This window comes from Candidatus Thermoplasmatota archaeon (assembly GCA_030018475.1).
Lineage (GTDB): Archaea > Thermoplasmatota > JASEFT01 > JASEFT01 > JASEFT01 > JASEFT01.
The window spans coordinates 26,037-73,851 of record JASEFT010000002.1 but is presented as its reverse complement, the minus strand read 5'-3'; the positions used below and the strand labels follow the sequence as shown (position 1 = coordinate 73,851).

The following is a 47,815-nucleotide window of genomic DNA, read 5'->3' as shown; positions in this document are numbered from 1 at the left end:
ATATTACACCCATTTGGTAGAGATTTGGAATTTAAACCACATGTCCACGTGCTTGTTACAGAAGGTGGGTTTGATAGTAAAGTGAACTTTTATCCAAGGAAATTTTATCCTGCAAGAGCTATGCGGAAGACTTGGCAGTATCAAGTTCTAACAAGATTTAAGAAAGCGTTACCAAAAACAAGAGAATATGCTAAGCTTATCAACAGTTTGTTTAAGACTTATGATGGCTTCTATGTATGGCTCCCCAAAGAATCTAGAATAGAATCGAGAAGAGAGATATCAAAATATGTTGGTAGATATATAAGACATCCTGCAGTAGCAAATAGCAGGATATGCAGATATGATGGAAAAGAAGTAACGTTTTGGTGGAGAGATAATGGTGGAGAAATACATTATAAGACAATGAGTGTAGATGAGTTCATAAAAGCGATAATTCAACATATCCCTGAAAGGCAATTTAGACTAATTAGGTATTACGGTGCTTACAATCGAAGAGATAAGAGAATCTTTAAAAAAGCTCTTCAACAGTCAACTATAGCCCAAACGAAGCTTTTTGATTTTGATAAGATTTGGAGATTTAGATGCCCTAAATGTGGTTCAAAAATGGAGGTTATCTGGTATATGTCAGGTCATCCACCACCAGATATTAATTTTGGTGAGAAAATAGAAGATTGGAACTACATTTAGATTAGCTGGAGCTATCTAAATTTCCCCGAAGGGGCTTTCTTGTCAAACAGTGAATCAGTTTAGAATATTATTTAACCTTCGCACGCTTACTTCTCATTGCTATTACTGCAATTACAAAAATAATTACAATGCACAAGACAATTAAATATAAAATTTGAGGTTCTTTTTGTGGCTCAGCATGTAAATATACTATCTCAGTTGTAGCTCTGTTACCAGAAATGTCGCCTGCTTCAACATAAACCCCCACACTATTTTCAAAGCTCCCTAAATAGGCTTGATATTTGCTCTCGCCAACGTAAAGCATGCTCTTGGATTGCCAGCCTGAAGCGTCATTATAGTAAATTATAACATTTTCCAAAACGTTGTTATCAGTAACTTCGCAAATCACATAAATATCTATGCCTTTTTCAACTTTATGGGCACTAAATGATAAATTCGCTATTCTAGGCTTTTCTTTGTCTTCATACTCTAGAATTAAAGTTGAATTACCGGTAAAAGTGATATTTGAAATAGCTAGAACGCTTGTAGAATAGTTATATTCAAACTCCAGACTTTTATTATCACAGACTAATTTTTTCAAACCAATATTTGTGGCTTCAAATGAGATTATAGTCTGATTTAGAAAAATATCATGATTAAAAGCTATAAAATTTATGCTTGCAAAAGTAGCATTCATAGAAGCATTTAAAAACAATAGTGGTATAGATGTGTAGAGAGTAAAATTATTGTACCCAGAGCTTAAGTTCGCATTGAAAATGAGATATTTATTTTCTAGAATACATTCTATAGCCATGCCTTTAGAATCGAAAACGGTCGGTGAGAAACTCTGATAATAAAGCTTAATCGGGTAGGCGCCTAGCTTGCTCACATCTTCTACTATTACTTTATTGATATTCGATTCCGAGAGTATAGTGAAATTAAAAATACCGTAAGTAGAATAATAACCTGAGTAATAGCTACAAAATTTGCTTTTTGGTAGAATCAGAGACATTGCTGTATAAGCATCTTTAGGATCTGTTTTATATTCGCTCCTTGTAAGTAGCACAGCAATAAAATTAGAATTTAGATCAAGATACCCACCATTTTCGAAATCCCAAAATCTAAGATAGTATTGCTCGTAGGGCAGTAAAGTAGCTAAAATAACGCTTTTAGCATAATCAGAATAAGAATTATTATTTGTAAGTTTATAAAGCGATGATAGTGCTATACAGAACCAAAGCTGCGTTTCTGAAGATGCAAAATAAGGTTTTAGCTCAAAAGAACCGTTTTTTTCAATACCTGCATAAGCAAGCAAGAATCCTCTAGCTTGCGCAAATGTTAAGTTACTAATTAAAAAATCTACAATATCCAATGCTAAAATTTTAAACTCAGTTATGTTTGTTAGCTCGTAAGCTTTTGCATTAGCAACTGCAAGTTTAGCATTATGCTCTCCATAGTAAACTGAGGTATTATTGAGCTCTGTCCTATAGCCTTTATGCTTGAAATAATCTCTTTTAGTTGCGTTAAGAGCTTTAAGCGCAGCAAGATAGCTTTGAGTTTTAGTCTCTTTGTATAATTCAAGAAGCGCTATAGAAGCTAATGCTTGAGTATTTAAATCAATACTAGAATTTAAATTAGAGGCATTGAAATAGTCACTGGGCTGATTATTGAGAATAAAGTTACCTATATTTTTTGCTCTTTCTAAATATTTGATTTTCCCAACGATTCTGTAAAGCTCTAAATTGGCTAAAATACCATAGCTATTATCTATAATGTAAAAAGTATAGTTTGAAATATTATACCTATAGGCTCTATTATGGCCATCGTAAAAATTCTCGCAATAATACCAAACTTTTTCTGCCAACTCTAAATAACTATAATCTTTAGTATTATTTGCCACGCTCAGTAATGCTATTATTCCAAGTAGTTGCTGGTGAGAGTAATCAGTTTCAAACCTTCCTGCAGTATAGTTAAAGTTCGCAATTAATTTATCAGTAGAAGATAAATCTATAGAAGGCAAATCCTCTTGTGTATAAACCCAAGAAGTAGTATTGGAAGAGATTAAACATATTAGAAGTAATATTATAATTGAGCCTACTTTATTTCCAAACATTGCTATCGTAAATTATTTTATATTCTCAACTCTTTATCAAATAGTAAAAATGGTAAAAGGCAAACTTATAACTTTCGAAGGTATAGATGCTTCTGGAAAAACAACGCTTGCAAAAGAAGTCTATAAAAAGCTTAAGAAAGAGAATTTAGCTGTAGTGCTTGTATCTGAGCCTACGAACACATGGCTCGGCAAGGCGGTAAGAAGAGCTACCGAGTCTAATGTTTATCCCTGCTCAGAAGCTTTGCTTTTCACAGCAGACCATGCTAATTTAGTCGCTAAAATCAGAAGATGGCTTTCTGAGAAAAAAATTGTGCTCTGCGATAGGTACAATGATTCAAGCTATGCATATCAAGGTGTGCAGTTAAGAAAAATATTAGCTGAGAAGGGTATCGATTCTGTTGAGTGGCTGAAGAGTGTTCAGAGACCGCTTACTATAGTGCCTGACCTGACCTTATTACTTGTTATTGAGCCTGAGCTAGCGCTTGCTAGAATCAAATTCAGAATGAAGTCGAAATTTGAAAGAGTAAAGTTCTTAAAACAAGTGCAAGAGCTTTATTTTGAATTTGCCGCCAGAGAAAAGCGCTATAAAAAATTAGATGCTACAAAGTCGGTAGAAGAGCTTGCTGCTGAGGGTATAAAAGAAATCAAGAAGTTGATGTGAAAATGCGTATTGCACATATCTCAGATTTGCATTTCGGTAAAGGCGTTGACTTCAACGAGAGGGTCTACGAAAAAGGTATCAAAATTCTGAACAAGCTAGAAAAAGATTTTATTTTTGTTTCAGGCGATTTGACTATCGATGGCTTGCTATCAGATTACGATTTTGCGAAGCAGCAGTTAGAGCTTTTAGAAGGTAAGCTTGTAATAGTGCCCGGCAATCATGACGAGCGCAATTTAGGCTATAAACTATTTCCAGAATATTTCGGTGAAGTTGATTTCGTAAAGAGCTTTGGTAAGATTGTGCTCGTCGGGCTAGCTTCTTCAGAGCCTGATACGGATAGTGGAAGATTAGGAAGAAGAAGGCATGAAATTATTAATCAAGCAGTTAAGAATAATAAAAATAAAATAGTAATTGTGGGCTTTCATCATCATTTAACACCTGTACCTAACTCGGGCAGAGAGAAAAACATAATTGAAGATGCAGGCGAAACTCTAGATATAATTTTGAAGAGCGCGATTCCAATTGTGCTGATGGGCCATCGCCATGTACCTTACGCAACGAGAGTGCATAAATCGTTATTAATAAACGCAGGTACTTTTTCATGTAATCGCACAAGAGCTCATTTCGGATACACTTTTAATATTTTGGATATTGTGGAAGAGAAAGATGGCGTTTCTGTAATTTTAACTGTAGTTAATATTCGTGAGGAGCGCAAAACTGAGATGGTGAAACTCAATTTAACTAAAGGGATTTATGAAAACAAGTATTGCGAATAGCTCGTTACCAAGGCCTGCAATCGTTGCAGCTCAGTTTACTTTCGCTAATTTTTATTACAGCATGCTCGACAAAGCTATTCAGCTTATTTTCTAGCTTCTCAACTACTTTAATAGCTTCCTCATGACTTGCTTTTCCATTGCATTTGTTTGTTATTACTACAATAGGTTGATAGCATATTGCTAGTTCACGTGCAAGTTTAGCCTCTGGGGCAATAGTCATACCTACAAAATCAGCGCCAAGCAATCTAGCCATTTTCAACTCCGCTTTGGTCTCGAATTGAGGCCCTGCAAAACATATATAAGTACCTCCGGAATGAGCTTCTAAATTGAGCTCATTAGCTGCAAGCTCTAAAATGTTACTTAATTTTTTACAGAAAGGTACTGCAAAATTAGCATGCTTCGCTTCCCTATCATTAAAAGTCCATGTTTGCTTGGTAAAATCAATTAACTGCTCTGGAAGCGCAAAACTACCAACTTTATATTTAGCTCTTAAACTGCCTACTGCAGAAACAGAAATTATTTTATTTATTCCTAATTTTTTCATTAAAAATATATTTGACCTGTGATTTATTTTATGAGGTGGATATTTTTTTTGTGTATGTCTAGCTATAAAAATTATATTATCATTGTTTATCTTGCCTTCAACATATTCGCAAATACCGTAAGGCGTGCGCGCAGTAAGCTCTCTTTTGGTATCAATACATTTAAGTGCCCTGTATAGCCCTGTACCACCAATTACGCCGATCATTCAAGTATCCCTCTTGCAGCAAGTATGCCTGTAGCACTTGCATTGATTATATCCCTGCTCAATCCAGCGCCATCGCCAGCAACAAATAAATTTTTAATATTAGTTTCCAACCGCTCATTAACTTGCACTTCCATTGCATAATATTTAATCTCAGGTGCGTAGAGCAAAGTAGAGTCTGCAGCTACACCAGGTATTACCTCATTGAGTTTCTCTAACCCTTCAATAAGATTAGTCACTACTCTATGCGGTAGAGCAGTAGAAATATCGCCAGGAGTGACATCTGTAAGCGTGTTTTTCAAAGGATTTCTTCGCAGTCTATCCCACGTAGATCGCCTGTCCCTCCTCAAATCGCCAATTCTCTGAATAATAGGCTTTCCACCACCAATTGTAGTTGCCAGTTTAGCTATGCTCCTACCGTACTCAGTAGTGTTTTCTACAGGCTCCGTAAGCTCTATTCTAACTAAAAACGCAAAGTTAGTATTTTGTGATTTTGCACTCTTTAGTGAGTGGCCATTAACGCCGACAAAGCTATCGTAACTTTCTTTAACTACAAATCCATTTGCGTTAGTACAGAAAGTTCTTACAAAGTCATCGTAGCTTGTAGTTCTTATATGGAATTTAGGATCTTTGTTAATTGCAATTATATGCTCCATAATTATAGCAGGAACTTCTACCCTTATACCAACATCTATAGGGCCGTATTTTGCATTGATCTTATATTTACTAATTATTTTTTCAAACCAATCAACTCCGACCCTGCCTGGCGCAGCAATTACATTCTTAGCTTCTATCTCTTTGTTCTTAACTCTTACTCCGTAACATTTATTGCCCTTTATAATTAAATCTGTAACTTCAGTATTGGTGGAAAACTTCACTCCTTTCTTTACTAAATATTTAGTAAATCTATCAATTACAAAAGGTGCGAGATCGCTACCTATATGGCGCTGCTTGATATCTATAAAATTAATACCTACAGATGCGCATTTCTTCCTTAACTCTAGTATTTTATTTTCATTAGTGCCGTACAGCACTTTAGGCGCTCCGAACTTTAAAAATGTTTTATCTATGTAATTTACAAGTTCCCAAGCAAGAGTTTCCTCTTTAGTTAAATTTACTAAATTGCCGCCAACGTCAGGTCTTAAGTTTAGAATACCGTCTGAGAAAGTACCTGCGCCACCAACGCCGCACATAATATCGCAGGGCACGCATGAAATGCATTTACCTGTCTCTTTCATAGGGCATATGCGCTTCTTAGCTTCCTTACCTTTTTCTATAATCAAGATTTTTTTGTTTTTTCCCACTAATTCGTAAGCTGCAAAAAGCCCTGCTGGCCCGCCACCTATTACTATAACGTCGTGCATTTTCCTACCCAACATAAATCTGTTAAGATAGATAATTATTTTTCGGCTGTCGAAAACGGCATTGGCAAAAGCTCTTTGATACTTCTAACTTCTTTTTTACCTTTTAAATTGCCAATTATTACAAGAACATCTTTACTAAATTCTATTATAGCTTGTCTGCACGCGCCGCACGGCGTTCTTAACTTTTTTCCTTCCGCAACTATTGCAATTGCTTCTAAATCTCTTTCTCCGTTAGCTATTGCGTTTGCTAGTGCATTGCGCTCTGCGCATATAGTTAGAGCATAACTTGAGTTTTCTACATTGCAACCTCTATAAATATTACCTTTTTTTGTTAATACCGCAGCACCCACTCTGAACTTAGAATAAGGCGCGTAAGCATTCTTTAAAGCCTCTTTCGCTTCTTGAATTAATTTTTTATACTCTTTTTTCATCTTTTATAAAGTAGCTCTACAGCCTTCAAGCCTGTTTTTATGCACCTTAATTCTGCTTCCTCTTTCGCTTTATCATTAATAAATTCGTTTTTTATCCTCTGAGCATAGACTGCGCAAACAGCGCCTGCTCTTAAGTTGCGAATACTTGCAAGTGTGAAGAGCACAGAACTTTCCATTTCAAAATTCAGGACTTTGAGAGCGCTTAGCTCTTTTACAAGGTTAGGAAATCGTAATGGAAAGCCCCCAACCTTTCGTGCCTGCGCTCCGTAGAAGCCGCAAGCGGTTGCTGTTAAACCTATATGATAAGGATAGCGAAACGTTTTTGCAGCCTCAGCAAGTGCATTAACTATTTCATAGTGAGCAACTGCAGGATATCCTTCAGGAACAAAGAACAAAGAAGTATTTTCCAATCTTACTGCACCTGTCGATATTACAAGCTCGCCGAGCGCAATGTTTTTTTGTAATGCGCCGCAGCTGCCGATTCTTATAAAAGTAGGTTTTTTTGTGATTTGGCAAATTTCAATAACTGCAATTTCTGTATTATCAGGTCCTATGCCTGTAGACATTACCGTAATCGGTATTTTTTTATAAATGCCTGTAAAAGTCAAAAATTCTCTGTTCCTTCGCTCTATTTTAACTTTATCAAATAATTTAGAAGTTCTTTCAGCCCTCTCAGGCGCTCCGCAAAGTAATATATAATTTGCAACTTCCCCTTTAGCAAGTCCTATATGATACTCCATATTCAGTCGCTCGTAGCTTTACTAACAAGCTCAATTCCAAGTCTCAGCAGCTCTTCAGCCCTTCTCGGCTCTTGCGCCTCTGAAAATATTCTTATCAAAGGCTCTGTACCGCTTGCCCTTATTAAAAGCCATGAATTTTCATAGAATTTTTTTATACCGTCAACTTTTATAGTTTTAACTACTCCGCTATCGTTCCAAGTTTTATCTACTTTTTCCATAACCTTGGTTTTTTTAAATTCCTCACATTCTATAGCCTGCTTCTTTTGATAGAATTTTGGAAATTTTTTGAGCAGTTGCGTTAAGCTCTCGCGGTCAGCTATTATAGCAAGAATTTTTAATATAGCTAATAGAGCGTCAGGCCATAGCATAGGTGAGAAGAAATATTTACCTGTCTCTTCGTAGCCGAAGCTTGCTCCCACTGATAAAATTTTTTCCGCAATAGCAGGTGCTCCTACTCTGCAATATTCTACTTTTGAATTATATTTAGCAGTTAGCCACTCAATCAGCATAGAAGCGTTGATAGGAGTAACGCAAATACCTTTTTCTTTACTGAAAATTTGCTCCGCCAAAAGCGTTGCGATATTATCGTTAGGAATAATCTCGCCGTTATGAGCTATAACTACAACTCTATCTCCATCTGTATCTAAAGCAAATCCTAAGTCGCAATCGTTACTCATTACATTTCTTGCTGTCTCTCTCAAATTTTCAGGCTTAGGCTCAGGAGCTCTTGAAGGTATAGGCGATTGCTCTGAATTGATTTCAATAACCTCGCATCCTAAATCTCTAATAACGCTTGCAAAGAATTGGCATGCGGTGCCATTGCATGGGTCTAGAAGCACACGAAATTTTTTTGATGCAATTTTAGCTTGAGCTTTTGAATCTATGCCACTCAGTGCAATATCACGATGTATGAATTGGGCTGTAGCATTTTGAGTTAATTTTCCAATGGATTCAGGCTCCGCTCTTTTCTTTTCCCATACTCTTTCACTATATTTCTTTTCAAATTCTTCTTCCATCATGCTAGAAAGGCAAGCGCCGTTACTATGAAAAAATATAATTCCTATTCTGTTGTAAGCTAAATGAGAGCCTGTGATTATAGCTCCACCTTCTGAGCTTGAATTTGCAATGTAACATGCTAATGTAGGCGTAGGTACAATACCGCAATCTTCTACATCAATGCCATTACTCAGCAATCCTGCGATAAAAGCATGTTGGATGGCTAAAGCACCGTACCTATTATCGCGTGCAATTGCAACTTTACCTTTGTTGTTTAAGAAGCAAGCGTAGGCAGAGCCTAAATCGAGTGCGAATTGTGGTGTGATTTCTATGTTAGTTAAGCCTCTTATACCTGCGGTGCCAAAAAGCTTCATTCTTTCAGCCCTTCTATTATTTCTACACTTGCACTCGCACCTATTCTAGTAGCGCCAGCTTCTATCAACTTCAAAGCTTGCTCTGCAGTTTTTATACCCCCAGCAGCTTTTATACCAAAATTCTCGCCAACCACTCTTCTTATCAGCGCTACATCCTCAACGTTTGCGCCACTAACTCCAAAGCCTGTAGAGGTTTTTACAAATCTAGCGCCAGCTTCTTTTGCAAGCTCGCAAGCTTTGACTTTCTCCTCTTCACTTAAATAGCAGCATTCAATTATTACTTTCACAGGTACTTTACCAACTTCTTCCGCTATCTTAAAAATTTCTCGTTTTACAAGCTCGTAATTCTTATCTTTCAAAGCACCTATGTTCATTACCACATCTATTTCCTGCGAGCCGTTTCTGCAAGCATCTTTCGCTTCAAATAATTTTACTTCAAGAGTATTCGCTCCTAAAGGAAAGCCTACAACTGTGCATACTTTAATATCAGTACCAAGTAAAAGTTCTGATACTAAACTTACCCAGTATGGGTTAACGCATACAGTTGCAAAATCGTATTTCTTAGCTTCGCTGCAAAGCTTTTTTATATCCTCACTTGTAGCGAACGGCTTTAAATTCGTATGATCTATCATTCTAGCAAGCTGCTTCTTTGTTAACATTTTTTCTACGTTTTTTCATAAACAGTTTCTAAGCACTTAAATTTAATCTGGAGAGAGGCAGAAAAAGTATTTTAGATACCAAACTTATTTATGTTTTCATAGTTATAACACGCAAATTCAAATGAGGAAAATATAATTAAAGTTAATTATTTATAGTATTAAACCTTATTCAAAGATGGTGAGTCGGTGAAAAAACTATTGCTCGGTTTGATAATAGCTATAGCGCTGGCTTTGTGCTTAAACTCGATTTTCGCGCTGCATAGTAACGAATCGGAAGAATTTGAAGAGAGCAAGGTTGATATAATTCTGGTAAACGAGACCAGAACTATTGCATCAGTAGCTTTCAGACAGCACGGCAATATCACTGCTTCTAACAGCACGTTGATACTTAGAGATGCGACTCTTGAAATGGTTCAAGATAGCTTTACTAAACGTTATTATATCTCGTTTGATAATAGTAGCAAATTTATAATAGAACACTCTACATTAACTTCTGGAAAATACCAGTTTTGCCCACTGCTGAAACTTAACGTTACTCTTAGAAATACTACTGTGAGTATTAGAAATTCTACTATTGCTTTTCCTGGTAGTATTTGGTTTGAAAATTGTGCTGTAGAAATATACAATTCAAAATTTACAAACTTAGACCCTAGCGGCACAGGACTTGATATTGACGATAATAACGATTGCCCATTTTTGACTTTTACCAACTCAAATATTACTATTGCGGATTCTAAAATAGAGCATTACTATGAAGCTTTTCTTGGGGAGCAAGCATTTACTTCTATACCTTCAAATCGCACATTTCAGCCTGGAGATAACGATAGTTTCGAGTTTTCACCGTCAGGAATAAATATTGTCACGCAGTATTTGAGTGCCGTTGTATTACAGGTAACTTACACTGGGGAGGAATGGTATAACGGTACGAGCTCAGTGTTATGGTCTAAAGATGGTATAGAGTATGTAAACACTACAATTGAGCCTAAGAATAAGACTGCAACTGAGAGTTATGAACTGTTCACTAGCGGTATACGCACAATAGGAGAGCTCGAAAGGATCAGAGTAAAGTTTGAAAACAACGATTTGGAAAATGATACTAAAAGCAATGTAACTTTCCATAGTGTAAAGCTGGTATTTTCTTATGAAAATGATATATCTCTGACAAATTCTACGCTCCACGCAATTAATACATATATGGATTTAGACTTTAGAGTTGGTGATACAGATCCTACCGGCAATGTACAAGAAACAACGCCTGAGACTTATTTTATAGATGCAAGTTTGACTCATAACGTTTTAAGAGCTAAATTTAATTCAAAAGTCTATCTTTATAACGTTACAGTGGATTCTTCTGAGACTGGCGGTATACCTTATAAAGGCAACCCGCCATTTATATCAGACAGCACTTCTCAAATACTATTCTATAAATGGCTTGAAATTAGAACTACTGACCTGCCTGGAATGTCTATAGATAATGTAGAACTTATTATAGAGAGTAATGCTACTCTTGTAACTCCGCCTCCTGCTGTTATTCTGCAATATCTAGGTAGAGACTTGAGTAATTACAATCGCACTCTCGCTGGTAAAGCAACCATACCGCTACTTAGCGATTTAATGCTACCGTCAAAATGGCCTAACTCAGAATTTGTTGGTAATTATAATATCACAGCGCGGTATCAAACTTACAGCAAACTAAGGAATGCAAGCTTTAAATATTTCCCACTAATTGAAGCTGAGCACAATACTGAGCTCGTTGTTATAAGTTTTGAAGAGCTTGTGCCCGACTTTACTATTACAAAGCTTGCTACAGCTGAACCGCTTATAGAAGGTGAAGTTATAAAAATTAATGTAAAGGTAAATAATTTCGGCACAACGTCAGGCTATAGTGTGAATCTAAAACTTCTAGATAACGGAGAATTATTTCACGAAGAAGACATTGCTCATATACCTACTAATGGAGCGGTAGAACTCTATATTGATTGGACTGCAACCGCAACTGTTCCTAGCGAAGTTCATAATATTACAGCGATTGTAGATGAGCTGAATAGAACACCGGAACTTGACGAAGGAAATAATATCGCATGGGTCCATGTTATTGTGCTATCAAGACCTGATTTGTACATTGAGAGTATTAGTTTTTCAGATTGCTATCCTATAGAAAATGATATTATAACTATTTTTGGTACAATTGGCAATTTAGGTGAAACAAGCGCCAGCTATGAAGCAGAATTTTATGTTGATAATACATTGCTGGCGAAAAGCTCTTTTTATATCTCTGCAAACACCACAGCGAATATAAGCAGCTCTTTTAATACTTCTAATATTTATGGTAAAGTAAATGTGACTGTAAAATTAACTAACTGCACACCGAGCGAACGAATACTTACTAACAACGAGCTTACTACAAGTTTGTTAATTTATTCTGCTAAACGAGGCGACCTTGTTTTAGAATCAGATAGAACTATAGAGCATGACTATCTATGGCCTAGCAATATTGTAATAAGAGGCTGCAATTTATTAATTTCTAACTCCACTTTGACTATTCCTCAAACTTTTGACTGGGAAAACGAAATGATAGCGCTACAAGGTGCTGGAATTGTTTTACACAACAGTACAATAAAGAGCAATTATCAATTGTGTATGCATGTATATGATGGTAATTTATCTGTTACAAACTCAACTTTGAATTTAAATGTCATTACAAAAGGCTCTACAAATATTTTTTCAACCGGAAGCTTATTCAACGGATCTTTAAATATTACTTGTGACGAGCTAGTAACTGAAAGTACTAACTTCGCAAGCAAGAATATATTAGTAAACGCAAATTCCATTTACATAGAAAACTCAGTTCTTAACTCACCTTCAATTAGTTTGCAAGCTCAGAAATCTAGAATTCAGAACACAAGTTTAGCATCGAAACTAGTATTTGAGCATGGTATTATAGAACTTATAAATGTTACAGCGCCTGCAGAGGTTTTAGGAAATGCAACTCTCTATAGATACTGGTGGCTTAAAGTTAATTTTATAGATAAATTAGGTAGCGGGATACCAGATGCAGAGATTAGAATTTATTCTAGAGAGAAAGAGAGCTATATCCAGATTCTAGGCATGAACAGGACTGACGAGAACGGAATAGCGCTTGTACGACTACTTGCTGAAGAACTTACAGCTAAAGGAGTTATACATACAAAGAACTATATTCTTAATCTGAGCTATGGGAATGAAAGCTTTTACCAATACTTCAGTTTAGAAAACAATACTGAGCTTAAGAAGGATTATCAGCAAATTGTAGTTGTGCCTACAGCACTAGAACTAACAGCTAAGCTGAGTACCGAAATTATAGAGGCTGGTGGATTGTTAATTATGTCAGGCACTGTTAGATATAATCTCAGTACGAAGCCTGGAGTGGCAAATGCACTAGTTACTATCACTATAGACCATATAACTTATTCTACAAATACAGATGCTAATGGCAAATACGAGAAGGAAATTGCTGCACCCGGGACCGGTGGTAATTATGGGATAGCAGTTTCTGTAACTGACCCCCACTTTAACTTGCAAGCTATTACTGAAAAATCGCTGGTAGTTCTAGCGCCCCCTCCAAAACCTTTTGATATCCTCCCAGTAATTGTTGCGATAGTAATCGTAGTAATCGTTATTGCAATATGCTTCGTAATGAGAAAGAAACTCAAAGCTTATTTAGTAATTTTGAAAGCAAAGCTCAAGAAGGAAGAGTTCACAGAATGCAGCGAATGCAGTAAAAAAATACCATCTTCACTACGAAAATGCGTTTTCTGCGGAGTCGAATTTGAAGAAGCTAAAGAAGAAGAGCTTGCTAAATGCTCTGAATGCGGCGCTTTTGTACCAATAACTGCTAAGAAATGCCCTAAGTGCGGCGCAGTTTTTAAAGAGTAAAATTTACTGGCGCTTAGCTAACCGTACCTCAATAGCGAAAGGAATATAATTTCCATTGTATACAACTGTTATTCTTTTCCAGCAAAAGCCATATTTACCAGCGCTCTCATTGCCGAAATAATATTTCTCGTTAGTTGTAAGATTAGTAAAAGTAATGTTTAGGTGATAGCCTCCCTCTTTTAGCTTTAGCACAGACCTCACACATTCATACCACTCTTCAGTAGTATTATTTATAAGTTTATGAATTTTGCCCCAGTGTAAAATACCGTAAGTTTGATTGTCTACTCTTACTGTAGAATTTATTGCCAGCCCAATACTTTTATTCTCGGCATTAATTATCTCCTCATACCCATAATCTTCCCAATTATCGATTGCAGTATCAGTATAGAACCCAGGCTGGCTAATTAAAAGCTCTACAAGCCTCATAGTATCTTCTTCTAGATAGCTCATAATCGCAGGTCTGTAGATATTAACTATTGCATAAAAGCCACCAATTATTATAATAAATATTGTAAAAACCATAAAGAACTCTATCAGCCTGGCAATGCCTTTTTTATCTTGCATTTTCTACTGCCCCTAAATATACTCTTTCAATTTTATCAATTACCTTATCCCAAGTTAGTTCTTGAACAATTTTCTCTCTGCCATACTTACCAAACTCTTTACAAAGCTCTATATGCTCTGCAAGATAGTTAATTTTATCAGCAAGCGCTTTTCCGCTCATAGGCTCTACATAAAAGCCGTCTTTACCATCTACTACCGTCTCTTTAACGCCTGGAATGTCCGAGACAATCACTGGCTTAGCGCAGGCAAGCGCCTCTAAAACCACAAGTCCCATAGCCTCAAGTCTTGATGTTGATGGTAGTACTAGAACATCGCAGGCATTGTAATAACCTGGCAGCGCATTTTCATCTGCTCTGCCTGCTAAAATTATTTTGCTCTTTAAGTTTTCAATTGCTACCTGCTTCTCTATTTTTGCCTTAAGCTCGCCAGTACCGACAATAAGATATTTTGCATTTGTATGTTTGGCTGAGCTTATCAAATACTCCAAGCCTTTATGTGCTACAAGTCGACCTACAAAAAGCACAACAAAATCGTTGTTATTTAGGTTATAGCGCTTCCTAATAGCTATACCTGAATTTAAGTCGGGCTTGAAAATGTTAGTGTCCACAGGCGTAGGCATGACAGTAACTGAGCTCTTCCAAAGAGTTCTGGAGGTTGCGGCATAGCCAGAGGTTGTAACAATTATTCTACTTGCTACATTCATTGTGTACTGCCCTAATGTGATATTGTAAATACTAACTATCAATTTACCAATCAAGGATGGAATTTCAGGATCACAATGATATGTTAGTACAAGAGGTATTTTTTGTAATTTACAAGCTACCGCTGCATAATAAGCTTGCAAAGGTGGCGGAGTGTGCGCATCCACCAAATCAAAATCTTTAATAATCTTAGTAAGTTTAGGCGTTATTGGAGTTTTGTAAATTGTAAATAACGGCTTTACTCTCCTTATCTCAATACCCTCATAAAAGTCATATTCTTTTGTATTGGGAAGTAGCGATGTGAACACAGTAACGTCATGGCCTTTTTTAACAAGATATTTTGAAGTATTAATTACGCGCGATTCTACTCCTCCAATATGAGGATAAAAATAAGGCGTTACTTGCGCTATTCTCACAAAAAGAAAATTTCTTTTGATAATATATAAGCGTAGCGATTTCGCCATCAAGTTGTCAAACTGTGTATCGGAACTCGACACGAAATCTATATATAGAAATTAACTTATGCAACAAAAATAGAAGTGATTATAAATGGAAGAAGGCAAAATATCGGCGATAAATACAATTCTTTCTGCTATAGCAAAGCATACTTTGCATTTGTATACACCTGATGTGAACAAATATGCAATTCATGCGCCTTTCATAGGCTCTGCAGCTAAAGATGAAAAGGTAGTTTATATAACTAATGACGAACCTGATGCAGTATCTCAAGAGCTTAAAGGATTGAATTTCGATATTTCTATTATCAAGCCTAGTGGGCTTGGTAGAATTAACTTTAACGACAAACTGAGAATTCTCGTAGATGCAGGCTCCATAGATAAAGAGGAGCATTTGAAAATAGAGAAGAGTCTTGCGAGAGCAGGCAAAAACCAGCTTATGTTATGCACCTATGACGCCTCTAAGCTCGACCCTAAGATTATAAAAGAGTTAGTGGAATGCCATGACAAACTCATGCTTACAGCTAGCGATATCACTGTTCTTTCTTCGGAAACGCTTGACAAGTCAAATATCTCAGACGAGTTTATAGAGAGATTTGTTAAAAACGAGCTTGAGACTATCGTCCTAGCATTAATACTTAACAAGCCTATGTGCGGTACAGATATAATAAAGACTGTGCATAAAGAATTTAACATCTTGCTAAGCCCTGGCACAATTTATCCCCTGCTCCATTCGCTAGAAGAAAAAGGCTTGCTGAAATGCGAGTATAAAGTTAAAACAAAGCTCTACAAACCTCCAAAAGGTGCAGAGCCTAAAATAAGAGGTATACTTAACGAGCATGTGCAAGCCAGCAAGTTTTTGAGTAAGTTTTTGCAGTCTGTAGAGCTGAATAGAAAGACAGTTGAGTAAAGCAACTGGTGAGGGAATGGCTAGGATAAAATTAAAGCCTCTTGAAAAGCTTGAAATTATTGGTAAGAGAAGTGGAGAAGAACCTTTTTCAGTAAGTGGACAGAGAGGTCTCTATCTCTATATTAGAACTGAAGATTTTGATAAACTGAGCAAAATAAACAAGCTGTGCAAGTCTTTACCTGAACTCGCTGGCAAAACTCTTGAGAGTGTAAAGATTATCGGTAGAGGCTCTTTTCCAGGCTATAGACCTTTTTTGGTTAAAGGCCAAGAGGGCTCTTGGCTTTGTATTCTTGCAGAGCATTTTAGGCAGTTAAAAGAGCTCAATTCTGCATACCGCAGGGTTTTGGAAGTGGAGGAGAGAAGGAAGGAAGCCGAGAGAAAGAGGCGCGAAGCTGAGCTTAGAAAAAAATTAGAGGAGAAAAGATTACTTGAGGAAGAAAGGAAGAAAAAACTTGAAAGAGCGAGAAAGAAGAGAGAAGCTGAGCGGAAGAAGAAATTAGAGGAAGAAAGAAGGCTTGAAGAAGAAAGGAAGCTTAAACTGGAAGAGGTACGGAAGAAGAAAGTAGAAGAAAAGAGGAAAAAGGCAAAGAATGCATTGACAAGTCTGAGAAAAGCAGTTGAAGAAGCTAGGGAAGCAAAAGCGCTAAAATATGTTCCTGAGATAATGCAAGAAGTGGAGAAATCGTTCGCTGAAATAAAGAAAGTATTTAGTGCTGCAAAATATGATAAAACTATCAAACTAATACCAAAAGCTGTAGAGCTCGCAAGCTATGCTAAATCAGAAGCTGAAAGAAAACTCAAACTAAAAGTCCCGGAAGGTAAATATCTCTACGGCATAATACCTGCACCTGAAAAAGAAATAAGGTTTGGAAATATTGGAATAGGCGATGGAAGCAGGGTCTATACAATTAATTACAAAGATTTAGCAGCAGTTGTTAGCGATACGCCTGTGAAAGACTATTCTGTGACCGAAGAATATTCCAGAACGCACGAAGGAGTTGTAAGAAAAGTGTTAGAAAAGTATTCTATAGTTCCTGCTGCGTTTGGACAGGTTTTCAAGAATCCGAAAATCCTAAGGGTGTTAATAAAAAAAGCCTATAAGGCTCTAAAAGAATGTACAAAATTGATAGATAACAAAGTCGAACTGGGCGTAAAAGCTATCGTGCCTAAGCAGGCCGTGAAATCTTTAGATGATAAGAAGAAGATAAAGCTTAAGAATGAGGGAGAAAAAATTTTCAATACACTCACTAAAAAAGCTGCGGAAGCGGTCAGAGGCAGATTGTTTAGCGATAGGCTGATTCTAAACGCCTCTTACCTAGTCCCCAAGCATAAAATAAAAGACTTCTCTAAAGAAATTGGGCAACTAAGCGAAAGATATAAGGATCTGATACTTAAATATTCCGGGCCCTGGCCGCCCTATAGTTTTGTATGCGTCAAGATCGGTGCAAAAGGTATAGAAGTCGGAAGAAAAGAGGTGAGCTAAATGGTCTTCTCATATCTAGCATACAAGCTTCTTATCGAACCTACTACCGAGCTCTCTACTCAAATACTTAAAAAAATACGAGATCTTGCTTATTTAGAAGTTTACGATCCTGAAAAAATCAAAGCTGCGCTTGAAGAAAACAAGTTGCTTTATGAGGCAGAGGAGATAACTAAAGAAGATTATGAGAAAATAAACTCTGAGCTCTCGAAAAGACTTGAAATTACTAAGTCTTTAGAAAAGCCTCTTAAAGAAATTAAGACACTTTACGAATCTGGTAAAATAACAAAAGAAAAATATGAGAGAAGAAGGTCCGAAATTATAGATGAGTTTGATCGCGCCCTGCAATTAAAAAAGAAAGGGACTAAAAAAGGTAAAAAACCAAGATATAGGATAAGGAGGTGAACTAAAAAATGCCGTTTTTTGTAGACGATGCATTTCTGCGTATGCTCGGAATATCAATACCACCGTTTGATATGATCTGGCTGGTAGAGCAGATAAGAGACCATACACTGCAAGAAGTGTACAATCCTGATAAGATTAACGACCAGCTAAAAGAAAACAGGCTCCTATATGAGTTTGGCGAGATTTCTAAAGAAGAGTATGAGAGAAGGAACAATGTGCTCAATCATAACTTAAAAATAGCCAACCGCGTAAACAGTATGAATCTTAATAAAAGAATGGATATTTTAGGATGAGAAAAGCAGTGAAGAGAAAGGGGAATCACACTAAATGATTACTAAAGAATTACCTAGTTTTTTATGCGATAAAGACTTAAAGCTCATATTTTTTGGCGGGAAAGGTGGCGTAGGTAAAACTACATGTGCTGCAGCGGTAGCGCTACTGACAGCAAAACAAGCCCGAAAAACCTTGCTTGTCTCGATAAACCCTGCCCATTCACTCTCAGATATATTCGAATGCACGATCGGTGGCAGTATTACTAAACTTAATGAAAATCTCTGGGGTTTAGAAGTAAATACCGAAGAACTTGTAAGGGAATACAAGAAAAAAAACGAGCTATACATTAAAACCATAGTAGATAGGGGCACTTATCTCGATACACAAGATCTAGAAAGATTTTTCGAGCTTTCGATACCAGGCATGGACGAGCTCATGGCTGTACGGAAACTCATAGATTTTATGAAAGAAGAGAATACCTACGATGTCTTCATAATAGATACCGCAGCGACAGGGCATTTGATGCGCTTCTTCTCCCTACCCAAACTGTTAGAAGACTTTGCTGAGATTTTAGGTATAATGCAAGCTAAACACAGATATATAAGATCTACCTTTGCACGGAAAAAGTTACCAAAAGATGAAATGGATTGGTTTTTAGAGCAGCAAATAAGAGATGTGAAAAATATAAGAGCGTTTTTCTCAGATCCTAGAAAGACAGAATTTGTGCCTGTAACAATACCTGAATCAATGGGTGTGGAGGAGACTAAATTACTTCTCGAGACCATCGAGAAGAATAAAATTAACGTAAAGAATATCATCGTTAATCTAGTTAACCAATCTACTGAATGTGATTTTTGCAGATCTAGAGCTGAAAAGCAGAAAAAATATATTGAGCAGCTCAAGAATTTATTCCCGAATCACAACATTCTCGAAAGCCCTTTGTTACCATACGAAGTTAAAGGGTTAAGCAATCTCGAGAAGTTCGGCGAAGTTCTTTCTGGAAAATCATACAAGTATGAGTTAATCAAGAGATACGGACCTGAACAAATATCACCAACCCCCGGACCGAAAATTAAGTTTGATGGTACTCGCAAGTTATACCTCTTTGGTGGTAAAGGAGGGTTAGGGAAAACAACCGTAGCAGCTGCAACCGCGCTACAGCTTGCTAAAATGCTGCCTGACAAGAAAATATTGATTTTTTCTACCGACCCAGCACAGGCACTAGGCAGGAGTTTTGATTTGCTGATAGGTACAGAGCCGCTGCAGATAAAGGAAAACCTGTATGCTGTAGCAATGGATGCAGACGAGGCATTAAACGAATTTAAGCAAACATATAAGAAAGAGATCGACGAAATATTCGAAGGGTTCATCACTGGTGGTGCAGGTATAGACTTGCCATTTGATAGAAAAATGTTCGATAGAACTCTAGAGCTCTCGCCACCTGGTTTAGACGAGCTTATGGCCCTGACTAAAATTATGGACTTCATTGAAGAAGGCAGATACGATATTTTCATCTTAGATACAGCTCCTTCCGGGCATTTGTTAAAGTTACTCGAGCTTCCAGCGATAGTTATGGACTGGCTCAGCGCTCTTATCAAAACCATGATGAAATACCGAAAAATAGTTTCTCTTTACAATTGTATGAAACTCGTGCTCACCAAGAAGAAACTTGTTAAAAACCTAATCTCTCTCTTAAAAGATGAGAGTAGAACTGAGTTTGTTGTTGTTACAGTTCCTGAGAAGCTGGGTATTGTTGAAACAGAGCGCGTAGTTAAAAGGCTTCGGGAGCTTGAGATACCTGTGCATAAGATCGTTATTAATAAAGTCACACCCCTTAGCAGCTGCAGTTTCTGTGCCTCACGAGCAGAAAGAGAGCTAGATTATGTCAAAGATATCTACAATAAATTTTCAAATTTTACAATAACTGAAATGCCTCTGTTTCCACACGAGGTTAGGTCTGTAGATGGGCTTCTAGAATTTGCTCAGGTTATGTATGGAGCTGGATTATATGACTGAGGAGAAGAAAGAAGAAATGAGCTCGAATTGAGTAAGGAGGGATAAAAAATGGCAAAGGAAAAGAAGAAAAAAACAAAAAAATACAAAGTGTTAAGTAGCGTTAAGGGCAGTGGAACAACATATTCTGTTTTGTATTCAACAGCAAGGAGTCCAGGTACGAGGTATTCCACGGTAAAAGATAGGTCTAAAGAGCTTGCGCTTGCAAAGAGAAGAAAGAAAAAATAAAAGAAAAGGGGTGAAAAAAAATGGCTGAAGCTGTAGAAAAGTTAGAAGAAGAGCTAAAAAAGAAAAAAGACGAGCTTGAAGCAGCGCTCAAAGAATTTAAAGAGAAAACTACTACAAAACCAATCACAGGTATTGAGAGCGTAGAAGAAAAATTGAAGGCTGTTAAAGAAATGGAAGTTGAGCTCATCCAGAAAAAGGAGCCTTTGGAGAAAGCGCTAAAAGAAGTGCAGGAAATAACTTCTAGTATGAGAGAGCTAAAGGCTAAAGCGCCAGAGAAAAAGGAAGAGCTCATACCTGAGATCAAAGCACTGCAAGCCAAGCTCAGCGATAAAAAAGTAGCTTTAGAAAAAGCAATTAAAGAGCTTGAAGAAGTAAAAGAGAAATATACTAAAAAATTTTACGGGTAAGCGATTTTTTTTGAGCCCGGCAGATATAGTCAAGATTGACTGAACGTAAGTTTACTAACTAAGACTCTACTCAACGATATATTTATAAACAGTCACTATTATAATTATATAGAGAGTAATAGGTGATTATATGGGTAGAGAAGAGTTGGAATGGATCTCTAAACATGGAAAAGAAATCGAAAAGCACTCCGGAAAATGGATAGCTATAAATGTGAAAGAAGGGATATTGGCATCCGATAAACTTTTAGATAAGGCTGCGGAAGTTTGTAAAAAGAACTATCCATCTATTAGAGCAGCCTCCTTTTTAGTCCCGAGGAAGGATGAGGAATGGTATATTTTATGATAGAATATCCTTATCTGGTTATCAGAGGAAAACACTTCCCAATAATCCAAGTAACACTGATTAATAAGGGTATCGAAAAAGAGTTTTTTGCATTAGTAGATTCAGGCTCTAGTGTTTCTATCTTCAAATTCGAAGTCGCTAGACAACTGGATAATAAAGTTGAAATCAGGGTAGAAGACTATAAGTTTACATCAAAGATAGCATTTTCAGAAGAATATACCGCAAGCCTTAATATCTTAGGTAGAGATAATTTTTTTCAATCGTTTCTTGATTACTTTCAATGAAAATAAAAGGGAGATCGTGTTAGAAAGGATGTGATAAAGATGCCAGTAACGTTACGGGTAGCAGAAGCAAAGCACCGCGATGCAGGCAGAGGTATTGCTAGAATAGATACCGAGATAATGAAAAAGCTCGGTTTAGTGAGCGGCGATATTATTGAGCTAAAAGGCAAATCTTTAGCTTATGCAATTGTATGGCCTGGCTATCCCGAAGATGCTGATAGAGAACTTATTAGAATAGATGGTAATATCAGGAGCAATGCAGGTATTAGTATAGATGAAAGAGTTGAAGTTAAAAAGACAGAGGCACGGGAAGCGAAAAAGCTCGGTATAGCGCCAGCTCAGCCTGTAAGAATAGTAAGAGGCGAAGAATTTTTACGCAAGGTTTTAGAAGGTCAGCCTGTTGTTAAAGGTCAGCAGCTCAGAGTTGATGTACTAGGCACGCCACTAACTTTTATTGTTACTTCAACACAACCTTCAGGAGTAACTCTCGTTACATCAGAAACTGAAATTGCGCTGAGTGAAAAGCCTATAGAAGCGCTAAGAACTTACGTGACTTACGAAGATATAGGGGGCTTGAAAAGAGAAGTAGGCCTAATTAGAGAAATGGTAGAACTGCCATTAAAGCATCCAGAGCTCTTCCAAAAGCTAGGTGTTGAGCCTCCTAAAGGCGTTTTGCTGCATGGACCGCCAGGCACAGGTAAAACGCTAATTGCAAAAGCAGTAGCAAACGAAACTGATGCTAACTTTTTAATTATTTCAGGTCCTGAGATTATAGGTAAATATTATGGCGAGAGCGAAGCTAGGCTGAGGGAAATATTCGAAGAAGCTGAGAACAATCCACCTTCAATTGTATTGATTGACGAGCTAGATTCGATTGCGCCCAAGCGTAGCGAGATGACTGGCGAACGCATGGTTGAGCGCAGAGTAGTAGCGCAGTTGCTTGCTTTGATGGATGGCTTGAAGACGAAAGGGAAAATTGTTGTTATAGGAGCTACTAATCAACCTGACCTTCTGGACAGTGCTCTAAGAAGGGGGGGTAGATTCGATCGCGAAATAGAAATTGGCATTCCTGATAGAAACGGCAGGCTAGAAATTTTGCAAATACACACAAGAGGTATGCCCCTGGATGAAAAGGTAGATTTAGATAAAATTGCAGATATAACTCATGGATTTGTAGGCGCTGATTTGGCTGCTTTGTGCAAAGAGTCTGCAATGCATGCACTACGCAAAATTTTACCTAAAATAAACATAGAAGAAGAAATACCGCCTGAGATTTTAGAAGCTTTAGAAATAACAATGGACGATTTCTATGGAGCATTGAAAGGAGTAACACCAAGCGCTATGCGCGAGGTTTTTATTGAAGCTCCTAAAGTTAAATGGAAAGATGTAGGAGGCTTAGAGCAGGCTAAACAAGAGCTTATTGAAGCTGTAGAGTGGCCTTTGAAATATCCTGAAGTTTTCGAGACTTTCAAAACAAAGCCTCCAAAAGGAATTTTGCTTTACGGCCCTCCAGGTACTGGGAAAACATTGCTTGCAAAAGCAGTAGCTACAGAAAGCGAAGCGAACTTTATTTCAATTAAAGGTCCTGAGCTACTGAGCAAGTTCGTTGGGGAATCTGAAAGAGGAGTGAGAGAGATGTTCAGGAAAGCACGTCAAGCTGCGCCTTGTATTATATTTTTTGATGAGATAGATTCAATGGCGCCTTCAAGAACTGTAAGTTTCGACTCTCACGTTAGCGAGCGTGTAGTCAGCCAGCTCTTGACCGAACTTGATGGCTTGGAAGAGCTGAAAGATGTTGTTGTGCTGTGCGCCAGTAACAGACCAGATATGATAGACAAAGCTTTACTTAGACCAGGTAGAATTGATAGGCTTATCTATATTCCGCCACCTGGTAAAGAAGAACGAAAGAAGATATTAGAAATACATCTAGAAGGCAAGCCTTTAGCAAAAGACGTTGATCTCGATGAGCTTGCGGAAAAGACATCAAATTATGTGGGTGCTGATCTTGAAGCGATTTGCAGGGAAGCTGTAATGTTATCTTTGAGAGAGGTTGTTAAGCCAGGTATGGATAGAAAGGAATTGAAGAAAATTTTAAAAGATAAAAAGGTAGAGCTGCGTCATTTTGACCAAGCTATTAAGAAAGTCAAACCTACAATGACGCCTGCAGTACTAAGACATTACGAAGAAATAATGAAAGAGTTTGCGGAATATGTAGAAGAAGAGAGACCGAAGGAGAAAGAGGAATGGAGGGTTTAGTAAACTCTGCAATCGAAGTCATTCTTGAGGAGTTTTGCATTGAAAATCCGTGTTGCAGAGTTTAAGCATAGCTCAAGGAAAAGATATAATAAGAGCTAAGCATATAATAGGACGGTGATAGGATGGCGAAAGTGGGAGCGCTGGGGAAGATCGAAATCATCGGTAAGAGGGGTGGCGAGCAACCTTTCCCAATTAGAAGACAAAAAGGATTGTATTTCTTTATATCTGTAAAGCATGCTGAAAAACTCCAGAAAGTTAATGAAGCGTGCAAAGAATACAAGAAACTAAAACCTCTTAAAGCCATAAAGATCATTGGCAGAGGTAGCATTCCAGGCTATAGACCTTTTCCGCTCAAAGGTAAAGAAGGTCTGTATCTCTGCATCTTATCAGAACATTTTAGACAGCTAAAAGAGCTTAACGATGCTTATAAAGAATTAATCCAAAAGAAGAAAAGAAAGCTAAAGGAAAGGCCTAAAAAATAATTGTGCTTAAATGATAATTGAAGAAACTACATTTGGATCTTTACTTGCTATATGCGCTGCACCCATACCTACGACTGTCCACAGACATAAAGATGTATATTTCGGGCTTGCGCATATAGGCGATAGCATTTACATTGCAATAGCCAAAGATGGTCCTAAAGAGAAAGCGCCTTATATAGAATACGATACAAGAGAGCGCACTTGGAAACTTGTAGACCCTGCAAAACAAACTTTTAGTAGGAGTCCTACAACCGTTACTATTCCTGTAATAGAAGTGAAAGAATTGAGTGGCGAGCTCGGCGAGAAGATAAAAACGATTTTGGAAAAGTAATTGCCGGGATCTTATTATTTTTGATAACTTATGCAGCCGTGCCTAAGTATAGATTTCTGTTGGCTTTGCGAAGTTGAGCTTATGGGCACACTATTGCTCTATTGCAGCTAGTAGCATTTCTATTTGTTTGTTAATCGCAGTCTTTAATTCCTCTATGTTCTCTGAATAAAGCATTGCAATTTTATTGTTTTCTAATAACAAGCAAAGATTTTCTCTGCTTTTTCCCAAATAGTTTTTCTCACTTATCTCTAGACTTCTTATTTTCAATAGCTCTGTCTCAAACAACATTCTAGCAGGCTCTTTCCTAAACAAAAATAATCTTTTGTTTGTAAGATAGAGATAGCCATGCTGCCATGCAGAGTAAATACCGCCATCGTTATAATAAGAGCCGTAGGTTTTGAGTATAATTTTTTCGTTTTCTTGCAACGGCACAGCTATTTTATCAGCATACCCCTTTGCATACCAGCTTCTTATACTTGCATCCCAGGCTTCCATCATACCGTAATCAAGCATTGTTTCTATACCTGCGAGCGCAGCTCTTAAATTTATACCGATCAGCGGCACACCTGCAACGTGGATAATAACATCTGCATTAAGAATAATGCCTTTATCTAGAATTCTGTCTAACACATCTACAAGCGTGCATTCTAGATCTTTTGTAGGCTTCATTTTAGTACCTTATCTAATTAATTTAGTTCTTCGTGTGAACCCCTTGCTCCAGAACATCTCACCACATTTCAAACAATAGTTGAGGTCTGGATTTTTTACAGGTTCGCCACACGCAGGGCATTTTTCAGGTTTTCCTATATATTTATATTTCACCATTTATTTCACCTCTTTGATTTTTTCAGGCATTTTGGGCATACGATATCTAACTAGATGGTTAGGGATAAAGATTTGATCCTGTCCCTTGTAGGTAACTACTTTTACTTTTTTCTTTTTCCATTCTTTCATTCTTTCAGGTATACTATAACCTTCTATTTTGTCGGTTATTTTATAGTGTTTTAGAAAACTTTCAAGCCTTTTCCTTCTAATGCGCGACCTTCTAGATGTAGCATTGGGTTCTAATGTGCCGTCAAATCTCAGCACAACTGGGAATATATCTGTTATCGGCTTACCCTCGGATGGTTTTAAAGTTACAGCTATCACATCGGTATCACCATAAAGTTTAGGTCTCGTTGCCCATAAATCCTTTATTTCATAGCAGTTATCGAAATTTTCAACAAACCAAGATGTGTCGGTATAAAGTATCGCATCTTCAATTGTAGCATCTACCTTTTCTAGCTCGATTTTTCTTGCTTCTCTTAATCGTTCTAGAGCTTCTGCATGTCGCTTTTTCTCCTTCCTAAATCTTTCTTTAATTTCTTTTGGGCTCCTTTTTGGTGTTAATTTCGGCTTATATAACTCTGCCATATACTTCACTCCCCTTTTTGTTTTTTTCCTATTTCATATAAAGGCTGAACAGTATTGAGCTTTGTGCTTCGAGGTTCGAAACTGCTTTCTATCATTTCTTGCACTGCTCCTTGCGATCTTCTAACCTCTTCTTTAAGCGCTCCATTCCAGCCCTCTGTTAGGTCTTATGTTTACCATTTATTTCGCCTCTTAATCATGTTCAACAAGATCGTCCGCAATACCTCTAATTTTTAATGCTCTTTCAATCGCACCTCTAGCTACATTTAGATAGCGACACCATAGCTCCCTCTTCTTTTTCATAGGTAACCATCCGGCTCACCTACCAACGACTCATTGAACGAGATAAATAGGCTGTTCCTCGCTCCTCTGATTTCCTTCTTGCTTCTGCCTCTCTTTTTTCTGCAGCTTCTCTTCTCTCCCTATGCCTTCTTTCTCGCTCTTCATGTCTTCTTTGCGCATCGGCTCTCCATTTCTCACTGGCTCTCGCCCTTTCTTCACGTTCTCTTTCTGTTTTTTGTCGCCACTTTTCTGCTTCTGCTCGCCATTTTTCTGCTGCCGCCATTCTATTTTCTTCTCTTTTCTCTATCTCTTTACGCCACTTCTCAGCCTTTTCTCGTAATTTTTCTGCTGCAATTCTTCTTTTTTCAGAGCGTTTGGCTCTATCCTCGGCTCTTTTGGCTTGTACTTTTATTCTCTGCTGCTCAGCCTTTCCCCTCTCTTCTAGAGGACTTATATCTACCATCTATTTCACCTCTTTCCTGACACCTTTTCAATCGCACTCTTTACTATCTCTGGATACATACTCCATATCTCGACTATTTTCTCTCCTTTTTCACTCATCGTTCTCTCAATGTCTACTCTCACATGCTGAGAGAATTGAGATCTTATTGCACCAATCTTTGCTCTGTACACATGATCAGGCAACTTACAAACTAATACCCCTTTTCTTGTCATTTTGCTCCCCTTCACTCATCTCATTTCTCTCTTTTTCTTATATATCCTTTCTCTAACTTTTGCAGTATCAGCTTGAAATTTTTTTGCATACATATACATGCTCTTCCTTAGATCGCCAGCGTCTCTAGCTCTTCCCCCGCCCATACATGAATCAATAGAGCGCTGCCACCATTGCCTAGGTTGCGGCAAATCCTCGCCTATCTCAGGCTCAATATATTCTTCACCAAGCACTTCTGCAATTGTCTTTTTAGCTATTTCGGGATGTCTACATCGTAAGGTAACTACACTTTTTCCCTTCATATCCATTCCTCTATCAATCTCTATAATTACCTTCCCTGGTAGCCTCTTGCGCAACTCGCCTGCTATCTGCGAATATAAATGCGCATCTAACGTTCTAACTATTGGCGGTCTCGTTTTCATTTTTATTACCTCTTTTTAACATCATTTAATCTTTCTATAACAATAATTGTCTTTATATATTCCATGTTGGTAATGAAACTCACACAAATATTTAGGGATATACTCTGCTTTCGGTTCACCTATCAACTCGTATCTTGCTACATTTGTCAGCTTCTCTACTCCTATACAAAGGTCACATCCTTTAGCTCTGGAAGCTGATGTTTTAACTTTTCTTCTGTACCTGACCGCTCCTTCCATTATTCTTTTTCTATATTCCTCGGCACCTTCCGAAATTCTTCTCGCAAGATTTTGAACTGCATCAAATGCTCTTCCTCTACACCTTGCCTTAATAAATTCCTGAATCGCCTTTCCTTTAAACCAGTCGTCTACAGCTTTTTGAAATATTGATCTTTTTTTCATTTATAATCTACCTCTAATATAGTCAATTCTTCAGTCAGCTCACCGATCTGCTTTTCGATTTCTTTAGTGTTATCATTCTTTAACGCTTCTTTTAATTTCACAATCATTTCCTCAATAGCCACTTTTTCGGCTTTGGGAATTTTAATTTCTGTAATCATTTTGTTTGCCGAAGATATTAATGCGTTTGCTCGGTTAGCAGCTCTGTTTCTTAATGCTATTCTATCTACTAATTTATTCAATTCCTCAGTAGCGCTCTTCACTTGCTCATTATTATTAACTCTTAGCGCGTGCTTTAATTCTTTAACAAGCGTTGTAATATTCCTTTTCTCGTCAATAGGGAGCTTTTCTTTTTTTATTACTTGGCCCAGCTCGTAGATAAGCGCTTCTGCTCTAGTGCGAAGCTTTATCTCATTTTCCTTTCTTTTATCCAGCTCTGCAAACACTGCTGCCTCGTTGATCATTCTGCTTATCTCTTCTTTAGGCAATCTTGTCGATTCTGTTATTTCGATTGCTTGCTTTTTACCGGTTTCCAAATCTTCTGCAGAGACGTGTAATATGCCATTAGCATCTATACTGAAAGTAACTTCAATCATGGGCTCGTGTCTAGGTGCAGGCTTTATTCCAGTTAGATTAAACACGCCTAAAGTTATATTGTCGTGCGCAAGCGCTCTTTCACCTTGCAATACATGGATTGGCACTACAGACTGAAAATCCTGTGCAGTTGTAAATACTCTGCTCTCTTCTACTGGGATAGTAGTATTTCTGTGTATTAATCTTGTGAACACAGTGCCTGAAGTCTCTATACCTAATGAGAGCGGTGTAACGTCAAGGAGCGCAATATTACCAAGTTCACCGGAAAGCACGCTCCCTTGGATAGCAGCGCCTGCAGCAACACAGTGCATAGGATCTATACCGCGCTCAGGAACTCTACCGAAAAATTCTTTTACCTTTTTTCTAATAACCGGCATTTTTGTAGGCCCGCCTACCAGAATTATTTTATCGATATCTTTAGGAGCTAAATTCGAGTCTGCCAATGCTTGCTCTAATGGTTTATCCATTCTTGAAATTACATCTTCAATCAGCTCTTCTAGTTTAGTCCTCGTTAGATTTATATTTACATTAGTAAAAGGCAAATTTATGGTTGTTGAAAGTTTAGAAGATAGGTTTATTTTTGCCTTTTCTGCCTCGTTTCTTAATACCTGCATGAGATTTTCGGCTTTTAAATCAAGCGCTTCTCCTCTTAACTTATCAACCAGATAATCTAGAATTTTATTATCCATATCTATTCCGCCAAGCTGAGTATCGCCGGAGGTAGCTATAACTCTAAACACAGAATTGCACATTTCTAGAATAGTAACATCGAAAGTGCCACCACCTAAATCCAAAACTGCGATATTCAATTTTCTTTTAGTTTTATCTAGCCCGTAAGCTAAAGCTGCTGCAGTAGGCTCGTTTATAATGCGCACAACATCTAAGCCTGCGATAACACCTGCATCTCTCGTTGCAGTTCTTTGATTATCGTTAAAATATGCAGGGCAAGTAATAACTGCTTTCTTTATAGATTCATTAAGATATAATTCTGCATCTTTTTTTATCTTCTTTAAAATAAGCGCTGAGAGCTCTTGTGGGATATACCATTTCTTACCGATTTTTATTTTATAATCAGTACCCATCTTTCTTTTGATGTTTGTTATCGTGCGCCCAGGAGCCATTAATTTTTTTGCATCCTTTCCTACTATTACCTTCCCCTCTTCCAGAAAAGTAATAACTGAAGGGAACATTTTACCATGCAGAGCAAGACCTTCCGCGCTAGGTATTATTTTTACACTACCATTTACAATTACGGCAGCTGCAGAATTACTCGTCCCCAGGTCTATACCTATGATCTTGCTCATTTTTTTCACTCTTTTTCCAGGATCAGAATGGTTTTATCAACATCTTCTTTCTTGAGCGAGATTTTTCCAGCAGGATAATTTTTGGAATACCTAGCAAGTATCATATAGGCTTTCTCAATTTTTTTGAACTGCTGCTCTGAAGCCACATCGTTTGGATTTCTATCTGGATGATATCTATATGCAAGCTTTCGATGCGCTTCTTCAAGCTCTTCATTGGTTATTTCTTCATTTAGCCCTAGTATTTTTCTTGCACTGTCTATCAATTTAAAATCTAGCTTTTTTAATTCTAGTTTAGTAAAATTATAAGCAGGCAGGGGGCCCACTGCGATTATCTGGAGTTTGCCTTCATAACTTCTCTCTTTCTCATTTACCCTGTCATAAAATTCTTGTTCTCTTGTTTTATCAACCAAATAAGCCAAGTTCAAAATCATTCTTTCATCGGTAAGCTTGTTTTCTTTTGGCGGCTCTGAAAAATTGGCTAAAACATTTTTTATCTCACCAATATAAAATTCTCTTTTCTCAGCTAACGCTTGGTTGACAAGCTTGCCAAGCTCTATTTTATCCTCTTGGGACTTATCTGCTTTCCTAGTTAACCTTTTGATATTTTCGTTTTCGCGCAAAATGTCAAGGTATATTTTATCTTTATCCCACAGCACCTTTACATCTATTTGGATCTTATTTTCTATCCTTTCAAGCATGGATTTGAATACCTTGTAACCAATACTCAAAATCTTTTCAACTTGGCTGCCATTGCTCGCGACCGTACCGAAACTCATAGGAATAACTGAGCGCTCTTCCATAACTTTTCTGATAACGTTCTCATGGGCCCTTGCATTTTCGGGAGTAAGTTGATATACCATAGCAGGCACGTTGCTAACGACAGCAGCAAGAGTTTGATAGGGAATAGTATATACTTCGCTCTTATCCATTCCAATTTGCCCGAAACTTTTGTTCCCGTTCTCTTCAATTATTCCGTAGATGTATATACCCTTTTTCAAGTTTTCTTCTCCCCAAGCTCTTTGCCGACAAATGAGAAAGGTGCCCAAGGACCTGTAAACCTCACCTTGAATTTTTGGGTTTTATTAATCTTCCCTAACTCTTCTCCAAGCTTCTCAACTTTATCCTTATGTACTAGACAAGCCAAATTTAAAATTAGCTTTTGAGCTTTCCATTTTTCAGGCACTGGCTTGTTTGTAGGCTCTGCTATACATTCGTCAACGAGGCTCTTTAGCTGCTCGTAAAAATCTTTAACATAATTATTCTCAAGCTTTATCAGCTCTTCTTTTTGCATTCTTTCTAATTTCTGGCTGAGCATATAAGCGATGCCTTTAGGCTTTGTTTTGATCTCTTCTTTTAATTTCTTCAGAGCTTCGTTTTGGGCCTCAATTTCTTTAAGAATAATATTAGGCTCACAAAATATTTGAACAGTGTATTCTGCTTTATCTTTGACTTTTTCCAGTTTGGCTTTAAGCGTTGGGTAATCTTCAGCTAGCCACTCTTTTACTTTGTCATCATCACCTTTAATTATAGTATCAAAAGTGAAAGGTATTGGCGTACCAAATTTTTTCATGGCTTCGTCAATAATATATTGATGCGCTAAAATCCATTCTTTCACCAGATTCTCGTCTTTTGATTTGTAAGGCTTAGGAGCGCATTTATGCACAACTGCAGCAATGTCTTTACAAGGTATAGTGTAAACTTTGCTGTCCTCTATCCCCATATCACCAAAGTCTGAGGTAGCGCTAGAGTTAATTATACAATAAAGATATCTAGCCTCCTGAGCTTCTAGTGCCTCTTTTTCAACTACCACCTCTTCTTCAGGCATTTGCCTCAACTTCCTCTTTCCACTTCTCTGGATTGACCATTTTGTTTACGAGCTCGTGTGCTATATTATCAAGACCGCTTCTCACTGATTTTACTGCTTCTTCAATTTTATTTTCTTTTTTTATGTGCTCAAGCGCTTCATCAAGTTCCATTAATGCATTTCCTAGTCGCTCAATTTCTTCTTCTGTCAATCTTCCTGATTCCATTCTTCTAAGCGCTTGCCTTTCTAGCGTTTCCTGTATTACTTCGACTAGCGCTACTACCAAGCCAAGCAAGCCTTGCTTTAGATTGTTCTCGTCAATATTAATAGTCATTTATATCCTATTTTTAGGCTTATTTTTCTTTCTTTCCCTGAAGGATTTCTTTCTTTTTTCTAAAAAGAAAGAAAGGCTTCTGTCATTTTTTATCTATTTTAAGCTCTAAGATGCCGTGCTTGTATGTTTTCTCACCAATCGCTTTTGGCTTAGAAGGGAGCTTGATAATTTTTTTATATCTACCCGCAGAAATTTCAAGCCCGTCTTCAGTAAGTTTCGTTTTTATTTCTCTTTCCTCAACACCAGGCAGTTCTGCAATTACAGAAATATATTTTTCAGTTTCAAAAACATCGACAATTGGCTCACGCTCGAGAGTAGGAGCTTTTACTTCCTTCGGCTTTATTTCTATTTTTTCCCTCTTCTCAGGTACAAGCTCGCGCACAGTGACACCATACTCCACTTTAGGCTTGCTTGTCCAGCCAGTCTCTAATCTATGCTTGATTTTGGCATCAGTCTCTGCAATGCGCTTTCTAAATTCAGGGGAGCTCTTTTCTAAGCTCTTAATAATACCGCTCAAGCCAGGTATAAATTGAGAAACAACACCTTCTACAATACTAGGCTCTTCTTCTTTAGGCTTTTCTCTTTCCTTTTCGAGCGCTTTTATTCTGGCTTCAAGCTCTTTTATTCTTTTTTTGTAATCTTCTTCTTTCTCTTCTGCCATTTTTTTTTATCATTCCATAGCTTTTTCTAGCTTCAGCTCCAGTATCCCATTCCTGTAGGTTTTTTCAATCTTCTTTACCTTACAAAATAGGGGGATTGTTTTTTGATATCCATTAGTTGAAATAGTAAGGATCTGGTGTGCAATATCTATTTTTATATCATCTTCTTTAACTCTCGGCAGTTCTGCTACTATTTTAATCCGAGAATTTTCATCAAATACGTCAAGTAGTGTTGGGGCTCTCTCCAGAGGTAGAATATTCTCAGTCAGCCACCATGAAAATAGAATTTTTTCACCTGTTACAGAATTAATTTTAGCTTCTTCGAATTTCATTATTTCTTTACCGAAGAGTTCTTTTGATTTTGGGTTTATAAGCTCTCTCACCCTAACAAGAACTTCATTATCTGTCTTTGCGTTAGTTATCTCTGCAAGCTCGCGAATATTTGCATGACCGTTTCTCAGTAGATACCAGACTATTTCCCTGCTCCTTTCATCTAATTCCTTCATAAAAATGCCCAACTTGCTAGTTACATCTTTTATGCCGAGCAACTTAGCTAAAGAATCAAACTCAGTTAACGTTTCTTTAAGTATATCACCTATATTTGGGGAGCGGAAAAAAGCAAGCCCTAGTATTTTGGGCATGTATTTATTGCTCGGAGCTTTTCTCAACCATTTCTTGATAAGAGGAGGATCGCACTTAAGCAGTTTCGCTAACTCACTTTCGTCATAAACAGTTAAAAGCTCATTAAGAACAGCAATTTTTTTATCTGAAGGTAAGAACTCAGCAAGCCTTTTGAACGAGTTATCAACCATTTTTGTTTCACTTTTGTAACACTTTTACTTTTTGTTTTACTGCTACTTTTGCCTTTGCAGATACCCAGCCGCACCAAGGACAGCTCTCGTTTAACAATTCCTCTATAGATGATCTTTTACCACACTGCGGACAAGTATCTTTCTCTATTGTTGCCTCTTTCCAGGCTGCAGTGTTTATGTTCGTTCCAGATGGAAATTCTAAGCCATATTTTGCGGCAGTTTCGAAACTAGCGAGCGCAGCTCTTATTTTTATGCCCAATAACTCAGTACCAGCAACCGATACTGTAATATCTGCATTGAGCACTAAACCTTTATCTAGAATTCTGTCAATTGCACCTGCCAAGCCAGTATCCTCAGTTTCTATTTCCGGTCTTAATATTTCTATTTCCTCCATTTCCCTCCCTTCCCATACCTATATTTTCGCTCTTTTTCGAAAGTTTTCTTATCTTCTTTATACTTAGGTCTGTAATTCCAGCCGCACCAAGGGCAGCCTTCTTCTTTTAATTCTTTTGTTCTCGACTCCTTGCCGCAGAGCGGGCATGGCTGCTTTGACAGTAAATCCTTCCATGCAGGAGTATCCATTTTCGTCCCCTCTGGAAAATCCATGCCGATCTTTGCAGCTGTTTTGAACGAGCTCAAAATAACAATTGCGTTTATGCCTAAAAGCTCAAAATCGCTAAGGCAGGCTCTTGCATTCAAATCAATAACAATTCCTTTATCTAGTATCCTATCCAAAACTTCTTTTAAGCCTTCACTTGCAGGTCTTACATTTACCATTTATCCAATATCCAAGTTCGTATCGAATTTCGATATCTTTTAGGTAGCCTCTTCGCTCTCCTAGTAGCTTTTGAGAAACACTAGACGCCTCTAGCCAAACAGTTTTTCCATTCTAGCACTAAATTTTGCAGCTCTATGCTCCCATTTGCCAGTCCATTTTGCGCCCTTGCTCAGCCATTTAGCTGATTTCCTGTTCCATTTACCATGTTCTCTACCTACTCTCGCTTGCTTTTTTCCCTCAAAATTTCTATCAAGTGCTTTTCTTTTCTGTTTGAAATATTTTCTTCTTGCTGCAATTTTTCTAGCTAGATACCCAGAGCGACCTATCTTCTTTTGTCTCTTCAGCCTATCTCTTGCTAAATGTGCTGCCTTTATCCGTTCGTATTTTGCTTGATCCATTTAAATCACTTATTGGAACTTATCTAATTCTCCTTTGCCATTTTAACTTTGACTTTTCTATTCTTGCCCTCATTTTTGATTCTAGCAAGGGTTTTCTGGCATCGAGCTTTCTACCCAAATCGCCGTAAGTTTTCATCCCGGGGCTAATACTCACCATTTTTTCCACCTCCTTTAAATTTTATTTTTCTGCTTTAATCACATATTTTCTTGCTACGGCATCCATTTTTGCCTTTCTTCTCTTCCATTTTCCAGTCCATCTAAGCTCTCTTGAAACCTTTGCCCTTTCTGTTAAATCTATCCCAGTCACTGCCTCTCCTCGTAGCCTCGCAGCAAGCGCTCTTTCTCTCTCAGCCTCGTACTGTTTTAGAATCCTTTTATCCTGTGCATTAAGCCTTTTCTGTTCCGCTAGCTTTCGCGCTAGCTCGCCACGTGTCAATTTTGAAGCAGTGAGTTCTGCTCGCCCGTGCAATCCTTTTAGTTTTTGCGCTGCAAGTCTTTCAGTCTGCTTTTTTATGCGTTCCTGCTGCCTAATCAATCTTTCCATCTCAGGCATTATTTTAGAGCCTTTCTTTTTACCTCTTGTTGGGTCAAGTACTGTCATCTTATTCCATCCATTTTCGCTCTTTCTCAGTTTTTACCTTATCATCAGCTACTCTCTCAAACTCTACGATCGAGTAGTGTGTAGAGTGCGCAAAATCTATGCTCGGCACTGTTGAATGTGTTGTCTTCTCTGCAAATTCCGGCTTAGGCACAGTTGAGTGCTTGGGTGAATAAGTTGTTTTCTCCGCAAACTCCAGTTTTGGTACTGTCTTGAATTTGGGCGAGAAATTTGTTTTTTCTGCAAATTTTGGATCTGGTACAGTTGTGTACTTTGGTGAGTAAGTTGTTTTTTCTCTAAACTCAGGATCTGGTACTGTTGAATGCTTTGGAGAATAGGTTGTTGAGTCTGCAAACTTTTTTGATGGCATGGTTGAATAAGTAAAAAGGAATCTTCCTCTTCTTATCTCATCTAATCTACTAGTGAGTTTTCTGTCTTCTACTATTTCCCTATTTCTTTCAATTATTGGTTTAAGCCTTGCTTGCTGTTTTTCCATTTGCGCTGCTACAGTTTCTCTTTGCTTAATCTGCTGCAGTCTTATCTTCTCTTTCTGAGCCTCTACTTTTGCTTTCTGCCTTTCCTGCTGCTTTTTTACTTTTTCTCTAGCCTCTTCCTTTTGCACTCTGCCTTTTTCTTTTATATCTTTTTGCAATTCCTCTACTTTTAAATCGTGCGCCCTCTTCCTTCTCGTGAGGTATGGTTTGATTTCTTCTCTAATTTTTTCCTGATGAGCTTCTACAAGTTCTCTCTGTTTTCTCTTATTTGCTCTTATCTTTTCCCTTTTCTCTTTACGTCTTTCCACCTCGTCCTTCATCTTCACCGTCCTATAAGCCTGTTAGAACAACAGTTTGTTATGTGAGCTTGTCAAGCGCTTCTTTTATCAGTTTCTCCATCTTAGATAACTCGTCTAGCCCTTTCATCTTGCATCCAAGCACATCAATGCATACTTTTTCGAAGTTTTTCTTACTGTAACCGTTCCACGCTTGCAGTCCTTGAGCAACCTGTATACACGCTCTCGACCCTGGCTTCTCTGCCTCTGGAAGCTTGTCTCTTATTGCTCTCACCACCTTTACTACTTTTTTTGCTTCCTTCTCAGGTATGCCTGTTTGGGCTTTGACGATCTCTACCTCGGTATCGAAACTGTAATAGCCCATATGCAAAGCTATCATTCTGTCTAGCAATGCATCCTGCGGGGCGTGTACCCCTGCGTATTCTATTGAGTTGCTGGTTAGTATTGCAGCAAAGTCCGGATGTACTTTGATATATCTTTCCTCACCGAACTTTGTTGGCAGTTCAAGTATTTTTTCCTCTAACACAGAAAGTAAAACATTATTTGCCTCTGGTTTAGCTCTGGAAAACTCATTATAGATTAATGTATAGCCATATTTGCATGCAATTGTCAATGGATTATCTACCCAACCAGGTTCAACCATTTCTCTGCTTTTATAGACATTATGAATGAATCTGTCATGATAGTGCTCCTCCAAGTATTGTCCGTATCCACCAACAAGGTGTGTTGTTGTCATCTCCTCATCACCATTCAGCCATACTACTGGTCTTCCACGCTGACTCGCTACGTGGACTGCTAACATAGTCTTCCCGCAACCTGTTGGTCCTATTATGTGAACTGGATAGCCGAGGCCGATCCAAGTTTTTACTCTTTCTTCCAGGTCTTTGATTTCTTCGGTTTCAACGAATACCTCTGCCTTAGGCGTTAGAAATTGCTCCTCAATTTCTTGCCTGGTTTTCTCAAGCTGCATAGCCTTGAGTTCTGCTTCTCTTCTTTCCATTTCTTTTTCTTCCATGGTTTTATGGTATCTTACTCCGCCTCTTGTTTTTCTTCCTGTTATATCATATCTATCTTTTTCATACATTCCTATTACCCCCATTTATTTTACTTATCTAGCCCCAGAACGCTTTTGTAAACTTCTTCTTATCAGTTTGCAATTCCTCAACGCCTTTTTCAACTCTTTTAGCGGTTTCATCCATCCCTGCCTGTATTTCCTTGACTCCTCTCTCTACACGCCTGGATGTTTCTTCCATTCCTGCCTGTATTTCCTTGACTCCTTTGTCTATTATTTTAGATTTTTCTTCAATACCTGCTCCTATTTCTTTAATTGCTTTCTCAAGCCGTTTTGTGTATTCTTTAACTGATGGCATATTTGTCACCTACTCTCCTCTGCAAATCCTGGGTCTTCTTTGATACTTTGCACTCCATCTTTTTGACTGCGCATCTAGATGACGCTTACTTTTTGCAACCCTCAGGTCATACTTTGTTATCGGCCTTTCTTTTCCCATTACATTCACCTCTTCTCAGTTATTCTAATATTTATCTACTCTTCTTCTACTATTAGATCCGCTCTCCTCCTTGTCATTACCTGCTTGTAGCCCAAGAGCTCGCCTTCTTCATTCAAGCGCATCTCATATCTCCCAAGAATGTCCTGCGTATCAGGCACCGCCCTTCTTTCCAATACCTCAGCGAGGACTTTCCATTCCTTTCCTTCTTTGCTAACGCTTACCACGCTTTCAGGTTTTTTGTTTAAAAGACTCCCTATTGTGGAGAGGCTTTGTTTTCCTATTTTACTAATTTCTGCTGTTACCATTTTATTACCTCCTATGGAATATAGATATATCCCTCATCTTTGTATGGGACAATTTCTATCTTTTTCCCCTTCCATTTTTCTACTCCTTCCTTTATATTGTAGCTTTTTGGTGTGTCTGTGATCTTGTAGTGTGTTAGGAAACTAGCAAGTCTTTGTCTCCTCACATGGCTGCCATTCTTGCTTACAGTATCTATATTAAACGTTCCATCTGGTTTTAGACAGAAGTAGAACGTTTCATTTATTATCTTTCCAGCCTCGGTTTCTGCAGTCACTATCAGAGCATCTGTATCATTAAACTGCAATCCTCTTGGTTTGTGACTCCACAGATCGACTATCTTCCTAATTTTTGCCTCCTTAATTACAGCTTCAACTCTTTTTTCCTCGGCCATATTTTTACCTCCTAAAATATTTCTTTAACCACCTCTTTTACCAATTTGATCTTTTTATCCAAATCTTTCTGCCCTTTTGCTTTCGTTGCTAATGCATCAATACAAAGCTGTTCAAAATCTTCTTTGTTATAGCCATCTAGCCCCTGTAACCCATATGCAATCATTATACCTGCTCTTGTACCAGGTTTCTCTGCTTCTTCTAGTTTCTCCCGTAGCTTCCTAACAACACTTACTACCTTTCTCGCCTCTTTTGTTGCTATACCCGTATGTGCTTTGACTATTTCTACCTCAGTATCGAAATCATAAAAGTCCATATATATGCCTATCATCCTGTCTAGCAGCGCATCCTGCGGGCGATGCACACCTGCGTACTCAACCGAGTTGCTTGTCACTATCATATTAAAATCTGGATGTACACGCACATATCTTTCCTCACCGAACTTTGTCGGCAGTTCTAGTATGCCTTCCTCCAAAACAGACAACAAGATGTTATTTGCTTCTGGTCTTGTCCTGGAGAACTCGTTGTAAACCAAAGTATAGCCGTATTTGCATGCAAGTGTTAGTGGGTTATCCACCCAGTCTGCTTTTAGTATATCCTTGTTTTTGAACACGTTATGGATAAATTTGTCCCTCAAGCTTTCAACCTCTACTTGAGAATAGCCGCCAATAAAATCTGTTGTTGTCACGTATTCATCTCCATTTAGCCACACAACTGGTCTTCCTAACTTACTTGCTACATGCATCGCTATAGTTGTCTTCCCGCAACCTGTCGGCCCAATTATGTGAACTGGGTAGCCGATCTTGAGCCAAAGTTCTATCCTGCTCTCGATCTTTTTTACTTGGGGTGTTTCGACAAAGTTCTCAACTTCTGGAGTTAGATAAGTCGCCTCAACAACTTCTCTATCAAGTTTAGGGCGTTCCACTTCCTGTTCCCTAATTGCCTCTTCGGTTCTTTTTGTTTCGAGAGTGTCATGAACCGATGCACCTCTCACTTTCCTTTGATGTATGCTTACATATCCCATTTAATCACCTTCGAAATAAGGTTAAGTAGTAGGGTATTTATAACTTTTCGTTTCGAATTTCGATACATAAATCGGAATAAAAATTATTTTTTAGTTTTTAGACAAAATTTAGCTCTATATCTCTTTCTGCCTTCTTCTATTTCTTTTCTCTTCTTTTGTAGCTCAGCTCGTATTTTTTTGATTCCTATCTCTCTTTCGATACCTTTTTCCAGAATCCCAGCTTTGATCTCTTCAATAGTCGTCATTCTAAACCCTTTTCTTTTTTTCCGAAAATAAAATAAAAAAAGAGATACTATGGCTCAGCCATAGTAGAAGTCGTCTACGTATTTCTTGTTAGCAGTCTGCAATTCCCTAACCTTTGGTTCGAACGCTTCAACTGCCTCTTTGTTTTCTCTTGCTTGCTCTTTTATACCTTCACTGATCTTTTTGACTGCGCTTAGATTTTCCTTAACCAGCTTTCCTATGTCTGCCTGGATTTGCTTGACTTTTGCTTCGTTCGCCTTTGTTACTTCACTTATGCCAGTCTCTATCTTTTTGACTGCCGCTATGTTCTCCCTTTGCTGTGCTTTGATATCTTTGCCTATCTCTGCAACCTTAGCTTGGTTCTCTTTTATCTGTGTGTCTACAGCTGACTGAATGTCATCAACTTTTTCTTCTATCTTTCCCCCGACTTCCCTAATACCAGTTTCTATCTTTTTGACTGCTTCTACGTTTTCTCCAATTTGTGCCTTTACGTCTGCGTCCATTTTTGCAGTGAACTTTTCTGCGGCCTTTATCTTTGCGTACACGCCTTTCTTGCCTACTTTCGGGGGTATTTTAACAGCAGGCGGTTTGGCTTTTCTTGCTGCAATAATAGCCTTTGCTATTGCGGCTTTATTAGGGTAGTCTTCTGGAACCAAGCCTAGCTCTTCTGCCATTTCGTCTAGTTCAGCTCGCGAATAAGTCGTTGTTAGTTCTTCTACTGTTTCCGGCATTTTCTCTACCTCCTTTTATGCTCCGAGGAGGTTTAAGCAGTTGCAGGTGCGCCGATAGCTGCTTGCTCTATCTTTGTAATCTCTTCTGCATAGTGCAAGAATGTATCTACACTTGCTACAACAACTCTTGCCTCTATCGTTAGTAGCTCAATGCCTACCAAGCTGATTCTTACCCATGCGTCTACAACGATGCCTTTGTCAAGTATTCTGTCGAGCACTTCTGCGAGGCTTGATACGTCTGGTGATTGTGTTACCATTCTTCTTCTTCACCTCCATTCAAAGGGCGGAGCCAGATAGCTCCTACCCTGCCAACTATTTTTATCTTCTTACTTACCTAAACCCCTTGCGTCTCCCTAAAAAAAATCGGGAGAAAAGGATTTTTTCGTCTAAGCAGTTGCAGGTGCGCCGATAGCTGCTTGCTCTATCTTTGTAATCTCTTCTGCATAGTGCAAGAATGTATCTACACTTGCTACAACAACTCTTGCCTCTATCGTCAGTAGCTCAATGCCTACCAAACTGATTCTTGCCCATGCGTCTACAACGATGCCTTTGTCTAGTATTCTATCCAATACTTCTGCTAGACTTGATACGTCCGGGCTTTGTGTTACCATTTCTCCTTCTCCGCCTCCTGCACTTGCATGAGCTCTCTTGAAAGAGGAGAGCTAGGGGAGAGGTTTTTTCATCGTAACGAAAAATTTATCCTCTTCCAAGAGAACTTTGCTTCTGTGCGATTATCCCTTAGTTTATCTTAGAATATATACCTTATTTCTTAAAATTTATATCTAAACTAAACTCGAAATTTGTTTTGGAATTCGAAAATATAAATATTTTGATCGCTACTCTAAGATTTTAACAAAAATTTCAATTCCGGGAAGTTTGCTGATTAAGGCTTATTCGTAATCCTCCCAGCAGTAGCACACCTCTTTAGCTTTAGCGAGCCCAACGTATATTCTTGCGCTTTTATAAAATCATCAAGCTTCTTTTCTATTATTTCTATGCCCTTCTCGGTTGGAGAGTAAAGCTTCGATTTCTGCTTTGCCTCAACGCTCAGAATGCCGCGCTCTTGCAAAGAATAGAGTAACGGATAAACAGTGCCTTGACTCAAAAAAGTATAATATTTTTGCGCTATTCCTTTTATAATATCGTAGCCGCAGAGTGCTTTCTCGGAGAGCATGCTCAAAACAATAATTTCAAGATTGTTCTTAACAAACTCTTCCAAAGTTGCTTGAGGCACGACAGTAATACTGCTCTCATCGCCAGGCAATTTTGCGTTTTCTGTTAGCACTATAGAGCCGTTATCAGCCGAAATTAATATATAATTATGGAGGTATATAAGTTGATTGAGATTGTACTCGTCAAGAGAGCCTAGCATGAAAGCTGTTATCGCTTTCAGCGGAAAGTTCTTTCGTGTAGGAATTTTATATTTGTATTTTGTAGAAGTCCATCTTGTGGAAAGAGAATATTGGCACTTTCTGATTACGCTTTCCTCGAAGTCTTTCACATATCCTATATTTCTCCTATTTATTAGTGATGCGAAATCAGCAAGTAATCTGCAGCTTTCGCTCCCACTCATAGCTGCGCTACAGAGATTTCTAAATTCTTTATCAAGCTCAGCCATAGCACTTTTCCCTATTCTTTCGAGGTTGAGGATAGTGAGACGACCTTTTTCAATCCATTCTTTAAAACAGTACTCGGGATGCCATTTGTTGCTCTCTGTACTTGCATAGAGACAGAACTCATTATTTTCAAGGCCGTTTTTTATGAATGTTTTAAAAAGCTCATGCTTCTCAGTTTTTTGACCGTATAGAAACAAAAGAGTTTCGCCTTTTTTAAGCTTGTTGAGAAACAAAATATTGTTATCAGCCAATAACGAGATTCGATCCTCTTCCATTTCTCTCATTCTCTCCCCTCTTCTTCGATACCATTTTTTTATTAGTAATTTGCGTTAAAACGGTATCGGTAACTTACGGAAATGACTTAGGAATACTTAAAATTTTGTAGTACTAAAAGGATTTTGTGCTTCTAGATTGATATCGAAATTCGATACGAAATTTGTTTTAAATTTCAAAATACTAAGTTTTAGCAATTACCTCTATTTCTTTCAGAGCTCGAAACTTTACTCCTTTTAAATATCTCTTGTTTTGCATATTCATTATTAGTCTCGAAATTCTTCCGTTTCCATCTGTGAATGGATGTATTGTAGCTCAGCAGTTTCTCTTAAAGTTAATTTAGATCCCTCTATTCTCTGAGTATTGTAGGTAAATCTGATTGCAAATTTTTCTATTTTCTAGATGAGTTTTTATTCCTCTTCTACTTCTATAGATTCTAAATTTCTTTCTAGCAGTGCAAGTTGTTTCTCCTCAAGCGTTTCAGGAGTTACTGATAGGATAAGTCTTGATTTGCTAAGAGCTGTTTTCTCTGAAAGGTCATCAACAAGCCTTAAAACCTTCTCGAAATCGTTATGAGTGATTAGATATTCTAAGCCTTCGAGTGCACAAATACTATCTTTTGTATGTTTAAAGAACTCTATAATTGTATGCGCTAACCTTCCCAAATCTGTAGGGCTAAGACAGTTCTCGCGCTCTTCTTTACTCAGCCAGAAAATGTCTGTTTTTCCAAGCTTGTATTTTTCTCTGATTTCTTCATAATAGATTCTTGTAACACAAAGCGCTCTATAGCCCAAAGATACAAAATTTTGCAATATTTCAAAAATTCTTCTAGGCTTTTTCTCTTTTATAATATAGCTATGACCTTCCTCTATATTTTGCAGTACTTTAGCTTCTTTTTCTCTTGCCCAGAGCAGAAATTTGAACTCTTTGAGCTCATTCAACTTCTCCCAATGTGGTGCGCCCTCCTCTCTAACAAGATCATCATCGCTAACAACTCCTTCTACAACCCATCTCTGCAATATTTCTGTTGTTAAATGAGGGTATATTTTATCGCCTTGCTTCAGTTCCCAGCGCTTGTCTTCGTAAATTTCAGCCATGAGTCTTTTTTCTAACGTTCTCCGATCAATAGGTAAATTGCGTTTAAGAATAAATAAAACTTTATATACCAGCTACTCGTAAACAGGCCCTAAAACTGCTAAGCCATCTTCTTCAACTACTAACTGATGTTTCTTCATAGAATGCTTTACAGCGCGCATCTTCTTTATCTGTACATATCTAGTAACATCTTCTCTAGTCTCAATAACACCGACTTCAATAACGCCGTCTACTAAAAAATACTCTGGAGCGTATTCGCCAGGCTCTTTTGGCAGTTCTAGAGTGATGAAAGAAGTAAGTCCACTTTCTCTTAGCGCTGTAAAGAAATGATAGCTGTCGCTTCTTAGGTTCGTTGATTTTACAAGTGAGTAGAGCGCGTTAAGGGAATCTAGAGCAAAGCAAGTAAAATCTTCGCCTTTCTTCTCTTTATAAAAACCAATAATATCCTCAGTTATTTTCACCATATCTAAAGTTTCTTCTTCTGCTTTCCACTCTTTGCGGATATCAGAATAATCGAAAATTTCTAAGCCCTCAACTTTCTTTATACCTAAAGAGCGCATATTACGCAAATGGCTCTCTTTAGGCTCTTCAAGTGTAGCGTAAACACCGAATTTTTTCGCTCTCGCTAAATGGTTACTAAGTACTTGATGAACAAAACCTGACTTGAGTGTGCCAGGTGTGCCTGTAATTAGAATTATAAACCCCTCAGGTATATCTTTTTCAAACAACCTATCTAATCCTTTAACAGCGTCTCTAAGCATTTTTGATATAAGTAAAGTTACTCGTTGGAAATAAAGCTTTTCTTTTAGGCTTTTTAGAGCGAAATTTAAGTCTTTACAACCCTTTTCATTACAAGAAATGGCTAGAAAACTTCTGATAATTCCTATTTTTCATACTGCTGCGGAGATGGGCACTGTGAGAGAGATGTTAGAGAAGGTGTCTGAAAGGCTTGTCGGAGTAGAGACATGGAGCAGGCATAAAAAGAACTTACTTGAATTTTGGAATTTAGTTGAGAAATTAGTTTTAGAAAAAACTAAAGATATTGATATTAGCAAAGTGAAACTCTATCAAGATGGTCAGGTAATTAATGGCGCTATTGGTGTGAAAACGATAGAAGAGATAGCGAGCAAAGGCAGTAAAAACCATCAAATTTTGCTAAAGCTCATCGATCGAGGCGCTAGAATTATGAAAACTGAAAGTTTTGAGCTTTTAAAAGAGGAGTATAAATATATAAAAGCGATTCTTTTGGCAAAGAGCGCTCGAGAAGCTTTAGAAGCAAGACTTGCTTATAAAAAGAGAAAAGATTTATTACTGAAGGAAAGAGATAAGTATATAGCTAGAAATATAATTAAAACTTTAGCTGAAAATGAGTTGGGAATTCTTTTTATAGGCGCAGTGCATCGTGTTGAGCAGGAATTGCCCAAGGATTTTGAAATTGAATATTTAGAAGATGAGCGGCTTAAAGTACTGATAGTAGAAATAATGAAAGTGATAGCTAAAACATTGATTTGATTTATTTTCTAGCTAAATAATAAACTTTAGATCTTCTGCCACCAATCTCTGATTTCAAGATGCCTAGCCCTTCTAGATAGCTCAGTAGAGGATAGATTCTGCCTGGAGATATAAAAAGCCCGTAGCGCTGAAACAGTACTTTTATAATGTCATATCCGCACATTGACTGAGTTTCTAAAATTTCTAGTACAACAGATTCTAAGCTCTGCTTTAACTCTTTTGTCACACTCATGCTTTTTCACAGCATAGCTTTACCGCTATTTATAATTTTAGGACAGCAAAATCTATCAGCTCTTATAAGTATTCTTTATTCCGGTGATGAAAAATTGTCGAGTAACGAAACTGAGCTTTTGAAAGATATTCTGATAGCTCTAAAAGACTTGATAAGAATAAACGCTCTGCTGTATTTGGAGAGCGTGGGGTTAAGAGTAGCTGTCGCGGGCGACTTGGCTATAAAGCACAAGCTGCCTGTAGAGAAAGCTGAAAAACTACTGCCCAAGTTAGAGGTTATTGAGAGGGTAGCAGAAATTGCCAAAAAGCATATGAGTGAAAGGGAAAGAGCAGAATACGGCAAACAGATAGAGATACTTAAAAAAGACGCTATAGATTTCAAAGGCTATATCTTCTCGTTATAGGAGCTTTTCTTCCTCTTCCTCAGTTTCTATTACCACTAGATTTCTTTCAAGCAGTGCCAGCTCTTTACTATCTAATGTGTCAGGGTCTATTGGCAACAGTATTCTGCAGTTACTTTCCATAACGCTTTCAATTAGATCCGCTACAGCTCTTAGAACTTTGGTGAAATCATTATTCAAAATGAGATATTCTAACCCTTCAATTAACAGCACACCATTTTTTGCACTTTTAATAAAATTCTCAGCTGTAGAAACAAGCACACCTAAATCTGTTGGTGATAGGCAGTAATTATATTCTTTTTTACTAAGCCATAGACTTTTTACTTTTATTTTATACTTCCACTTGATATGTTTAGGATGCAATCTGGCAATGCAGAAAGGCTCTATTTTATTTTTAATTAATAACTTAAAAAGCTCGAATGTTTTGTCAGGCTTTTTCTCTTTTATTAAATAGCTGTTACCTTTTACTAGCGTTTTTAAAATATCCTTTTCCATATGAGTTTATAGTGCAAGAATAGGCTCCAAGTTCCTTTCCAAGAAAGCAAGCTCTTTCTTGTTAAATTTGGAAGTATCTACTGCTAAAATAAGACTGGAATTGCTGCTCATAATTGTATCGTTAATGCTTTCTAGAACTGTTAAAGTATTTAAAAAATCGTTATTTTTTATAATTTTATCTATACCTTCAAAAAGCACAATGCCCTTTTTTGTAGACTGTGAGAATTTTTCTATTCTATCTATTATTTCAGCTGGCTTTTTACTGTTCTTATCGTTCAGCCTGAAAACTTCTATACTAAGTTCATACTTCTTTTTAAGCTCCTCAGGCTTGCGGTTTGTAATGCACAGAGCTCTAAATCCCTTAGAAAAAAGCTTTTTAAAAGGCTGAGTATACTTTCTCAAGCTTTTTTCTTTTAATATATAACTACAGCCTGGCTTAACACAAACCTTCATTAGACTCACCTTATATTTATATTTGTAATAACTATATCATAAACTTTTCCTTTTCTTCTCTTTTGCGCTTTCTCAACATTAGAAGCACTTTTTTATTTATCTCTGCAGTTATCTCCTCCCCTCCTTCCTTTGCAAGCTCTTCTTTCTCTTCTTTAGTTAGTTTCTCTTTCCGCTTTCTTAGCCTTATCTCGAGCACGCCGTGCTTAAAAGAGATTTCTGTAATTTCATCCACAGTGATATCGTGAGGTATGGCGATATCTGAGAGCTGGACGGCGATTCTCAAATAGCTGTTCTCATTGATCACATCTACTAAAGGCGGCCTCTCTTCAAGCTCAGGCTTTAGCACTTCATGTGGCATTATGCGAGTTGCTACACGCCTTCCAACTACTCTTCTACCTATTGGTGAGATAGATATACCTCTCACTGCTCCTATCCTACTTACAACTTTCCTTTGCTCATAAACTGCCTTCCTAGCTTCCAGTATTTCTTTGCGCGCCTTCTTCCTGCGCTCGTATTCTAATTTTCGCGCTTCGTAATTTCGGTTATGCATTTTTTATTTCTGTTTCTTGAGCTTAAGCTCTAGCACACCATTCCTATAACTCTTTTCTAGTGCGCCTGTAACCTTTGCCGGAAGCGCTACTTCCTTCAAGTATTTTCTATCTTTCGTTTCACCAGAAATTATCAAAATATCCTCTTTTAGTTCTGTTTTTATGTCCTTCTCCTCAACCCCTGGTAGCTCCGCAACTATTATAATTTCTTCTTTTTCTTCAAACACGTCTACCAAAGGCTCTCTGACTTCGCTTACCTCAGGCTTTAGCTCTTTGGGTCTTGCTTCCGGCGCTAAGGTGCCGAACTTATCTATTATCGGTTTTCCACCTCTACCAACTCTCACTGAAAAGCCGTACATTCCTCTGAGCTTTTTTGCTTTATCGAAAGTAATTTCGCCAGTCCTTTTTATCTCTGCCTGACCTTCCTCAGCTAGCTTTGATGCAAGCTCTACGAGCTCGCCTATACCTTTGAAAATACCACCTAAATCCAAGCCCAACTCTAATTTAGGCTTTTCCTCTTCTTTCTTTCGCTTCTCCATATTGATCCACCAATAGGTAATAAGCTTTGAATTATATATATTTAGAGCTGAGGGGCTGTTTTTTCTGCCGAAAATAAAATTAGCACAAAGATATATTCTCCTTCTGCGGGAGTAGCCAAGCTTGGAAAAGGCGCAAGGCTCAGAACCTTGTCTCGTAGGAGTTCTCCGGTTCAAATCAGCCCTTTCTTTTTCTCTTTCCGCGAACGCTAGGGCTTGTGGGAATCCGGACTCCCGCATCTTCGTTAAGTTTAAGTATCCCTTACTTATTTTACATCTGTAATGACTACAGTATACGACGTGCCTCCAGATATGCTACTAAAAAAACTAGCTGACAAATTAAAACAGAGTGCCCATATAAAAATGCCTGAGAAGTTAAGGTTTATGAAGACAGGCGTGCATTGTGAGAAAGCGCCTTCCCAGCTAGATTGGTGGTATATTAGAGCAAGTGCAGTTCTTAGGAAAATATACATTCATCATTCCATTGGAGTAGAGAGACTTGCAGCTCTCTTCGGGGGCCCCAGAGATAGAGGCTCTAAGCCTGATAGAGCTAGAAAAGGCAGCAGAGCTATTATAAGACATGTTTTAAAACAGCTAGAGCAAGCAGGCTATGTGATCTCTGTGAAAGGCTCCG

Annotated in this window: 64 protein-coding genes and 1 tRNA gene; 20 read left to right on the top strand and 45 right to left on the bottom strand. The window is 37.8% G+C overall.

All coding sequences use genetic code 11. The features are described from left to right. The coding region (locus tag QMD21_00905) for a transposase (GenBank protein MDI6855330.1) at window positions 1-687 on the top strand (687 nt) is incomplete at its 5' end. A 67-nt stretch (window positions 688-754) separates the two neighbouring features. Here QMD21_00905 and QMD21_00900 read toward each other — a convergent pair. Next, window positions 755-2,779: a hypothetical protein gene (locus QMD21_00900; protein ID MDI6855329.1), complete on the bottom strand. Its 2,025-nt coding sequence runs from the start codon at window positions 2,777-2,779 to the stop codon at window positions 755-757. A 49-nt stretch (window positions 2,780-2,828) separates the two neighbouring features. Here QMD21_00900 and tmk point away from each other — a divergent pair, with 49 nt between their 5' ends. Next, complete coding sequence (gene tmk / locus QMD21_00895) at window positions 2,829-3,440, top strand: dTMP kinase (GenBank protein MDI6855328.1); 612 nt, start codon at window positions 2,829-2,831, stop codon at window positions 3,438-3,440. Between the two features lie 2 nt (window positions 3,441-3,442). Then, entirely contained in the window at window positions 3,443-4,216 is a 774-nt protein-coding gene (locus tag QMD21_00890) for a metallophosphoesterase (protein MDI6855327.1), read from the top strand. Between the two features lie 4 nt (window positions 4,217-4,220). Here QMD21_00890 and QMD21_00885 read toward each other — a convergent pair whose 3' ends face one another. The 6 genes from QMD21_00885 to deoC are packed head-to-tail and all read right to left on the bottom strand — an operon-like array spanning window position 4,221 to window position 9,525. Further along, window positions 4,221-4,964: an MTAP family purine nucleoside phosphorylase gene (locus tag QMD21_00885; GenBank protein ID MDI6855326.1), complete on the bottom strand. Its 744-nt coding sequence runs from the start codon at window positions 4,962-4,964 to the stop codon at window positions 4,221-4,223. Then, window positions 4,961-6,325, bottom strand: a complete 1,365-nt coding sequence (locus QMD21_00880; protein MDI6855325.1) for an NAD(P)/FAD-dependent oxidoreductase — start codon at window positions 6,323-6,325, stop codon at window positions 4,961-4,963. Before QMD21_00880 ends, QMD21_00885 begins: the two co-directional genes overlap by 4 nt. A gap of 35 nt (window positions 6,326-6,360) precedes the next feature. Further along, window positions 6,361-6,756: a cytidine deaminase gene (gene cdd, locus QMD21_00875; GenBank protein ID MDI6855324.1), complete on the bottom strand. Its 396-nt coding sequence runs from the start codon at window positions 6,754-6,756 to the stop codon at window positions 6,361-6,363. Next, on the bottom strand, window positions 6,753-7,496 hold the full coding sequence (locus QMD21_00870; GenBank protein ID MDI6855323.1) for a nucleoside phosphorylase: 744 nt from the start codon (window positions 7,494-7,496) through the stop codon (window positions 6,753-6,755). Before QMD21_00870 ends, cdd begins: the two co-directional genes overlap by 4 nt. 2 nt (window positions 7,497-7,498) lie before the next feature. Next, window positions 7,499-8,866 (bottom strand): phosphoglucomutase, encoded by a 1,368-nt coding sequence (locus QMD21_00865; GenBank protein ID MDI6855322.1) that lies wholly within the window; start codon window positions 8,864-8,866, stop codon window positions 7,499-7,501. Further along, on the bottom strand, window positions 8,863-9,525 hold the full coding sequence (deoC, locus tag QMD21_00860) for a deoxyribose-phosphate aldolase (protein MDI6855321.1): 663 nt from the start codon (window positions 9,523-9,525) through the stop codon (window positions 8,863-8,865). The genes QMD21_00865 and deoC overlap by 4 nt, the downstream gene beginning before the upstream one ends. Window positions 9,526-9,711: 186 nt before the next feature. On the opposite strand from deoC, the gene QMD21_00855 reads away from it, so the two are divergent. Beyond that, window positions 9,712-13,440, top strand: a complete 3,729-nt coding sequence (locus QMD21_00855) for a CARDB domain-containing protein (protein ID MDI6855320.1) — start codon at window positions 9,712-9,714, stop codon at window positions 13,438-13,440. A 3-nt stretch (window positions 13,441-13,443) separates the two neighbouring features. Here QMD21_00855 and QMD21_00850 read toward each other — a convergent pair whose 3' ends face one another. Next, complete coding sequence (locus QMD21_00850) at window positions 13,444-14,004, bottom strand: hypothetical protein (protein ID MDI6855319.1); 561 nt, start codon at window positions 14,002-14,004, stop codon at window positions 13,444-13,446. Then, window positions 13,994-15,121, bottom strand: coding sequence for a glycosyltransferase family 4 protein (locus QMD21_00845; GenBank protein ID MDI6855318.1), 1,128 nt, complete (start codon window positions 15,119-15,121; stop codon window positions 13,994-13,996). The genes QMD21_00850 and QMD21_00845 overlap by 11 nt, the downstream gene beginning before the upstream one ends. Before the next feature lie 133 nt (window positions 15,122-15,254). Between QMD21_00845 and QMD21_00840 the strand changes: the two genes are divergently transcribed. The 12 genes from QMD21_00840 (at window position 15,255) to QMD21_00785 (ending at window position 24,569) form a co-directional block, all read left to right on the top strand. Then, window positions 15,255-16,070: a PadR family transcriptional regulator gene (locus QMD21_00840; GenBank protein MDI6855317.1), complete on the top strand. Its 816-nt coding sequence runs from the start codon at window positions 15,255-15,257 to the stop codon at window positions 16,068-16,070. A 16-nt stretch (window positions 16,071-16,086) separates the two neighbouring features. Beyond that, complete coding sequence (locus QMD21_00835; GenBank protein ID MDI6855316.1) at window positions 16,087-17,553, top strand: GvpL/GvpF family gas vesicle protein; 1,467 nt, start codon at window positions 16,087-16,089, stop codon at window positions 17,551-17,553. After that, window positions 17,554-17,955: a hypothetical protein gene (locus QMD21_00830; GenBank protein MDI6855315.1), complete on the top strand. Its 402-nt coding sequence runs from the start codon at window positions 17,554-17,556 to the stop codon at window positions 17,953-17,955. An 8-nt stretch (window positions 17,956-17,963) separates the two neighbouring features. After that, on the top strand, window positions 17,964-18,248 hold the full coding sequence (locus QMD21_00825; GenBank protein MDI6855314.1) for a gas vesicle protein GvpG: 285 nt from the start codon (window positions 17,964-17,966) through the stop codon (window positions 18,246-18,248). Window positions 18,249-18,282: 34 nt separating this feature from the next. Then, window positions 18,283-20,244, top strand: a complete 1,962-nt coding sequence (locus tag QMD21_00820; GenBank protein ID MDI6855313.1) for an ArsA family ATPase — start codon at window positions 18,283-18,285, stop codon at window positions 20,242-20,244. Between the two features lie 48 nt (window positions 20,245-20,292). Next, a complete protein-coding gene (locus QMD21_00815; protein MDI6855312.1) occupies window positions 20,293-20,469 on the top strand; it encodes a hypothetical protein in 177 nt (58 codons plus the stop codon). A gap of 20 nt (window positions 20,470-20,489) precedes the next feature. After that, complete coding sequence (locus QMD21_00810) at window positions 20,490-20,876, top strand: hypothetical protein (protein ID MDI6855311.1); 387 nt, start codon at window positions 20,490-20,492, stop codon at window positions 20,874-20,876. A gap of 130 nt (window positions 20,877-21,006) precedes the next feature. Then, entirely contained in the window at window positions 21,007-21,219 is a 213-nt protein-coding gene (locus tag QMD21_00805; protein MDI6855310.1) for a DUF5678 domain-containing protein, read from the top strand. Further along, window positions 21,216-21,503, top strand: coding sequence for a hypothetical protein (locus QMD21_00800; GenBank protein ID MDI6855309.1), 288 nt, complete (start codon window positions 21,216-21,218; stop codon window positions 21,501-21,503). Before QMD21_00805 ends, QMD21_00800 begins: the two co-directional genes overlap by 4 nt. A gap of 39 nt (window positions 21,504-21,542) precedes the next feature. Then, on the top strand, window positions 21,543-23,756 hold the full coding sequence (locus QMD21_00795; protein MDI6855308.1) for a CDC48 family AAA ATPase: 2,214 nt from the start codon (window positions 21,543-21,545) through the stop codon (window positions 23,754-23,756). A 122-nt stretch (window positions 23,757-23,878) separates the two neighbouring features. Continuing rightward, window positions 23,879-24,238, top strand: coding sequence for a hypothetical protein (locus tag QMD21_00790; protein MDI6855307.1), 360 nt, complete (start codon window positions 23,879-23,881; stop codon window positions 24,236-24,238). Between the two features lie 10 nt (window positions 24,239-24,248). Next, complete coding sequence (locus tag QMD21_00785) at window positions 24,249-24,569, top strand: hypothetical protein (protein ID MDI6855306.1); 321 nt, start codon at window positions 24,249-24,251, stop codon at window positions 24,567-24,569. A 90-nt stretch (window positions 24,570-24,659) separates the two neighbouring features. Here the strand turns inward: QMD21_00785 and gvpJ (QMD21_00780) are convergent, their stop codons facing one another. The 31 genes from gvpJ (QMD21_00780) to QMD21_00630 all read right to left on the bottom strand — a co-directional run bounded on the left by gvpJ (QMD21_00780) (window position 24,660) and on the right by QMD21_00630 (window position 43,766). Further along, window positions 24,660-25,238 carry a gas vesicle protein GvpJ gene (gene gvpJ / locus QMD21_00780; GenBank protein MDI6855305.1) on the bottom strand — a complete coding sequence of 193 codons (579 nt, stop codon included), beginning with the start codon at window positions 25,236-25,238 and terminating at the stop codon, window positions 24,660-24,662. A 9-nt stretch (window positions 25,239-25,247) separates the two neighbouring features. Further along, window positions 25,248-25,394 (bottom strand): hypothetical protein, encoded by a 147-nt coding sequence (locus tag QMD21_00775; GenBank protein ID MDI6855304.1) that lies wholly within the window; start codon window positions 25,392-25,394, stop codon window positions 25,248-25,250. Further along, entirely contained in the window at window positions 25,395-25,982 is a 588-nt protein-coding gene (locus tag QMD21_00770; GenBank protein MDI6855303.1) for a hypothetical protein, read from the bottom strand. It lies immediately after the preceding gene. A gap of 319 nt (window positions 25,983-26,301) precedes the next feature. Further along, on the bottom strand, window positions 26,302-26,724 hold the full coding sequence (locus tag QMD21_00765; GenBank protein ID MDI6855302.1) for a hypothetical protein: 423 nt from the start codon (window positions 26,722-26,724) through the stop codon (window positions 26,302-26,304). 5 nt (window positions 26,725-26,729) lie between these two features. Beyond that, window positions 26,730-26,936 carry a hypothetical protein gene (locus QMD21_00760; protein ID MDI6855301.1) on the bottom strand — a complete coding sequence of 69 codons (207 nt, stop codon included), beginning with the start codon at window positions 26,934-26,936 and terminating at the stop codon, window positions 26,730-26,732. A 15-nt stretch (window positions 26,937-26,951) separates the two neighbouring features. Beyond that, window positions 26,952-27,356, bottom strand: a complete 405-nt coding sequence (locus QMD21_00755) for a hypothetical protein (protein ID MDI6855300.1) — start codon at window positions 27,354-27,356, stop codon at window positions 26,952-26,954. Window positions 27,357-27,377: 21 nt separating this feature from the next. After that, window positions 27,378-27,755 (bottom strand): hypothetical protein, encoded by a 378-nt coding sequence (locus QMD21_00750; protein ID MDI6855299.1) that lies wholly within the window; start codon window positions 27,753-27,755, stop codon window positions 27,378-27,380. Next, complete coding sequence (gene dnaK, locus QMD21_00745) at window positions 27,752-29,650, bottom strand: molecular chaperone DnaK (GenBank protein ID MDI6855298.1); 1,899 nt, start codon at window positions 29,648-29,650, stop codon at window positions 27,752-27,754. The genes QMD21_00750 and dnaK overlap by 4 nt, the downstream gene beginning before the upstream one ends. Window positions 29,651-29,655: 5 nt before the next feature. Beyond that, complete coding sequence (locus tag QMD21_00740; protein ID MDI6855297.1) at window positions 29,656-30,648, bottom strand: GvpL/GvpF family gas vesicle protein; 993 nt, start codon at window positions 30,646-30,648, stop codon at window positions 29,656-29,658. Next, a complete protein-coding gene (locus tag QMD21_00735; GenBank protein ID MDI6855296.1) occupies window positions 30,645-31,475 on the bottom strand; it encodes a GvpL/GvpF family gas vesicle protein in 831 nt (276 codons plus the stop codon). Before QMD21_00735 ends, QMD21_00740 begins: the two co-directional genes overlap by 4 nt. Further along, a complete protein-coding gene (locus QMD21_00730; protein ID MDI6855295.1) occupies window positions 31,468-31,788 on the bottom strand; it encodes a gas vesicle protein K in 321 nt (106 codons plus the stop codon). The genes QMD21_00735 and QMD21_00730 overlap by 8 nt, the downstream gene beginning before the upstream one ends. Before the next feature lie 82 nt (window positions 31,789-31,870). Next, window positions 31,871-32,449 (bottom strand): hypothetical protein, encoded by a 579-nt coding sequence (locus tag QMD21_00725; protein MDI6855294.1) that lies wholly within the window; start codon window positions 32,447-32,449, stop codon window positions 31,871-31,873. Window positions 32,450-32,458: 9 nt separating this feature from the next. After that, window positions 32,459-33,259, bottom strand: a complete 801-nt coding sequence (locus tag QMD21_00720; protein MDI6855293.1) for an Hsp20/alpha crystallin family protein — start codon at window positions 33,257-33,259, stop codon at window positions 32,459-32,461. 7 nt (window positions 33,260-33,266) lie between these two features. Beyond that, window positions 33,267-33,638, bottom strand: coding sequence for a gas vesicle protein (locus QMD21_00715; protein MDI6855292.1), 372 nt, complete (start codon window positions 33,636-33,638; stop codon window positions 33,267-33,269). 2 nt (window positions 33,639-33,640) lie between these two features. Next, on the bottom strand, window positions 33,641-34,036 hold the full coding sequence (gene gvpJ, locus QMD21_00710) for a gas vesicle protein GvpJ (GenBank protein ID MDI6855291.1): 396 nt from the start codon (window positions 34,034-34,036) through the stop codon (window positions 33,641-33,643). Between the two features lie 90 nt (window positions 34,037-34,126). Further along, the gene (locus QMD21_00705) at window positions 34,127-34,435 is read right to left on the bottom strand and encodes a hypothetical protein (GenBank protein MDI6855290.1); all 309 of its coding nucleotides are present in this window, start codon (window positions 34,433-34,435) and stop codon (window positions 34,127-34,129) included. 19 nt (window positions 34,436-34,454) lie between these two features. Continuing rightward, the gene (locus tag QMD21_00700; protein ID MDI6855289.1) at window positions 34,455-34,592 is read right to left on the bottom strand and encodes a hypothetical protein; all 138 of its coding nucleotides are present in this window, start codon (window positions 34,590-34,592) and stop codon (window positions 34,455-34,457) included. A 21-nt stretch (window positions 34,593-34,613) separates the two neighbouring features. Next, window positions 34,614-35,036 (bottom strand): hypothetical protein, encoded by a 423-nt coding sequence (locus QMD21_00695; protein ID MDI6855288.1) that lies wholly within the window; start codon window positions 35,034-35,036, stop codon window positions 34,614-34,616. A gap of 1 nt (window position 35,037) precedes the next feature. Next, a complete protein-coding gene (locus QMD21_00690) occupies window positions 35,038-35,835 on the bottom strand; it encodes a hypothetical protein (protein MDI6855287.1) in 798 nt (265 codons plus the stop codon). 49 nt (window positions 35,836-35,884) lie between these two features. Continuing rightward, window positions 35,885-36,922 carry a gas vesicle protein GvpN gene (gene gvpN / locus QMD21_00685; protein MDI6855286.1) on the bottom strand — a complete coding sequence of 346 codons (1,038 nt, stop codon included), beginning with the start codon at window positions 36,920-36,922 and terminating at the stop codon, window positions 35,885-35,887. 13 nt (window positions 36,923-36,935) lie between these two features. Beyond that, the gene (locus tag QMD21_00680) at window positions 36,936-37,202 is read right to left on the bottom strand and encodes a hypothetical protein (protein ID MDI6855285.1); all 267 of its coding nucleotides are present in this window, start codon (window positions 37,200-37,202) and stop codon (window positions 36,936-36,938) included. A gap of 164 nt (window positions 37,203-37,366) precedes the next feature. Continuing rightward, window positions 37,367-37,636, bottom strand: a complete 270-nt coding sequence (gvpO, locus tag QMD21_00675; GenBank protein ID MDI6855284.1) for a gas vesicle protein GvpO — start codon at window positions 37,634-37,636, stop codon at window positions 37,367-37,369. An 11-nt stretch (window positions 37,637-37,647) separates the two neighbouring features. Beyond that, entirely contained in the window at window positions 37,648-38,025 is a 378-nt protein-coding gene (locus tag QMD21_00670; protein MDI6855283.1) for a hypothetical protein, read from the bottom strand. Between the two features lie 11 nt (window positions 38,026-38,036). Further along, window positions 38,037-39,047 (bottom strand): gas vesicle protein GvpN, encoded by a 1,011-nt coding sequence (gvpN, locus tag QMD21_00665; GenBank protein MDI6855282.1) that lies wholly within the window; start codon window positions 39,045-39,047, stop codon window positions 38,037-38,039. 83 nt (window positions 39,048-39,130) lie between these two features. After that, on the bottom strand, window positions 39,131-39,292 hold the full coding sequence (locus QMD21_00660; GenBank protein MDI6855281.1) for a hypothetical protein: 162 nt from the start codon (window positions 39,290-39,292) through the stop codon (window positions 39,131-39,133). A 54-nt stretch (window positions 39,293-39,346) separates the two neighbouring features. Further along, window positions 39,347-39,964, bottom strand: coding sequence for a hypothetical protein (locus QMD21_00655; protein ID MDI6855280.1), 618 nt, complete (start codon window positions 39,962-39,964; stop codon window positions 39,347-39,349). Window positions 39,965-40,053: 89 nt separating this feature from the next. Further along, window positions 40,054-40,278, bottom strand: a complete 225-nt coding sequence (gene gvpA / locus QMD21_00650) for a gas vesicle structural protein GvpA (GenBank protein ID MDI6855279.1) — start codon at window positions 40,276-40,278, stop codon at window positions 40,054-40,056. A 129-nt stretch (window positions 40,279-40,407) separates the two neighbouring features. Next, on the bottom strand, window positions 40,408-40,632 hold the full coding sequence (gene gvpA, locus QMD21_00645; GenBank protein ID MDI6855278.1) for a gas vesicle structural protein GvpA: 225 nt from the start codon (window positions 40,630-40,632) through the stop codon (window positions 40,408-40,410). 272 nt (window positions 40,633-40,904) lie between these two features. Continuing rightward, window positions 40,905-41,912: a PadR family transcriptional regulator gene (locus QMD21_00640; protein ID MDI6855277.1), complete on the bottom strand. Its 1,008-nt coding sequence runs from the start codon at window positions 41,910-41,912 to the stop codon at window positions 40,905-40,907. Window positions 41,913-42,320: 408 nt separating this feature from the next. Next, on the bottom strand, window positions 42,321-43,007 hold the full coding sequence (locus tag QMD21_00635; protein MDI6855276.1) for a DUF835 domain-containing protein: 687 nt from the start codon (window positions 43,005-43,007) through the stop codon (window positions 42,321-42,323). A 72-nt stretch (window positions 43,008-43,079) separates the two neighbouring features. After that, window positions 43,080-43,766: an ATPase domain-containing protein gene (locus tag QMD21_00630; GenBank protein MDI6855275.1), complete on the bottom strand. Its 687-nt coding sequence runs from the start codon at window positions 43,764-43,766 to the stop codon at window positions 43,080-43,082. Between the two features lie 97 nt (window positions 43,767-43,863). On the opposite strand from QMD21_00630, the gene QMD21_00625 reads away from it, so the two are divergent. Further along, a complete protein-coding gene (locus tag QMD21_00625) occupies window positions 43,864-44,517 on the top strand; it encodes a hypothetical protein (GenBank protein MDI6855274.1) in 654 nt (217 codons plus the stop codon). A 1-nt stretch (window position 44,518) separates the two neighbouring features. On the opposite strand, the gene QMD21_00620 is transcribed toward QMD21_00625, so the two are convergent. After that, window positions 44,519-44,743 (bottom strand): PadR family transcriptional regulator, encoded by a 225-nt coding sequence (locus tag QMD21_00620; protein MDI6855273.1) that lies wholly within the window; start codon window positions 44,741-44,743, stop codon window positions 44,519-44,521. A gap of 100 nt (window positions 44,744-44,843) precedes the next feature. Between QMD21_00620 and QMD21_00615 the strand changes: the two genes are divergently transcribed. Then, window positions 44,844-45,152: a hypothetical protein gene (locus QMD21_00615; GenBank protein ID MDI6855272.1), complete on the top strand. Its 309-nt coding sequence runs from the start codon at window positions 44,844-44,846 to the stop codon at window positions 45,150-45,152. Here QMD21_00615 and QMD21_00610 read toward each other — a convergent pair. The 4 genes from QMD21_00610 to QMD21_00595 are packed head-to-tail and all read right to left on the bottom strand — an operon-like array spanning window position 45,147 to window position 47,184. Beyond that, window positions 45,147-45,644, bottom strand: a complete 498-nt coding sequence (locus tag QMD21_00610) for a DUF835 domain-containing protein (protein ID MDI6855271.1) — start codon at window positions 45,642-45,644, stop codon at window positions 45,147-45,149. The genes QMD21_00615 and QMD21_00610 overlap by 6 nt on opposite strands. Before the next feature lie 6 nt (window positions 45,645-45,650). Continuing rightward, the gene (locus QMD21_00605; GenBank protein MDI6855270.1) at window positions 45,651-46,097 is read right to left on the bottom strand and encodes a DUF835 domain-containing protein; all 447 of its coding nucleotides are present in this window, start codon (window positions 46,095-46,097) and stop codon (window positions 45,651-45,653) included. 31 nt (window positions 46,098-46,128) lie between these two features. Continuing rightward, entirely contained in the window at window positions 46,129-46,647 is a 519-nt protein-coding gene (locus QMD21_00600; GenBank protein MDI6855269.1) for a hypothetical protein, read from the bottom strand. A gap of 3 nt (window positions 46,648-46,650) precedes the next feature. After that, window positions 46,651-47,184, bottom strand: a complete 534-nt coding sequence (locus QMD21_00595; protein MDI6855268.1) for an Hsp20/alpha crystallin family protein — start codon at window positions 47,182-47,184, stop codon at window positions 46,651-46,653. Window positions 47,185-47,289: 105 nt separating this feature from the next. On the opposite strand from QMD21_00595, the gene QMD21_00590 reads away from it, so the two are divergent. Further along, window positions 47,290-47,420 (top strand) — tRNA-Leu (locus QMD21_00590). Window positions 47,421-47,463: 43 nt separating this feature from the next. Further along, the coding region (locus QMD21_00585) for a 40S ribosomal protein S19 (protein ID MDI6855267.1) at window positions 47,464-47,815 on the top strand (352 nt) is incomplete at its 3' end.

What these genes read in the sequence shown, in the direction of transcription:
- QMD21_00730 (MDI6855295.1), bottom strand. Translation starts at nt 31,788, where the DNA reads ATGACTATTAATATTGACGAGAACAATCTAAAGCAAGGCTTGCTTGGC.
- gvpN (MDI6855286.1), bottom strand. Translation starts at nt 36,922, where the DNA reads ATGGGGGTAATAGGAATGTATGAAAAAGATAGATATGATATAACAGGA.
- QMD21_00865 (MDI6855322.1), bottom strand. Translation starts at nt 8,866, where the DNA reads ATGAAGCTTTTTGGCACCGCAGGTATAAGAGGCTTAACTAACATAGAA.
- gvpJ (MDI6855291.1), bottom strand. Translation starts at nt 34,036, where the DNA reads ATGGTAAATGTAAGACCTGCAAGTGAAGGCTTAAAAGAAGTTTTGGAT.
- QMD21_00890 (MDI6855327.1), top strand. Translation starts at nt 3,443, where the DNA reads ATGCGTATTGCACATATCTCAGATTTGCATTTCGGTAAAGGCGTTGAC.
- gvpN (MDI6855282.1), bottom strand. Translation starts at nt 39,047, where the DNA reads ATGGGATATGTAAGCATACATCAAAGGAAAGTGAGAGGTGCATCGGTT.
- QMD21_00775 (MDI6855304.1), bottom strand. Translation starts at nt 25,394, where the DNA reads ATGGTGAAATATAAATATATAGGAAAACCTGAAAAATGCCCTGCGTGT.
- QMD21_00750 (MDI6855299.1), bottom strand. Translation starts at nt 27,755, where the DNA reads ATGAAAAAAAGATCAATATTTCAAAAAGCTGTAGACGACTGGTTTAAA.
- cdd (MDI6855324.1), bottom strand. Translation starts at nt 6,756, where the DNA reads ATGAAAAAAGAGTATAAAAAATTAATTCAAGAAGCGAAAGAGGCTTTA.
- QMD21_00605 (MDI6855270.1), bottom strand. Translation starts at nt 46,097, where the DNA reads ATGAAGGTTTGTGTTAAGCCAGGCTGTAGTTATATATTAAAAGAAAAA.
- QMD21_00795 (MDI6855308.1), top strand. Translation starts at nt 21,543, where the DNA reads ATGCCAGTAACGTTACGGGTAGCAGAAGCAAAGCACCGCGATGCAGGC.
- QMD21_00870 (MDI6855323.1), bottom strand. Translation starts at nt 7,496, where the DNA reads ATGGAGTATCATATAGGACTTGCTAAAGGGGAAGTTGCAAATTATATA.
- deoC (MDI6855321.1), bottom strand. Translation starts at nt 9,525, where the DNA reads ATGTTAACAAAGAAGCAGCTTGCTAGAATGATAGATCATACGAATTTA.
- QMD21_00820 (MDI6855313.1), top strand. Translation starts at nt 18,283, where the DNA reads ATGATTACTAAAGAATTACCTAGTTTTTTATGCGATAAAGACTTAAAG.
- QMD21_00755 (MDI6855300.1), bottom strand. Translation starts at nt 27,356, where the DNA reads ATGAAAACGAGACCGCCAATAGTTAGAACGTTAGATGCGCATTTATAT.
- QMD21_00625 (MDI6855274.1), top strand. Translation starts at nt 43,864, where the DNA reads ATGGCTAGAAAACTTCTGATAATTCCTATTTTTCATACTGCTGCGGAG.
- QMD21_00885 (MDI6855326.1), bottom strand. Translation starts at nt 4,964, where the DNA reads ATGATCGGCGTAATTGGTGGTACAGGGCTATACAGGGCACTTAAATGT.
- QMD21_00790 (MDI6855307.1), top strand. Translation starts at nt 23,879, where the DNA reads ATGGCGAAAGTGGGAGCGCTGGGGAAGATCGAAATCATCGGTAAGAGG.
- QMD21_00800 (MDI6855309.1), top strand. Translation starts at nt 21,216, where the DNA reads ATGATAGAATATCCTTATCTGGTTATCAGAGGAAAACACTTCCCAATA.
- QMD21_00735 (MDI6855296.1), bottom strand. Translation starts at nt 31,475, where the DNA reads ATGCCTGAAGAAGAGGTGGTAGTTGAAAAAGAGGCACTAGAAGCTCAG.
- QMD21_00900 (MDI6855329.1), bottom strand. Translation starts at nt 2,779, where the DNA reads ATGTTTGGAAATAAAGTAGGCTCAATTATAATATTACTTCTAATATGT.
- QMD21_00765 (MDI6855302.1), bottom strand. Translation starts at nt 26,724, where the DNA reads ATGGTAGATATAAGTCCTCTAGAAGAGAGGGGAAAGGCTGAGCAGCAG.
- QMD21_00630 (MDI6855275.1), bottom strand. Translation starts at nt 43,766, where the DNA reads ATGCTTAGAGACGCTGTTAAAGGATTAGATAGGTTGTTTGAAAAAGAT.
- QMD21_00835 (MDI6855316.1), top strand. Translation starts at nt 16,087, where the DNA reads ATGGCTAGGATAAAATTAAAGCCTCTTGAAAAGCTTGAAATTATTGGT.
- QMD21_00785 (MDI6855306.1), top strand. Translation starts at nt 24,249, where the DNA reads ATGATAATTGAAGAAACTACATTTGGATCTTTACTTGCTATATGCGCT.
- QMD21_00805 (MDI6855310.1), top strand. Translation starts at nt 21,007, where the DNA reads ATGGGTAGAGAAGAGTTGGAATGGATCTCTAAACATGGAAAAGAAATC.
- QMD21_00700 (MDI6855289.1), bottom strand. Translation starts at nt 34,592, where the DNA reads ATGGTGAGTATTAGCCCCGGGATGAAAACTTACGGCGATTTGGGTAGA.
- QMD21_00720 (MDI6855293.1), bottom strand. Translation starts at nt 33,259, where the DNA reads ATGGTTGATAACTCGTTCAAAAGGCTTGCTGAGTTCTTACCTTCAGAT.
- QMD21_00670 (MDI6855283.1), bottom strand. Translation starts at nt 38,025, where the DNA reads ATGGCCGAGGAAAAAAGAGTTGAAGCTGTAATTAAGGAGGCAAAAATT.
- QMD21_00635 (MDI6855276.1), bottom strand. Translation starts at nt 43,007, where the DNA reads ATGGCTGAAATTTACGAAGACAAGCGCTGGGAACTGAAGCAAGGCGAT.
- QMD21_00880 (MDI6855325.1), bottom strand. Translation starts at nt 6,325, where the DNA reads ATGCACGACGTTATAGTAATAGGTGGCGGGCCAGCAGGGCTTTTTGCA.
- QMD21_00695 (MDI6855288.1), bottom strand. Translation starts at nt 35,036, where the DNA reads ATGACAGTACTTGACCCAACAAGAGGTAAAAAGAAAGGCTCTAAAATA.
- dnaK (MDI6855298.1), bottom strand. Translation starts at nt 29,650, where the DNA reads ATGAGCAAGATCATAGGTATAGACCTGGGGACGAGTAATTCTGCAGCT.
- QMD21_00760 (MDI6855301.1), bottom strand. Translation starts at nt 26,936, where the DNA reads ATGACAAGAAAAGGGGTATTAGTTTGTAAGTTGCCTGATCATGTGTAC.
- QMD21_00830 (MDI6855315.1), top strand. Translation starts at nt 17,554, where the DNA reads ATGGTCTTCTCATATCTAGCATACAAGCTTCTTATCGAACCTACTACC.
- QMD21_00815 (MDI6855312.1), top strand. Translation starts at nt 20,293, where the DNA reads ATGGCAAAGGAAAAGAAGAAAAAAACAAAAAAATACAAAGTGTTAAGT.
- gvpO (MDI6855284.1), bottom strand. Translation starts at nt 37,636, where the DNA reads ATGGTAACAGCAGAAATTAGTAAAATAGGAAAACAAAGCCTCTCCACA.
- QMD21_00850 (MDI6855319.1), bottom strand. Translation starts at nt 14,004, where the DNA reads ATGCAAGATAAAAAAGGCATTGCCAGGCTGATAGAGTTCTTTATGGTT.
- gvpA (MDI6855278.1), bottom strand. Translation starts at nt 40,632, where the DNA reads ATGGTAACACAAAGCCCGGACGTATCAAGTCTAGCAGAAGTATTGGAT.
- QMD21_00640 (MDI6855277.1), bottom strand. Translation starts at nt 41,912, where the DNA reads ATGGAAGAGGATCGAATCTCGTTATTGGCTGATAACAATATTTTGTTT.
- QMD21_00705 (MDI6855290.1), bottom strand. Translation starts at nt 34,435, where the DNA reads ATGGATCAAGCAAAATACGAACGGATAAAGGCAGCACATTTAGCAAGA.
- QMD21_00595 (MDI6855268.1), bottom strand. Translation starts at nt 47,184, where the DNA reads ATGGAGAAGCGAAAGAAAGAAGAGGAAAAGCCTAAATTAGAGTTGGGC.
- QMD21_00660 (MDI6855281.1), bottom strand. Translation starts at nt 39,292, where the DNA reads ATGACGACTATTGAAGAGATCAAAGCTGGGATTCTGGAAAAAGGTATC.
- gvpA (MDI6855279.1), bottom strand. Translation starts at nt 40,278, where the DNA reads ATGGTAACACAATCACCAGACGTATCAAGCCTCGCAGAAGTGCTCGAC.
- QMD21_00610 (MDI6855271.1), bottom strand. Translation starts at nt 45,644, where the DNA reads ATGGAAAAGGATATTTTAAAAACGCTAGTAAAAGGTAACAGCTATTTA.
- QMD21_00840 (MDI6855317.1), top strand. Translation starts at nt 15,255, where the DNA reads ATGGAAGAAGGCAAAATATCGGCGATAAATACAATTCTTTCTGCTATA.
- QMD21_00655 (MDI6855280.1), bottom strand. Translation starts at nt 39,964, where the DNA reads ATGGCAGAAGAGCTAGGCTTGGTTCCAGAAGACTACCCTAATAAAGCC.
- QMD21_00810 (MDI6855311.1), top strand. Translation starts at nt 20,490, where the DNA reads ATGGCTGAAGCTGTAGAAAAGTTAGAAGAAGAGCTAAAAAAGAAAAAA.
- QMD21_00825 (MDI6855314.1), top strand. Translation starts at nt 17,964, where the DNA reads ATGCCGTTTTTTGTAGACGATGCATTTCTGCGTATGCTCGGAATATCA.
- QMD21_00725 (MDI6855294.1), bottom strand. Translation starts at nt 32,449, where the DNA reads ATGGCAGAAGAGAAAGAAGAAGATTACAAAAAAAGAATAAAAGAGCTT.
- gvpJ (MDI6855305.1), bottom strand. Translation starts at nt 25,238, where the DNA reads ATGAAGCCTACAAAAGATCTAGAATGCACGCTTGTAGATGTGTTAGAC.
- QMD21_00770 (MDI6855303.1), bottom strand. Translation starts at nt 25,982, where the DNA reads ATGGCAGAGTTATATAAGCCGAAATTAACACCAAAAAGGAGCCCAAAA.
- tmk (MDI6855328.1), top strand. Translation starts at nt 2,829, where the DNA reads ATGGTAAAAGGCAAACTTATAACTTTCGAAGGTATAGATGCTTCTGGA.
- QMD21_00600 (MDI6855269.1), bottom strand. Translation starts at nt 46,647, where the DNA reads ATGCATAACCGAAATTACGAAGCGCGAAAATTAGAATACGAGCGCAGG.